Source organism: Streptomyces sp. NPDC096105, assembly GCF_044763335.1.
Lineage (GTDB): Bacteria > Actinomycetota > Actinomycetes > Streptomycetales > Streptomycetaceae > Streptomyces.
Genome location: NZ_JBIWGC010000033.1, coordinates 1 through 43,135 on the forward strand (window position 1 = coordinate 1; position 43,135 = coordinate 43,135).

Here is a 43,135-nt window from a genome sequence, read left to right on the forward strand (position 1 = left end):
GATCGAGGTGCTGTGAAAAGCCGCGGTCTTCTTCGCGAAGGGGAGCGCTCGATGAACGGGACGTACGCGTTCATCGAGGCGGGGAGGACCACCCATGGCGTCGCTCTCCTGTGCCGGCTGCTGAACGTGGCCCGCTCCTCCTTCTACGCCTGGCAGGCGGCGGTGAAGGCCCGCGCCACCCGTACGGCGTCCCGCGCATCCACGCCGAACCGCGTCGCCCGGGCCGGGCGGTGAACCGCAGACGCGTCGCCCGCGTCATGCGTGAACGCGGTGTCCAGGGCGCCCACCGCCGTCGACGGCGCTCGTTGACCCGGCCGGACAAGAGGGCGGGACCGGCCCCGGACCTGATCGGCCGCGACTTCACGCCGAGTGGCCGGGCACGAAGCCGGTCGGGGACATCACCTGCCTCCCCACCGCCGAGGGCCGGCTCCACCTCGCCTGCCGGCTGGACCTGGCCGCCCGCGAGGTCGTCGGATACGCGACAGCCGACCACCACCGCGCCTCCCTCGTCGCCGACGCCCTGAAGACGGCCCATGGCCGCGGCGGCCTGCAGCCGGAACGCCTCACCCGCTCGGATCGCGGCAGCGAATACACATCAGCCGAATTCCGCAGGAAAATGACCGAGTTGGGTCTGCGGCAAAGCTGCGGCCGCACCGGATCATGCTTCGACAACGCCGCCGCGGAGAGCTTCTGGACCCCGCTCAAGGAAGAGATCCGCACCCGGCCCGACCGGACCACCGCCCGCACCGAGGTCCTCGCCTTCATCGAGACGTTCCACAACCGGCGCCGCCTGCGCAAACACAAGGTCTTCGGCTACCTCACCCCGGCTGAGACCAGACAGCGCCACCAGCACACCCTCACGGCATAGAGATCGAGTGCCCAAGATCACGGGGAAACTTCAATGCCGAGCGGCGACCTTGTCTTGGACAACTTCCGCGCAGGTCTCACACGTAGCACCCTCGAGGCCGTGGAGAGCAGGTATGAGGATCTGGGGCCGGGATTGCTACCTGCCCTGTTGTGACCGACTGAAAATCAGGTAGAGCAAGGGCGCAGCGATGACGGCGAAGGCAATGAGTGCTGTTGTCCGTGAGAAACCCATCAGTCCGATCGTCAGTCCTGCTACCCCAAAGGCGATGATCACTACCAGCAACAAGATCAGTTGGCGCTTATCCAATTTCTTCTCCTTGTGAAGTGGCTCAGCTCCGGGGCGACTGCCGCGCCACCCCGGAGCTTCATCAGGGGAACTGGGATCGTTTCGAACTGCAACTGGAGTACTGGCTCCAGCCCGGCGACCTTGTCATCGACGCCACCGGCGACAACATCACCCGCCACGTCGTCATCTTCAAGGAGTGGAACGACGCCGCCCGCCGCACCTGCACGGCCTACGGACAGCGTGACGTGCGCGGCACCGGTCACCGCACACTGGCCTACGGGCTGACGGCGGGAAGTCAGTACGAGGCCCACCGTCAGTTCCTGTACGGAAACTGACACCCGACCGGTCGCACTGACGCGCCCACCGCCTTTCGCGCGCCCGATATTCGCCTCCCTTCAGTGGCGACAGAAGCTACAGTCGGTGGGCGATCAGGTGTTGATCCGAGGGGGCGGACCATTACCGGAACCATGAGCCGGCGGCATCCGGCGTGCACGGCGCCCACGGCCCGGCCGAAACGCGTCCCTCCACGGCGCCGCACATGCCGGTGGACGACAACCGCCGGCCGCTTCCCGGGTGACCCCTTCCCCTGCCGCCTCCGCGTCGCCATGACGTTCGCGCCTGGGTCACTGCGGCACACAACTCCCTTTTTCCGGAATCAGTTACTGAGGTTGAACTCGTGGTGTCGTAGGGGGCTGACGGGCGGCAGTCGCCTGCGGTATCACCAGTGCATGCGGTATCCACAAGGGGGCGGGCTGACCGCCGAACGACAGCAGTTCCGCGAGGGGTTACGGCTTCAGGCGGCCGAGCGGTTCGCCCTCGGCGAGGCGAGTTCGGTGATCGCCAAGGACCTGCGCGTCAGTGTCCGGTCGGTGCAGCGATGGCGGCAGGCATGGGACGAGGGCGGGCCGCGTGCTCTGCGGTCGCAGGGCCCGGCGTCGTTGCCGAGGCTGAGCGAGAGGCAGTTCGCCCAGCTGGAGGCGGAGCTGGTCAAGGGGCCGGCCGCGCACGGCTGGGAGGACCAGCGCTGGACCCTGGGCCGGATCAAGACCGTGATCGGTCGACGCTTCCACCTGGCCTACACCATCCAGGGCGTGCGCAAGCTGCTGGTGCGCAACGGCTGGTCCTGCCAGGTCCCCGCTCGCCGGGCCCTGGAACGCGACGACGAGGCCGTGGCCGGCTGGGTGAAGGAGACCTGGCCCTGCGCGGAAGACTCGCGGCGGCCCGTGGAGCCTGGCTCGTCTTCGAGGACGAAGCCGGCTTCTCCATGACGCCGCCGCAGGCGAAGACCTGGTCGCCCCGTGGCCGCACCCCGGTGGTGCGCGTCCGCGGCCGCTCCCGCAGACGCATCTCCATCGCAGCGTTGACCTGCTACAAACCCGGCCACCGCTCGAGGCTGATCTACCGGCCCCGCCGCGACGACGGCAACCGCGACGGACGCAAAAGCTTCTCCTGGCGCGACTACCGCGACCTGCTGACCGCAGCACACCAGCAGCTCGACGGCCCGATCGTCCTCATCTGGGACAATCTCAACGTCCACAAGGCCGCCGACCTGCGGGAATGGGCGGCAGCCCGGAACTGGCTGACCATCTACTACCTGCCGCCCTACGCACCCGACCTCAACCCCGTCGAAGGCATCTGGTCCCTGCTACGGCGCGGCTGGCTCTCCAACGTCGCCTTCAGCACCCCCGAACACCTCGCCCAGCGCATCCGGCGCGGTCTCCGCCACATCCAGTACCGCAGCCACCTCATAGACGGCTGCCTCGCCGAGACGGGACTGACCATCAACCCCTGATCACCGAAGCCGACATCACGAGTTCAACCTCAGTAGGTGGTATTCCCATGAGCGTGGTCGACCTCGCGGCGCTCGGCGAGTCCTTCACCCGCGACCCCTACCCCGTCTACGCCCGACTGCGGTCGCAGGGCCCGGTGCACCGCATTCGCATGCCGGAAGGAGGCGCGGAGGCCTGGCTCGTCGTCGGATACGAGGCCGGACGCGCCGCCCTCGCGGACCAGAGACTCTCCAAGGACTGGAGCAAGGCCTCGCCCTCCCTTCCCCTCGGCGCCATATCCCCCGGCACGCATATGCTCAGGGCCGACCCGCCGGACCACACCCGGCTGCGCAAGCTGGTCGCCCGGGAGTTCACCACGCGCCGCGTCGAGGAGCTCGCCCCGCGCATCCAGGAGACGACGGACACGCTCCTGGACAGGATGCTCGCCGCCCCCGGCGGGCGCGTCGACCTCGTCGAGGCGCTGTCTTTTCCGCTGCCCATCTCCGTGATCTGCGAACTTCTGGGTGTGCCGGACCTGGACCGGAGCTCCTTCAGGGCGTGGTCGAACGACGCACTCGGCGCGGCCGATCCCGAACTGCGTCAGACCGCGGCGAAGTCGATGGCGCACTACCTGGTGGAGCTGGTGGAGCGCAAGCGGCAGCAGCCCGGTGACGATCTCATGAGCGGACTGATCCACAACTCGGACGACAACGGCGACAGGCTCTCCCACGAGGAACTCCTCGGCATGGCCTGGCTGCTGCTCGTGGCCGGCCACGAGACCACCGTGAACCTCATATCCAACGCCGTCCTCGCCCTGCTGACCCACTCCGAGCAACTGGCCGCTCTGCGTGCGGACCTCTCCCTCGTCGACGCAGCCGTCGAGGAGGCGCTGCGCTACGAGGGACCGCTGGAGACCCCCACGTTCCGCTTCACCACCGAACCGGTGACGATCGGCGACACGGTCATCCCCGGAGGGGGCGAACTCGTCCTCGTCGCCATGGCCGATGCCAACCGCGACCCCGAGCGCTTCCCCGAGCCCGACCGCTTCGACATCCTCCGTGACACCCGCGGCCATGTGGCGTTCGGCCACGGCATCCACCACTGCCTGGGTGCGCCGCTGGCCCGGCTGGAGGCGCGCATCGCCCTGCGGACGCTGCTGGAACGCTGCCCGGACCTGGCCCTGGACGTCCACCCGGCGGCGATCACCTGGCGCCCGGGAATGATGATCCACGGTCCGCGCAGCCTGCCCGTACGGTTCGCCCGGTAGGACGGAGGAGCCACAGGGCTGTCATCCCGCTGATCCGGCGCGGCCCGCCGGATCAGCGGGCGGGCCCGGCCGTTTCAACATCGCCAACTCGCTGGGCGCCTACCTCGGCGGCGCGGTGATCGCGGCCGGGTTCGGGAGGGTGGCACCGAGTTGGGTCGGCGTGCTGCTGGCGCTGGTCGGCCTGGACTTTGCGGTGCTATCGGGCCGGCTGGACCGTCGCCCGGCTCGCCACGAGGCCGTCGCATCGCGCGCGACGAAGTCCGAGCTCCCCGACGTGTGAGCCGCAGGTCCTCGGCCCGAACGCGTGCCCTGGCGGAGGCCCGCACGCTCCGTCCCCACCGGACATGCGGCCGGTCCGCCCAACGGAGATACCCACTGCGTACTCTTGCATACACAAGTGCGTACAAGAGTACGCAGTGAAGGGGGTGGTGGCAGTGAGTACTCGTCGGGTGCCCAACGATCCTGGGCGGCCCCTGCGAATCTTGGATGCGGCGCTTGAGGTGGCCGCGGAGGAGGGGGCGCATCGGGTGAATCACCGGCGTGTGGCGGTCCGGGCCGGTGTGCCGCTGGGTTCGGTGACGTACTACTTCCCCACGGCGGAGAAGCTGGTCGTGGAGATGTTCCGCCACCTGTCGACGGTGAGGGTCGTGCCGCTGGCCGAGCTGTCGCAGCCGATGACGAGAACACAGCTCATCGACCGGATCACGTCGATCGTCGCCGGCGAGAACCGCGTCAGCTCGTTCTATCAGCAGCTGAGCTACGAGATGGTCGTCTACGGACATACCCATCCGGATGTCGCCGCCCTCGCCAGTGAGTGGCACGACCGGTGGCGTGAAGCCCTGGCGGTGAACATGTCACCGCAGTCCGCTCGGACCATGGTCGCCCTGATCGACGGGTGGCTGCTGCAGGACGGGGTCGAGAAGGTACCGCTCACTGCCGAAGTCGTCCGCTCCCAGGTCGAGGCCGTACTGGTCGGCCTTGAGGGCCAGGTTCCGGATGACGAGGCGTGACCGGCACTCCGTCTCCCCATCGCTGACCCGGCGCCCCTGGCGCCCTCTGTCACCGCGCGGCTCGCCTGCGCTTCGCTGGTCTCGCTGACAAGGATGCAACCTCATGAACCGCTCCCGCCCCACGGCACCCGAGACGATCGAGGTGCGCGGTGCGCGTGTGCACAACCTCAAGAACATCGACGCCTCGCTGCCCCTGAACCAGCTGGTGTCGATCGGGGGCGTCTCCGGATCGGGCAAGTCCTCCCTGGCCCTCGGCGTGCTGTACGCGGAGGGCTCCAGCCGCTATCTGGAGGCCCTGTCCAGTTACACCCGCCGTCGGATGAGTCAGGCTGCCCGCCCTCGTCATCGACGCGCAGAGCGTGAAGACCTCCACCGGCGTCCTGGCCGCCGGGCAGGGCCTCGACGCCGGGAAGAAGATCGTGGGCAGAAAGCGAAGTACCGTCACCGACACCTTCGGTCTGCTGCCGGCGGTGCTGGTCACCGCGGCGAGCGTGCAGGACTGCGACGCCGGCCAGGCCCTCGTCGAACACATCGCCGCGGAGCATCCCACCGTCCGCAAGACCTGGGTCGACGGCGGCCACCGCCCACACCTCGTCGAACACGCAGCCACCCTCGGCGCCGACATGGAAATCGTCCAACGCACGCCCGGCACCGGAGGATTCACCCCGATCCCGAAACGCTGGACGGCCGAGCGGACCTATGGCCGGCTGATGCTCCACCGCCGCCTGGCCCGCGACTACGAAGCCCTCCCGGACCGCTCCGAAGCCATGATCCACCTCGCCATGACCGACCTCATGGCCCGCCGCCTCACCAACGAGAACACCATCTCCTGGCACGACCCCGCAAAGCCGCACCAACCACAGATCCCGGGATGAAACAACGGGAGAAAACGACCTCTTAGATCACGAGGGTGCGGACAGGCCGGTGCCGGTGAGGCATCGTGTCGCTACCGGAGCTGCGTAGGCCGCGTCTGTCGGTGCGATCAGGTCATCTGGAGTCGCGAAGGCCCGTTCGGCCACGATGGAGCTGGCAGCTCGACCGTCCCGCCCGGGTTGAGGGCGCGGACGTAGGGCAGCAAGAGGTTGCTCAGACCAGCACTGGCGACATCATGCTTCGAGAATCAGGAGGAGTTCTTGGAGGTGGCTTGCGGGTGGTGGGCGTCTGCATCTGAGTGTGTTGTGGCGAACCGGGCTCGGTATTGGCCGGGTGAGATGCCGAGCCGGGCTACGAAGATGCGCCGCAGTGTTTCTGGGCTGCCGAAGCCGGCGGCGCGGGCGCTCTGGGCCACGTTGTGACCGGCGTCGAGCAGTGCTTTGGCGTGTTCCATCCGTATGCGTTCGACGAATTTCGACGGTGTAATGCCGAGTTCAGCGTTGAACAGTCGGGTGAGATGTCTGGGACTGACGCCGACGAGAACGGCCAGCGAATCCGTGCTGTGCTCGAGTGCGGGCTGTGCCGAGACGAGTTCGGTGACTGCCCTGAGCGCGGGCGTGCGAGGCGCGTTCAGGGTCAGCGGTGCGGAGAACTGAGACTGCCCTCCCGGCCGCTGCATGAACATGACCAGGCTCCGGGCGATGTCGCGGGCGAGATCGGCACCGTGGTCACGCTCGACCAGGGACAGCGCAAGGTCGATACCCGCTGTTACTCCTGCGGAGGTGAAGATGCCATGATCTTCGACGAAGAGGGAATTCGGCTCGACGTTGACATCGGGGTAGGCCCGGGCGAGCAGCTGGGCGTGGCGCCAGTGTGTGGTCGCACGGTGTCCTGACAGCAGGCCTGCGGCAGCGAGGACGAATGAGCCGGTGCAGATGGACACCAGCCTGTGGGCGTGAGGATGTAGTTGCCGGACGGCGCCCGTCAGGGCAGGTGGGATCGGCTCAGTGACGAGGAGGTCACCGCCCGGAACGACCAGTGTCTCGATGTCTCGGAGGTCTGCTGCGGCCGAGTGCACGGACAGGCGCGTGCCGATCGATGTGACTACCGGGTCGCCGGACGGCGACGCGTAATGCAGCGCGTAGCGTGCGCCGAGGCGGTTGGCCTCGGCGAACACTTCAGCGGGGCCTGAGACGTCGAGCAGCTTCAGGCCGTCGAACACGAGGAAGGCCACACGGTGGACGGTCATGCTGTGGGGGCTCCTTTCCCTGAGTAGCTCTGACGCGTCCGAGAGCGCAGAGTCCCTCGCCTTGCGGGCCGGCTCGGTCGGCGGTGCGGCACTGCAGCTGCCGGGCCGGCGCAGCCTGTGGCGGACGGGCCGACCCGTGCTGTCCGATCGCTGTGCACCCAGGACGTAGGTATCGCGGGTCAGCTCATTCGGGCCAGGCGTTCGCCCGGATGATCTGGACGAAGTCCTGGCGCTGGAAGTCTGGGTCGAAGTGCGCGAGGACGTCGTCGTTCATGGTGCCGAAGGTGGTGTCGGGCCGGTCGGCCATGCCGTCGTAGAAGGCCTTGAGAATGCGGTTCTTGAAATCCGGTCGGGGGTGGGCGGCCACGACCTCGGCACGGTGTTCGGGGTCGAGCTCCTCGAGTGTCAGCCCCAGGACGTCGGTCTCGACACCGAGCGTCACGACGGCAACTTCGGGTGCCAAGTGGAGGGGGACCTCAGGCGTGGTGTGCAATGCGATGGCCAACCAGACGTTGCGGGCCTCCTCCTCGCTTTTGCCGTGGTCACGGAGGAAGGCGTACGCGGCCTCGGCGCCGTCGAGCTCGAAGCGGTGGTCCTTCGTGCGGTAGGCCGCCGTCAGCCCGAGATCGTGGAAGAGGCCTCCCACGTAGGCGAGCTCGGGATCCACCTGGAGTCCTCGGGCAGCGCTCTTGAGCATCCCCCACAGGAAGACTCGGTGAGAGTGATGGAAGAGCGTGTCGTCAGCTGACTGGCGCACGAGTTGGTTGGCCTCGCGGGCGAGGGCGGTGTCCGGGACCGTGATCCCGGCGATCGTTTCGGGCACTGTGACTCCTTGAAGGTCTCAACGTCGGTTACTTCCGACTCACCTCCACGGTTCCTTACCGGTGCCTCCCCGCGAAGCGTCCGATCGGACGGGTCTCCCACAGATTCGGACACGCCGTGCGAGTGGTGACAGCGTTTGAATGCCGTCGCTGTGGAAGTTTGGCGCTGCTTCATCAGGCACTTCAGACCTGCTGCCGATTCGGGCTGCACCGCTGCTTACGACTTCGGACCCCGTCCCGGTGAGAGACCTCTCGGCCGCTTGGGGCGTCCAGGTCCGCGGGAAGAGCCGTTGCGCTGGGCGTGCACCTTTCACCCTCGCGGGTGTGGGGCGAGCCGAAGCTGTGGCTCAGTGGCTCGATGCCGTGAGGGCGGCTTCCTCTGCCTGTGCGGTGACGTCGGCGGCGGCGCGTGCGGCCTTCCCGGTGAGCTTCCAGGCGATCATGCGCAGAGCGGTTGCCGGAGCGGGCGGGAAGACGCCGAGTTGCCCGAGCATGGTGATGTCGTCGCGCACTGCCTGGTGGGTGATCACCTTGCCGTCGCGCAGGGCGAGGATGTGGATCTGCTCGAAGTCGATCTGTCGTCCGGTGGCGGGGACGGCCTGGTCCGGTGAGCCGTCGCGGAAGCGCACGAAGGGGCCCGTGTGGCGCCCTTGCATGCGCAGGCGGACCCAGACCTGTCCGTCGCCGCCGGTGATGTCCGTGATCGGGAAGCGCAGCTCGCCGAAGGCGGCGCGCATCCAGGCTCCGGAGGCGAGTACGCCGGCAGGGCCCGGTAGGGAGCAGGTGGAGGGCGCCACGGCTGCCTCCCGGTTGCGGAAGTCGGCGGCGACCACCTCAGCGGCCAGCTTCGCGTCTCCGGTCTCCAGAACGCTGAACAGTCCGTGTGCGAGTTCGGTGCTGGCCATTGCCATGATCGGTGATGCCTCTCGTCCGATGGGGGCCGTGTGGTCCGGTCCCTCAATTAAGGTAACAGGTGACCTAATCAATAGTGTGCCAAGGAAATGTATAGGATGGGGCGGTGCCCCCGAAGCGCTCCTACGTCTCCCCTCTGCGCGCGCAGGCCGCCGCGCGAACGCGGGAGCAGATCCTCCAGCGAGCGACCGAGCTGTTCGCTGCTCGCGGCTACGGACTGGTGACCGTCGCGGACATCGCTTCCGCAGCCGGTGTCTCTTCCAAGACGGTGTTCGCGAGCGTCGGCAGCAAGAGCGACATCCTGGACCGGATCGTGGACCAGGGCGTGGCTGCGTCCGGCCACGAGCAGGCCGTACGGCAACTCCTCGCCCTGGACCGGCCCGAGGTCGTTCTGGAGGCACTGGCGCGCGGCACCAGAGCCGGCAACGAGGAGCATTTCCGTGTGCACGAGGCGATCCACAAGGCGTTGCCGGTGCATGAGAACGGTGAAGCGCTGTGGCAGCGCGCCACCGCGGCGTACCGGGAGGCGCTGGTCACGGTCGCGCACCACCTGCACTCACTGAGTGGCCCGCCGCTGTGCGCACCGCAGGAGACGGCAGACGCTCTGTGGTTCTGGTTCGGCCCGTCCGGCTGGCGCACCCTCGTGGTCGACAGCGGCTGGTCCTGGGACCGCGCTGAGGACTTCTTGCGTCACACGGCCACAGCCACGCTGTACTCACCTCGATGAGCGTCTCCCGGCTCCCGCGTCGGCCTGGACCGCCTGCTGGTGGTGCGGCGGCCACGGTGCGTCAGCCGAGCACGGCCGGAATCTCTGAGTGGCCGAAGAAGCCGGGGAGCCCGCCGGTGTGCACCAGGACCGTCGTCTCACCGGGGCGGATGTCCCCGTCACGGACGGCGGCACGCAGTCCGGCGAGGGCCCGGCCGGTGTAGACGGGGTCCAGGACCACGCCTTCGCACCGGGCGGCCAGCGACAGGGCCTCGGCTGTCGCCGGAGTGAGTGTTCCGTAGCCCGCGCCGATTTGGTCGGTCCGCACCCGCAGTTCCTCCGCCGCGACAGGAGCGTGCGTGAGCGCTGCTGCGTACTCGTGGACGGCTGCTTTCGCGTCGCGGCGGGCACCGGTGTCCACTCCGAGGACCCGTCGGGCTCCGGCAGCGGCGACCAGTCCGGCCATGGTGCCGCCCGAGCCGAGAGCTACGACGATGTGCTGGACGTCAGGGCACTGCTCGAGCAGCTCGCTGCCGGCATCCAGGTAACCTCGCGCGCCGAGGGCGCTGGAGCCGCCGAAGGGAATGAGGGCGGGGGTCGCGCCCGCTTTGCGCAGGTCCTTGGCGGTCTCGCGGGCCGCCGCATCGAGAGCCTCGCCGTCCGCGTCGCCGGCCCAGACCAGGCGGGCGCCGAGGAGGCTGTCGAGCAGGAGGTTGCCGGCGGCTGCGGCCGGCGGTTCCCCTTGGAGGACGAGCACCACGTCCAGGCCGAGGCGGGCTCCGGCTGCCGCGGTCAGGCGGGCATGATTGCTCTGGGCTGCGCCAGTGGTGACAAGGGTGTCCCCGTGTTCGGCCAGCGCTTTTGCGACGGTCCACTCCAGCTTGCGGATCTTGTTGCCGCCTCCCGCGAGTCCGGTGAGGTCATCGCGTTTGATCCACAGATCCTCCGGACGCAGCCCCAGGGCCGTGGCGAGCCGGGGAGCCGGTTCCAAAGGGGTGGGCCAGGTGCCCAGTCGCAGAGGCGAGAAGGGCGGGCCGGCCGGATGGGCCGTGCCGTCATGTGCTGGTTGGGTGATGCGGGAGTCCATGGCTGTCTCCTGTCCGGTGAAGTGGTTCGGCAGGCCTGCTGCGCTGAACGAGCGTTCGCACGGTGACTTCTCGTGATCCCCGGCTGGCTCGCTGTGTGACCGGCACACGGCCCGTCGGTTGTGTCGTTCGATGTGACGTCACCGGGAACCGACCGGGGCCGTGGGGAGCCTCGAGGTGCTGAGTCACAGGCTGCTGGGATCGGTTGTCGCTGATCAGGTCCGTAGGTGGGCTGTCAGACGGGCCAGCAGGCGGACACAGTCGCGTAGTTGCTGCTGTTCTGTTGGGCTGAGTGTCTCGCTGATGGCGGTGTTGAGACGATCGGAACGGTGTGCTCGTTCGGTACGGAGGCGGGCTCGTCCGGTTTCGGTGATGTGGACCAGGAGTTTGCGTCCATCGGTGGGGTGGGGTTCGGTGCGGACGAGGCCGCTGGCGCGCAGGTCCTTGACGGTTTTGGCTGACGACTGGTGGGTCACTCCCCGGCGGTTTGCCAGTTCGGCCGTGGTGTGCGGACCTGTGCGGTCGAGGTGGCCGAGGATGGCGGCTTCGCCGGAGGGCATGGTGTCCACGGTTCGTACGGTGCGGACCAGTTCTCCGATCACCTGGCGCAGATCTTCTGCGAGTGTGTCCTCCTCGTTCATGGGTGCATCCTATGCGGATCGCGCAATCAACATGTACAAGTGAACTGTACTTCGCTGAGGGTTCGCCTCAGCCCCGTCAAGGGCTTGGGTGTTTCGCCGCTTGGGCAGGCGTTGGTGACTGAACGCTTCCTCCGGCGGGCTGCTGTCGTGTTGCTTCGGCTGGCGGGTCGGCATGAGGGGGAGGGGGTGGTCGTGACTGCGGCGGGTGATCGAGTGAGGTCACCGAGAGGCAGCACGTTGCGCTGATAGGCGGTGTTCCGGAACTGTGCTGTCGCGTGTACGCCGCGGCGGTCGCGCAAGCGATGAGGAGCCAGGCGCCGACGCGGGTGAAGACGGCGAGTTGCCGAAGGCGCCGATGGTCTTGGCCGGCAGGCCGACGCCGGACAGGCTCACTGTGATCTCGAGCGCACGGTTCAGGGCGGGGGTGGCGCCGAAGAGGATGAAGGCGAACACCGTCCAGCAAGCGAGGTAGCAGCCGAGGGTGACGTGGTCGGTGGTGTGTGGGGGAGCAGGTGCGTGCCGGTCAGCCAGCCGGTCACGCCGATGGTGATCCAGAACAGGCCGAAGACGGTGAACGAGGTTGCCCCGAAGACGCTGCGGGTTCGGTACTCCTGTAGCCCCGCGAGGAGTTGAGCTCCGCCGCCCAGGAAGACGGCGACACATGTGGCGAGACCTGCTCGTGCGACCCCTCCCGTGTCGGGGAGATTGCCCACGGAGGTTCCCAGGGCGAACGCCCACAGGCCGAGCGTGTCGGGACTGGCGAGGCGCGGTTCGTCTCGGCCCTGCGTGTGTTGAACAGGGGGGTGCTCGATGTGTATGTGAGGTCATCGCGGTCCGCACTCCTGCTGCAGGACGCGGGTGTCGGGCAGGGGATCGGCGCTGGTGGGATTGACTGCCGCTCCGATGCCTTCCACTGCTGTGACCAGTGTCCGGCCGGGGGAGAGGGTGGTCTCGGCTGCGGACGTCCGGCCAGGGGTGCCGGTGAGGATGACGTCGCCGGGTTCCAGAGTGAGGAAGGTGCTGCAGTAGGCCAGCAGTTCGGCAGGGGTGAACAGCAGATCGCTGGTGGATCCGCGCTGCCATTCGACGCCATCGACGGTGAAGGTGACGGTCAGGCCGCGGGCGTTGTCGAGTTCGTCGGGTGTGACCAGTACGGGGCCGAGCGGTGTCGAGCGGTCGAAAACCTTGCCCTGGAGCGCTTCGGTGGTGCGGTGCTGCCAGTCCCGCAAGGACATGTCGTTGGCCACGGTGTAGCCGGCGATGGCCTCGTTCGCCTCGTTCACGCCGACGCGGCTCAGGCGTCGTCCGACGATGACGGCCAGTTCCGCTTCGCCGTCGATGTGGTCGCTGATGCGCGGCAGTGTGATGTCGTCGAGAGGGCCGGTGAGTGTGGAGGGGAACTTGGCGAAGAACGTCGGGTAGGCGGGGGTGGGGCGTTCCAGCTGCTGGATGTGGCTGCGGTAGTTCAGACCGATGCACAGGATGTGCGCCGGGGAGGGGGAGACGCGGGCATAGTGAGCGGTCCGCGCGTCGACCTCTCCGGTTTCCATCAGGTGCTCGCGGCGCAGGTAGGCGTCGACGGCGTGAGAGGCGTCGACGAGGACAGCGCGGTCACCTTCAATGCGGGCCGCGGTGAGAGTGTCGTCGATGCGGAGGGTGGCGAAGCGCACGGCTGTTCCTTGGGTGTCCGGGTTTCACAGCTGGATCGTGGTGCCGGGGGTCAGGCGGGTGACGGGGGTGCCGGTCAGGCCGTTCTCGCCGAGGAGGGTGGCGGTGGACTGCTGGCCGAGGTCGCTGAGCATGAGTTCGTGGATCTGGATGATCTGCTTGGGCTTGACGGCGCGCACGTAGTCGGCGGCTTCGCCGAGCTTGGTCCAGGGCCCGCTCGTCGGCAGCAGGAGTGTGTGCACCGAGGCGTCGGGCACGAAGTAGGCATCACCCGGGTGGTAGAGAATCCCGTCGTCGACGAGGTAGCCGACGTTGTCGGGGCACGGGATGTCCCCGTGGATCAGCGCGTGCCGATGGCCGTGCACGGTGATAGTGAATGAACCGAAGGCGAAGGTGTCACCGGCTGTAACGGCCCGGACGCGGCCGCCGTGGCAGCCTAGCGTGTCCACGACCGCGGCCGGGGCATAGACATGCAGGTCGGGCTGGGCCTGCAGGGCTGAGGACACGACCTCCTTGTCGAAGTGATCGAAGTGCTCGTGGGTGATCAGCACGGCGTGGGCCCGGGATGCGGCCTCGGCCGCTTCGGGTGTGAAGGTGCCGGGGTCGATGACGAGACGGGTGCTGTCCTTTTCCAGGGCGACGCAGGCATGGGCGTACTTGGTGAATCGCATGGGAGGTCCTTTCCCGGAACCGTCGAATCCTACAGCTAGACTGTACAACATGACTGCATGATATTCAGGGGGGGAGTCTGATGCATCAAGCCGGAGGCGCCGGATGTCCAAGGAGGTGGCTTCAGTGGGTAATGCTGTGGCTCTGCTCTGTGCGCTCGCCAGGCATCACGGTCGGTACGGACAAGACCACTGCGTCCCCCCGAGGCAGCGGGCAACACATCCACGCGGCCGATCTCCTGACCTGCCTGCCGCTCATCTCCTCGGCCGGTATGTGCACCAGCGCCGAGGCCCCGGTCAGTTGCCCGACAGCCGGAGCCGACCTGTCGGGGCGTAAGGCTCAGAATGTCGACGCGGGTATGGCTTGGCCCATTCTTACGGGCAGGTTCGCGGCTCTTGCCCCCGCGAGGCGAGTTTGCGTCCTATGACCACGAATCCCGGGCTCGATCAGGCAGCCGGTGGAGGCTTGGACCGGTGTGCCGAGGCACACCGGGTGCGCACCGATCAGTGCGAGGTGCGTATCGAGGGGCTGGCCCACGCCGACGGCTTCCAGTTGGCGCAGGGTGTCGGCGACGTCCTCGTGGTCCTTGGTGAGGAACTGCTGCGTAAAGTCGATGGCGGCGGAGGGCGATGCCCTCCGCCGTGTCCGGCCAGGTCTGCGCCCAGATCCGCAGCGAGGTCACGAAGACGCGCCCGAGGGCCTCCAGGGCGAAGATGTCCTCGCACGGCTCGCCGGTCCCGGGGCCGGGCAGCGTGGTGACCGGGACGACGATCCGGGTGGTGACGTCGGCGAGCAGTTCAGGCATCCGCGGCTCGGTGCCGGCGAACTCGTGGGCGGCACCGGTGTCGTCGGCCTGGACAGCCCGGAGGTAGCTGAAGGCACTGATGGCCGCGTGCGGGGTCACCGGGGCGAGCGGTGTGGTGTCGCGCATGACGGTTCCACCACCGGCTGGTCCTACGACAAGCTCGGCAACGAAACCGCCGCAGCCGACAACACCCCCCGTACGGGAGAGACTTGGACCGACCACAGCCAGCTCTCCGGCATCACTGCGGGCGGCACGACCTACGACCTGGTCCACGCCGGCGCCACCAACGCCGAACGCACCAAGCTCGGTTCCACCTGGTTCCACCACACCGCACTCGGCCTGGCGTCCACGATGCCACGCCCGCTCCGCGTCATGGGAGCGGTCCTCGTCGCCCCGCACCACGTCCTCGAACAGCTTCTGCACACCCAGCCGAAGCTGACGCCGTCGCGGTACTCGCCAGCCAGGAAGACCCGCGTACCACTAACGAGTGATGTAGCAGGACTCAACGGTGAAATGCCTTGATGTATCCGCATACTGCGTGATGTGAAACGTCCAGGGCGATGCCGCCCGACATCATCGAGGAGCAGCATGTTCAGTAGCACGGTGGCTCACCACGCGGGCCTGCCGACCGCAGACGCGGCGGCTGCGCGACCTCGCTTGTGCCGTCTTATGCGCAAGGTGGCGGGAGTTTCGGCAGCTCTCGGGGCTCTCGTCCTGCCGCAGGTTCTGTCAGCGCCCGCAGCCCATGCGGCGGTCCGCGAAGTACACGTTGCTTACATCGACCAGGACGCCCTGGGATACACCCAGTACGACGTGCGCTTCAACGGGAGCGTCCAGCCTGTGGCGGCACCGAACCTGGATCCGAGGAGGACGTTCGGCGTGAAGGGCACGCTCGATGCGTACTGCCCGGACAACACACTGACCACTCAGTACGTCAAGCTCCAGGTGTGGGCCAGCCGCGAGAGCCACAGGTTCGAGTTCGAAGCGCGGTGCGACGACACTCCCAAAGAAATCTCTTTCTGGAGTACCCGCGACTACCCGGGCGACAGCATCTCCTTCCGAGTCGGTGCCACGAGTGGCACCTTCAACAGCTACCAGTACGGCCCGACAGTCGCCTACGCGATCGACTGACTCCTCAACACGTCGGACAGCTCAGCCGCAGCAAGGGCTTGAGCCTGCCGGCACGCGGCACGGGCTCGGCCCCCCGACGGAACGGAAGGCCGAGCCCGGCTCGTACGGGTGCCGGGTTGGTGTCGGTGGAACAATTCCAGTGACGGCACATCAGACAAGTGGGGCGGGGTGCTGCTCAGATGTAACTGCGCGCCGACCGGAGACCGAGCTGTTGCGGCGGAAGTCGCTGGCGGCGTGCATCGGGTCAGAGCGTCATCGGCCGATTGGCCAGGACTTTCTCCACGATGTCCGCAGCTGCCGAGCTCCCGCCCGCCTGGCTGATGTCCTGGTCCAGCGTCGCCAGTGCAGCACATGCCCGCGGGTTGTTTCTCACCGTGCGCACCGCATCCCGCAGGGCTTCGCCAGTCGCCTCCTCCCGTGGCAGGTACACACCCAGGCCCAGGGCCTGCACCCGCTCGGCGTTGACCCGCTGCTCGGCCATCTGCGGAACCACCACCGGGGGAACCCCGAGGGCGACCGCCTCCATGACGCTGCCCATGCCGCCGTGCGTGACGAACACCGAGGACGCAGCCAGGACATCGAGCTGGGGAACGGCAGCGTGCACCTCGAACCTTTCGGGGTACGGGGCAGCTGGGTCGGTCTTGCTGCCGAAGCCACCGTGTGCGCTCAGCTGCCGCAGACCGTGGCCCGCGGCGACCACCTGATCCTTAAGGACCGGCTCTGGAACTGGTCCGAGGAACTCCGTCGGCGCTGAGAGCGAGGGCCGGCTCTCCCCGCCGACGCGGGGGTGCTGCGTCTGTTAAAATCGATCATGAAGATGGGCAGTACGCCTCGGCGGCTGTTGTCTGTGCGTTGGTCGTCTAAGGAAAGATGCCCCGCTTCCTGCGGGGAGATGCAGGTGCAAGGCCTGCCCGGCGCTCGATATGCGAAACCCCGTCCCTGCAGTAGGCAGGGGGCGGGGTTTTCGCTGTTCGGCGTCCTCCACGGCTTGGAAGGCCCTGGCACCTTTCCCGGCTGTCGGTGGCCTGGTGGCAGGTTGTCTCGTGAGATGGTCTGCCGCCTGCCCTTCGATGTCGAGGTCGGAAAGGCGTCGGGAGCGTGTGCCGCTTGGAAAGTCATCGCTGCTGGTCAAGCCGCATATCGGTACTCGTTGATCGCTCCGCCGAGGATGCGGGTGCGGGTGCGTGGGAGTTTGCCGGGGTGGCCGTGCTGGCGTTCGGCGGCGGGTTTCTCGCTCACGTCGGGCGGGAGTTGGTCCCGGGCCTGGTGAGGCCGGTGCCCGTTGTAGTGGTCTTGGTGCCGGCCGAGGGCGTGACGCGCATGGGCCTCGTTCACGGTCAGCACGTGGTCCGGGGCTTCCCGGCGGATCGTGCCGGTCACGCGCTCGCAGTGGGCGTTCATGCGCGGCGTCCGGGGCGCGCCGAGCGGCACGTCCACGTCCTGTGACTGGAAGACGGCGTCGAAGACCTCGGTGTACGTGGTGTCGCGGTCGCGCAGCATGAAACGCGGGGACCCGTCGGTGTGCCGAAGTCAGCGGCGAAGGTGCGTGCCTGCTGCACCGCCCACTGGCCGGCCGGGTGGGCGGTGACGCCGGTCAGGTGCAGGCGCCGGGTGCCGTCCTCGAGGAACGCCTATGCGGCTTGACCAGCAGCGGTGACTTTCCGAGCGGCACAGGCACCTGGACGAGGTCTTCGTGAGGATCAACGGTGAGTCGGAGTACCTGTGGCGGGCCGTCGACGCCGACGACGCCGTCCTGGACATCCTCGTGCAGAACCGGCGGGACAAGGCTGCGGCCCGGCGCTTCTTCCGCCGCCTGCCGAAGACGACCCGCACGGTGCCCCGGGTGATCGTCACCGACAAGCTGCGCTCCTGCCGAGCGACCCACCGCCAGGTCATGCCCTTTCGTCGAGCACCGCTCGTACAAGGGCCTGAACAACCGGGCCGAGAACAGCCACCAGCCCACCCGGCAGCGCGAACGCGCCATGAAAGGCTTCCGCAGCGTCGGCGGAACCCAGCGGTTCCTGGCCGCATTCAGTGGCACCTCACCCCACTTCCGGCCCCGCCGCCACCTGATGACCGCCCCGGCTACCGCGCCGAGATGACCATTCGCTTCGCCGTCTGGGACCAGACCACCCGCGCCGCCGGCCAGCCCGCCGAGGCCTGAGCACCGGCCCGGAACCCGGCCCCTCCCACGCCCCGACGCGCCGCCAGAGACCCACGCACCCAATAATGTGACAGCGCCCCCCAGAAGTACTTACGGCCGGTCCACTTGGCGAGAGCCAGCACCGTACCCGGACCCCGGGCCAGGCATCTCAGTCGGGGAGAGGGCAACGCACCACCACCACGTCCGCTTCGTGTTCGACCCGCACCGGCCAGACCGTGCCGGGGGCACCGGCCACCCAGGCCGAGCGCAGGTCGGCTGCCACCTCGATCTGTCCGGGATGGGCCCTGGCCAGGCCGGACACGTGCTCCTTGACGGCGATGCGCGTGCTGCGTTCGAGTAGCGGAAGACCGGCCGGAAGCCGGTAGATCCGTGAGGTGGTGCCCGGCAGGGTGTCGAACCGGCGGACCGTGTCGACGGCGAGTGTGGTGATCCCGTCCCGGGTGCTGGACAGACTGGCGGTGGGGACATACCGGAGGCCCGTCGCGAAGGCCCTGCGGTCCCGCAGCGGCACTCGTTCGATCCCCGGCAGGCGCACCAGGATCTCCACCAGCCTCAGGCGCGCCACGACCCGGGTGCCGATCTGGGCCTGGACGTCGATCACCGGCAGCAGGTGGTGCCCCTGGTCGAAGCCGGTGAACCGGGCCTCGACCCGCAGCTCACCGCTGGTCGGCAGCGGCTCGTACAGGTCCAGCCAGGGCAACCGGTGGGGGTAGCCGACCAGGTCCTGGGACAGGCCAGGAATCCACCGCCAGAGCGACTGGGACGGGATGGCGTGCAGGAAACCGTCGAGCAGCCCCTGCCCCAGCTGGCCGAACGGCGTGGTGCCCCGTCCGGCGTCGAGCACCGCGCTGGAGCCGGTGGAGCCCACGGTCAGTGAGGTCAGGTACTGCAGCGCCGGGCCGTGGAACAGCTCCGCGGCCTCGTACGGGTCCGGCTGCGGCCGGCCGTCGAGGAGCGGAGGAAACAGGGCCGGGGGAGGCCCCGGCACGGTTCCGGTCAGTACGGTGGCCTCGCCGACCACCTCGTACCGGGACAGCTCACCGGCCTCCCGCCAGACGGAGAGACGAACCGCGGTCCCTTCCCCGGCCGCCGGTTCGGCGTCGGTACGGATCCGCGCGGGGCCGGGCAGGGGAAGCCAGCGGTGCAGCTGAACCTCGCGCAGGCCGACGACCGGTTGACCGGTCAGCCTGGCCGTGGCGGTGGCGAGTTGATCCACCGTGGTCATCAGGGGAACCGCGGGAACCACGAAGTTGGGCCGGTGGTCGTCCAGCCAGGTGTCCACTGCCGGGTCCAGCTCCAGCTCCCGCACGGCCGGATGGCCGTCGACCACCCGGACCCCGATACGGGGCAGGTGGTAGATGCGACGTCCGTCGATCCACAGCCAGGCCTCGGCACGTACGTATCGGCCGCGCGCGTCGGTCCCGTACTCGGTGATCTCGGCCTCGAACGTGACCACGCCGTCGCTCGGCACCACCTGGCCCCGGTAGAGCCAGCGCACCTCGTGACCGACGGCCACGGACTCGAAGCGTGGGGCGGTCAGCTCGGTGCCGGCGTCGCGTTCGAGGAGGTACCACTGGAGCAGCTGAACCACACCTTCGAGGCCGAGGGATCCGGGTTGCACCGGGTCGGTGAAGAAGTGGGCGCGGAAGTACCAGTCACCGGCGTCGACCTTGCGCTCGGCGCGCAGCCGGCCGAGTCCCGCCCGTCCGGCATCGGGCCAGTACCCGGTGACCCGGTCCAGCATCAGCAGCATCGGTCCGGGCAGCCGCAGGGAGCCGGAGCCGTAGCGTTCTTGACGATGTCGCAGCTCCACCACCCGGTCGCAGGGTTCGGCCAGCCGGGCGCGTTCGGTGGCGGTGGGGAGCAATCCGGGCTGCCGGGCGAACGAGGCCACCGGGAAGTACCCGAACTGCGTGGACAGTTCCATGACCGGCAGCAGGGCGCCGGTCTCGTCGACCGCCTCGCAGGAGACCTCGAACGGGACGAGGGTGACGCCGGCGAACTGCGAGAGGTCCCCCAGCTCGACCCTGGTGCGCAAGGCGCGGGTCCCGGCCGGGATGTCCCGCAGGACGGTGCCGTTCCCCTGCAGGTTGCGGAAGAGCAGCTCGGGGGCGTCCGGTGGTTGCGGCACGAGCAGGCTCGCGGCCATCCCGCACGGTTGCAGGACCACCTCGTTGAGCACCGCGAACGGCATCACCCGGGTGCCGTTCTCCTCGAAGTACCAGGCCTGTTCCGGTACGTCGTACTCGGCGACCAGCCAGGAACCCGGGCGCGGCCGGTCCGGTTCGAGGCCGGCGTCGACGATGCGGGTGACGAACAGGTAGGGCGGGCCCGGCAGTCGAGCGCAACGCTTGCCGCCGTCGAACCGGGTTCCACGGGTGCCGAACGCGCTGGGCCGGCCCCAGGCTGCGGCCAGCATCAGCGGGAAGTCCGCGCTCCGTCCGGCGAGAGTGGCCGCCGCCGGGTCGGGGTACAGACCGCGCAGGCCACCGAGCACCGGCAGCGGCACCGGTGCCCCACTGGTCTGAACGGCGGGCGGCCCCAGCCACCGCCAGTACTCCAGGGGCCAGTCCGGGACCAGTGCCAGCCCCACCCCGGAGGCGTGGAAAGCGGGCAGGCCGTCCACCGTGCAGAGCAGGTCGGCACGGAGCGTGGGCCGGGGGTGGGAGGACAGTCCGCTGACGAACACCTCGTAGCGGACCCGACGGCTCTGGGGGGTGACCTGTCCCCGGCAGCGCATCCGGTAGGACTCGTCGGACACCGGCTCGAACCGCCAGCCGTCCCGGTCAAGTGTGAAGCCCAGCGCGGCCAGATAGAACGCCATCGCCTGCACGCAGCCCTCGAACATGAGCGTGCCAGGCATGCACGGATCGTTGTGGAAGTGGCCGTCGAAGAACCAGTCGTCAGGCCGGACCTCGCTCTCCGCACGCAGGTAGCCACGACCCCAGGGGCCCCCGGCGGGGTCGAGTTCGCTCACCTCGTCCAGCAGCCACAGCCGGCCCTCCCCGGGAGTCGGGGTACGCACATGGGCGCGCGACACATCCCAGCCGGGGCCGAAACAGTCCGCCGGTCGGCCCTCGGCGAAGGCGCGTACGGCGTCGGGACCGAAAGCGGTGGCGGCCGGAGGAACAGCGGGCGGGTCGACCGCCCCTGCCGGTGATGGTTCCGGGCTCCAGCGCACTCCTTGCGAACCGGCGAGTTCCGCGTCGGTGAAGTAACCGGCCTGGCCCTGGCGTACCGACAGCCGCAGCTCCTCACCGACATAGCAGTCGCTGCGGAAGAAGAACAGCCGCACGCCGTCGTGCTCGGCATGGCCCTCGACGTGGATCTCGTACCGCAACGTCTCCCCGACGGCCGGCCGCGGTCCGTGGTACGTCACCTCGCAGCCCAGCAGCCGGTAGACCCGGTCGCCGTGGTCGAGCAGGTCCACCCCGAGCCAGCTGATCAGCAGCAGGTCGGCCTGGCCGGCCTCGATGAACAGGCCCGCGGGCATCCGGCCGGCCGGATCCAGGTACCAGGCGTCCGGGGCGACGTAGGTCTCTGTGTGAACCGTGCCGGTGGACATCGAGCCGGGTTCCGCGTCGAGCCGGGTGACCCGGTCCACCAGGAGCATCGGGGGGCGCGGCAACCGGGTCTGCCGTCGCTTGTGGTCCTGCGCGCGGAAGGCGGGACCGAAGACGTCGGAGATCCGCCCGTGCGCCAGGTACTCCAGCCGGGCACGGTCCAGGGGCAGCGACAGTCCCCGCGTGGGCCGCTCCGGTACAGCCGGTCGCCACGGCAGGGGCGGAGAGCCCGGTGACAAGATCGCCACCGGCGCGGGCTCGATGGCCTGCGGCAGGTGCGCGGGATCCGGGGCGGGGGACAGGGCGCGGTCACCGCCGGCCGTCACGGCGGTGACCGCGCCGATCACCAGCTGCCGGGTGCGGAGAAACGCCGCGTGAGCCTGGCCCTGCCGTTCCAGGAACTCCCGCTGGGCGACGGCGAGACGGGCGTGGTGGGCGGCGGCAAGTGCCGGCACCGGATCGTCGGCAGCGGCCACGGCCGGCGCCCGGCGGTTCGCAGGGGCAAGGGGCGGCACCGGATGGTCCGCAGCGGTCACCGGGCCGATCGACGCGGATCGTGCGACGGGTACAGCCCTGGCCCGCGGCGAGGCCGAGCCCTGGGCATCGGAGGGGACCGCCGTACCGGGACCGGCCGGCGCGCCGACCGGTTTCGTCGGTACCGTCGCCGGAGGCGATACCGGCGCAGGTTCCATCCGCTGCTCCGGATGATCTGTTCCGGGCAGCCGGATCGCGGGCGGGTGCGCCGGCAGGGTGATCGTCCTCCCCGGATCAGCCGGCAGCCTGGCGGCCGCTGTGAGCCGGTCGAACAGCGGCGCGGGATCAGGGCAGACCCCGGCGGCGACAAGTTCGGCGACCGCGTCGCACAGCTGCCGCAGTCCCCGTCCCGGCACATCGAGCGCCACCGCCAGGTGGTCCCGGTCCGCCAGGATCCGGCGGATCGACCGGGTACGCCCGCTCTGCGGGCCGTGCTCGATCAGCACGCGCACCCCGTCCGTCCAGGCCCGCTCGACCACCTTCGGGTAGTCGAGCGTGCTGGTCATCTGGGTGAGCAGCGCGTCCGCGACGTGGTCCGGATCGACCGGGTACGGCTCGCCGGTGGCCGCGCTGTAATAGCGGATGCCCGGCGTGGGACTGGTCGGCCGGCGGTGCAACGAGCGAAATGCGGCCGCGACCTGGTTCGCCTCGGGGGCGTGCGCCACCATCTGGTACCCGTCGGCCATCGGGAGCCCGGGGCCGATCCGGTCCAGCACGCGTCGGCAGGCCGCGTCCAGTCCGCCGATCACACACGTGTCGGGCGAGTCGACGGCGAGCAGGTGTGCCAGTGGTTCGCCTGCCAGGGCGGCGCGCACGTCGGCTGGGGTCGCGTGCACCAGGTACTCGGCCCAACGCCCCCGTTCCTGGCCGTGTCCGCGCCAGAACCGGTGCGCCGCGCGGAACTCCCCGGACAGATCGAACCGGAAAACGTCGCTGTCGGAGACCGCCTGGTACAGGCCGGCCGCGTCGGGCCACGCCCCGAGCACGATCAGTGCGGTGGACTCCCCGGAGGAGAAGCCGATCGCCGCGTCCGGCCGCAGCCCCAGCAGGCTCTGGATGATCTCGCCGTGCAGGGCTGCGAGTTCGGTGGTGTCCCGGATCCGCGTCACGACCGGGACCGGGTCGGTGCCGGTGGGGTGCCGGGGCTCCAGCACCGGGACGGGCCAGGCGGCTTCCTCGGTGCGGGGGGCGCGCAGGGCGAGTCGTAGTTCCGCCCCGCACCCGGGATAGCTCGCCTGGCCGCTGGGGAAGACGAAAGCCACCTCCCCGCTCGTGGGGGCGTCCTGGTAGGCGATCTGGTCCGGGCGGGGCCCCCCGGACGTCAACCAGTGGCGTGCGACCGTCAGCCGTTCGCGCAGCGTCTCGGAGACCTGGTCGACCACCACCACCAGGCGGGCGGGACCGGTGTCGGACTCCCGTCCGTCGGCCAGTGCGGCCAGCACCTCGGCCCGATCGGCGCCGGAGAACACGTGGGAGCGGGGCGCGATCGAGGACCAGGGCAGCGGCGGGCCGGCCGGGCGCAGGCGGACCGACATCGGGGAGGCGCCCAGGGGCGTCACCCGGGCGCAGGCGGTCAGGGGCGCGTCGGCGGGCAGCGCGGCCGCACCCGACCGTGGCACCGCCTGGTGGTGGACCGCGATCGCGGCCACCGCCACGGCGAGCGCGCCGTGCGCGGCATGGGCCGTCCCGAACAGTTCGCTGTGGTCGTACCGGGCGGTGACGCGGGGCGTGGACGGCAGGCCGGCCGGCTCGCCGTCCCCTCCGGTCACGTCCCGGTCGTCCCCGTCCTCCTGGTTCCCCGCCCGGCCCCTGTCGAGCTTGTCGCCATCACGATCGGGCGGGACCTCCTGGTCCCGGATCCGGTGGGTCCCGTCCGTGCCTCCGGCGTCCGCGTCGCCGACCAGCAGGCCGACGGGGGCCGTCCGGTCCGTCGCGTGGTCGAGCAACGCGATGACCTGGTCGCCGTCCTGCTCGGCGTCGGTCAGGCGTTTCAACACCAGGACGACGGCCACGTCACCACCGGGCCGGTGATCTCCCAGCGCGCCCAGCGCCGCCAGGTGCACGGGCTCATGGGACAGGTCGACCGCGCCGGCGAGCACCGCGTCCGCCTCCCCCGCCCGCAGCGCCCGCGCCCCCAGATCCAGGGCGACCAGGCCGGACGCCTGCTCCGCGCAGACCACATGGCTGGGGCCGCGCAGGTCCAGTTGGGCGTTGATCCGGTGGGCCACCAGGTTGGGCATGGTGCCCGGCACGGTTTCCGGGACCAGCGGAGCGCGGAAGGCGTCCGGCCAGTCCGGCACCGGAGCGGGCAGGCCGGAGGCGGTGTCCCAACCCGGCGCACGCCAGCGGGCACCGGGACGCGCCGCCTCGGGGTCCGTGCCCATGCCGATCAGGACCATCGTCCGGTCGGGCGGCAGCCGGGTCGCGGAGGCGGCTTCCCGGGCCGCCTCCAAGGCAAGGACCTGCTGCGGCAACGCCTCGGCCAGATCGGCCGGAGGGAACCGCAGCCCGGTCAGCGCGACCTCGATGGAGCGCCGGGGGCCGAGGCTGGGCACGCCGTCCAGGACCGCGTGACACAGGTCCCGGTAGCCGGCCCCCGACCCGGCCCGTGCACCGATCGCCACGATCGCCACCCGCTGGTCCACCCGTGGCCGGCTGGAAACAGGGCGGGGGGAGAGGGCAGCGGTGGATGCGGCCCGACCGGGCTCCCAGGCATCGACGACCACATGCGCGTTGGCACCGCCGAATCCGAACGCGCTGACCGCTGCCCTGCGCCGCCCGCGCCACTCCTCGGCCTCCCGCAGCAGTCGCAACGGCGTTCCGGCGAGCACGTCCAACGGCGCGTCCGCGTGCAGGGACGGCGGCCGCACCCGGGCACGCAACGCACCGAGAACCTTCAGCAGACCGGCACCGCCGGCCGCCGCGAGCGGGTGCCCCAGGTTGGACTTGACCGAACCGATCGGCAGGTCCACCGCATCAGCGAACACCTCACGCATCACCAGTGCCTCGGTCACATCCCCGCTCGGGGTGCCCGGCGCGTGGCACTCGACCAGCGAAACAGTCTCCGGTGCGATCCCGGCCGAGGTGTAGGCGGCGCGCACGGCGCGCTCCTGACCGGCCCGGTCCGGGGCCAGCAGGCCACCGCCCACGCCGTCGTTGCTCAGCCCGATGCCCCGGATCACGCCCAGGACCGGCATGCCCTGGGCGAGTGCGTCATCGAGCCGGGCCAGTGCGAACAGTACCGCGCCCTCGGCGGGCACCAGTCCGTCCGCCTCCCGGTGGAAGGGACGGCTACGGCCCGACCGGCTCAACGCGGTCAGCGCGCAGAACCCCTGATGGATGTAGAGGCTGTCGGCGGCGGCCACCGCCCCGGCCAGCACGAGGTCGGCGTCCCCGTCCCGCAGCCGGTCGCAGCCGGCTTTCACCGCGTACAGGGAGGAGGCGCAGGCGGCGTCCAGGGCATGACCGCCGGCGCCGAGGCCGAGCGCGCGAACGGCCAGATGGGCGGGGAGACCGGCCCCGAACCGGTTCAGGGGATCGGGGCGGAGGTCGTCGCTCGGCCCCGGCCGCCCCGAACCGGACAGCCACACGTGCTCGGCGTAACGGGCCATGGCCGTGGTCGGGTACGCCAGGTTGCCCAGGACCAGCCCCGCGCGGCCGAGATCGGGCCGGCCCGCCTCGTCCAACGCCTGCCGGCCAGCGTGCAGGACCCAGCGGAACACCCGGTCCAGTGGGGCGATCTCGGCCGGGGGCAGCTCGAACCCGGTCGGGTCGAACGCCTCGTCGAAGCCGTGGACGTAACCTCCGATGTCGGTCCAGATCCGATCGGTGTCACCAGGTGCACCCGACACCCGTGCCAGCGGCACCCGCCAGCGTCCGTCGGGCACCGGTGACAGGGCGGAACGGCCTGCGGCGATCTGGGCCCAGAAGGTGTCCGGGTCGAGCGCACCGGGCAGTACACAGCCGCGCCCGACGATCGCGACGGGTTCGAAGAACGGCGCCTGCCGAGGAGTCGCTTCCGGAGAACGCATCCGCGTCAGCCCTCGGTCAGGTCGGGCCGGCGGATCAGCTCCACCCTGAGCAGCTCGGCCAGCACGGTGCCGTCCTCGGACAGTACGGCCGCGTGGCACTCGGCGGACATCCCGTCGGTCCGTCGTGCCGAGACGACGACGCGCGCTGCTCCCCAGTCGGTCCCCGCCCGGTGGATCCGGCACTCCCGGATGGACATCGGCAGCGCCGCCCCGACACCGGCCCGCAACGCCCAGCCGACGGCGAGTTGGAGGGCGCCGTCGAGCGCGGCGACGTCCACCGTCCAGGGCACGGCCAGCCAGGGCTCGGCGTCCTGGGGGCGGAGCGCGGCCACACCCCCGTCGGCGCCGAGCCGGACCTGGTCCAGGACCTGGAACGCCGGGCCGTGGAAGAGCGCCGGTCCGTCGTACGGTTCGGGGACCTCTTCGAGGCCTTCCGGCGTTCGCCAGCGGTGCGGGTCCGGCGGCGGGCCGTCGGCGACCACCGTGCCGGCGTACTTGGCCCCCACGGCGCCCAGTTCGACGGTGAGACCGCCGCGCCGTGCGGACTCGTCCGTCCTCGTCCGGCCGCGCAGCACGAGCCTCTCGCCCGGTTCCTGCAGTTCGATCCTGCGGAGTACCCGCAGGTCGTGGAGGACTAACGGGCCGGTGTCCGGCCGCCAGGATCGGGCCAGCCCGGTGAACCAGTGCACCAGGACGGCGACCGGAACCACCGGTGCCCCGTCGATCCGGTGGTCGTCCAGCAGCGCGTACTGCGGCCGGGCGAGGGTCAGTTCGGCGACCGGTCCCTGCTCGGCAAGGACGTCGGGAGCCACCTTCCCGGCGGCGCGCAGCACCCGGGTGGGCCCGCCGGGGTCGGCGAGTTCGGCGACGAACGCGCGCGCTCCGGCAGCCGGTTCGATCAGCTCGACCCCGGCGGCGCGGAACCGTTCCGCGATCGTCCGGGTGACCATGCCGCCGTCCCAAGGACCCCAGGCCAAAGAGCGTGTCAGGCAACCGGGATGGGCGGCGGCGTACGCGGAGAGCAGGTGGTCGACGGCGGTGTTGGCCATCGCGTAGTCGGCCTGCCCCGGGTTGCCGAACACTCCGGAGGTCGAGGTGAACGCCACGAGCAGGGAGAGCGGGTCGTCGGCGGTGGCGGCCAGCAGGGCGCGTAGCCCGTCCACCTTGGTGGAGTACACCAGGGCGAACTGCTCGTCGGTCTTGGCACCGATCAATCGGTCGGCGATCACCCCGGCGCCGTGCACCACCCCGGTGATCGGGCCCCAGTCCCGGCGTACCTCGGCCAGGGCGTCGCGCAGGACCACCTCGTCCCGGGTGTCCACGGACAGGTAGCGCGTCGGCGAGCCCGCATTCTCCAGGGCCCGCAGGGTCTGCCGGACCTCACGTACGGCCAGCATGCGCCGCGTCTCGGCGGCGAGTTCGGCTGGTGGGGCCTGGCGAGGGCCGGTGGCGAGCAGCCGGATCAGGCCCGCCTCGTCGGTGGCCCCGGCCAGCCCCGGGGGCTCCTCGGCCAGTGCGGTACGGCCGAGGAGCACCAGTCTGGGCCGGTGGGCGGCCGCGAGTTCGCGGATCGCCGACGCAGTGACGCCGCGTGCGCCGCCGGTGACCACGATCACCGAGTCGGCATCGGCCCGGGGTTCGACGGGGCCGGGTGCGACGGGGCACGCCAGCGGAACCGTCCGGCTTCCGTCGGCGGGGAGACCGACCGTGATCGACGGTCCGCCCGCGGTGAGCTCGGCGGCGATCGCGGCAGCGACCTGCTTGTCACTGCGCCCGGTGCGTGCGCAGTCGATGGCCTTCACCGTGGCCAGGGGCCACTCCCGGGCGGCGGTCCTGGCCAGTGCGTCCAGACCACCATGGACCGGCCGGCCGCCGTTTCCGCTCAGCCCGAAGTCGCCCCCGGTGTCCTGCACGGTGACCAGGAGGCCGCCGGCCGAGCTGAGCCGGTCGGCCAGCCCCCGGACCGCCGCGAAGGCGGCCGGCGGGTCGTCGCCCTTGTCCAGCAGGATCACCGACCGTGCCTCGGCCGGAAGACCGGTAACGAGCCGCGCCGGCACACCGTGGGCCGCGAGTTCCTCGACCAGCAGATGACCCACCCGGGTGGAGTCGTCGAGTACGAGGAGCTCCCGGTCGCGCAGACCGGCCAGGGCCAGCCCGGCCGGCGCCAGCGGCAGGGCGCGTACCGCCAGGCGGACCGGCTCCGGACGGTTGGTGGCGGTGGGGACTTCGGCGGCGGGGGCATCGGTGGCTTCCGGACCGGCGGCGGGCTCGGAGTCCACGTCCTCGGGGGATCCGGGGGCGGAGGTCCCGGGAGGCTTCGGGGACACTGGGGACACCGGCGACGGACCGGCGGACGCCTGGTCGCCGGCGTCATCGATCTGTCCCGCCAGCTGGGCGACCTTGACCGAGATCTCCCGCAGCGTGCGCAAGGACGCCAGCTCGGACAGGTCGGCTGCGGGCAGTTCACCCACACGTTGGCGGACCCGGGAGAGCACTTCGACCTTCTTGATGGAGTCGATGCCCAGGTCGGCCTCGAGTTCCATGTCGAGGTTGATGATGTCCGCCGGGTAGCCGGTGCGCTCGGCGACCACCTCCAGCAGCAGCGCGCCGATCGACTCGGCGTCCAGCGGCAGCCCGTCCAGCGGCAGCCCGTCCAGCCGCAACGCGTCCGGTTGCGGCTCGAGCAGCACCAGCCCGGGCGCCGGGGCCTCCACGGGCGACGGCACGACGGTGGCCTGCGGGGATGGCGCCGGCACAGCCGATGTCGCCTCACCCCTATCGCCGCCCGAACCGGAACGGAAGGGCTGGCCGGAGCCGGGGACCGTACCTGGCAGCACGGGGGCGTGGACCGGTTGACCGGAGGGCACGACCTGCGCGCCGGTGGCACCCACCGCGACCTCTGCGACAGGCCATGGCTGCGGGGCGTCCACGCCGACGGCGGGGAGACGGACACCGGCGGCGCCGAGCAGGGCCTCCATCGAGGCATGAGCCGTCCGCAGGTAGAGCTGGTGGTTCTCAGCGGTCACCCGTTGGTACGTGGCATGCGCCTCCGCGCTCTGCCGCTGGACCTCGGCCAGGAGCCGCAACCATTCCGTCGGCGGAGCGGGGTGGACCGAGCCGGTGGACCGGACGCTCGGGGTGGCCACGGGAGCTGGCGTGCCCGGCCGGATGTCTCCGGGCCTGTCCGTGGCCACCTGGCCGGGGATCAGCGGTGCCTGTGTGCCGGGCCCGGCCGGCTCGGCGAGACCCGGGACCGGTTTCGGGGACGGGCCGGCAGAGGACACCGGCGCCGACCAGGCCACCGGCTGGACCGACAATTGCGCCGCCGGCATCGGGCCCGGGGCGGGCCGCGCGGTGCCGGGGCCCGGGGCCGGTGGTGTCGCCTCCGACACCGCCGCGGGCGGCACCACCGGCCCCGGCCGCCCCGACGCCCCGTCGGGCGACGCCACCGGTCCCGGAGCTGCGGGGGTGGCACGTCCGCCACGATGGTCATCGCGGTGGTTGCCGCCGTTGATCAGGACCGTCATCCGTGGTTTCTCCTCACGATCCGGCTCGGGCACGGGCTTGTGCCCCTCCCACAGCGGGGACAGGTCCATGGCGACCCCGCGCACCGCTGCCCGCCCCAGCCCGTCGTAGAACGCGGCCAACCCGTGGCTTCCGCGCCGGTCGAGGCTGATCGCCGCGTGCTCACGGTCACCGAGTACCTCACCGGTCAGCCCGGTCAGGGTGGTGCCGGGCCCGACCTCGACGAAGGTGCGCACCCCGTCCTCGTACATCGCCTCCACCATGTCGCCGAACCGCGCCGGCGCGGCCAGTTGGGCGGCGATGCCGCGCCGCACCGCCGCCGGTTCGCGCCGGTACGGGGCCGCATCGGCTCCCGCGTACACCGTCCGTGCCGGCCGGTGGACCGTGAGGTCGGCAAGGAAACGGGTGAACGGCTCGGTGGCGTCAGCGACCAGGGGACTGTGGAACGCGGCGGCGGCGTTCAGCCGGCGGGTGACCACGCCGGTCGCGGCGCACCGGGCCTCCACGGCGGTCAACGCCTGGTCCGTGCCGGCCAGGACGACCTGCCGGGGCGCGTTGTGGTTGGCGACCCACACCCCGTCCACCTGCTCCGTCAGCTCCTCGATGCGCCCCAGGGGCGCGTTCACCGCGAGCATCCCCCCGGCGGTGGTGGCCGCGTCCCGCATCAGCTCCCCCCGCCGCCGGGCCAGCCGGACCAGGGTGGGGGCGTCGAAGGAGCCCGCCGCGTGCAGGGCGACCAGTTCACCGAAGCTGTGCCCTGCCACGCAGTCAGGCGTCAGCTTCAGATCCGACAGCACGGCCAGCAGGGCCAGGCTGTGCGCGGCCAGCGCCGGCTGAGCGACCTCGGTGGCGGTCAGTGCCGCCTCCAGCGAGGCACGGTCCTCCTCGCTGAACACGGGGGGCGGGAACACCTCCCGGTGCACCGGGAGGACTGCCGCGACCGCGTCCCAGGCCTCCCGGGCCGCCCTGTGGTGAACGGCGAGTTCGGCGCCCATGCCCACGTACTGCGCGCCCTGGCCGGGGAAAAGGAAAGCGACCCGGCCGGGGGCGGGATCACCGGTGGCGAAGTGCGCCCGGGGCGCGGAGAACGGCACCCCGGCCTCCACCCGAACCGCCAGCGCGTCCAGCCGCCCCGCCAGATCGGTGGCGTCGTCGGACACCACGGCCAGCCTCGCCCGGTGTTCGGTCCTGAACGCCGCCTGGCACTCCCGCGCGATCGCCGCCAACGGCCGGTCGGGCCGGGGCCGGCGGATCAGTTCGGCCAGTGCGCCGGGGGAGGAGGCGCTGAACAGGACGAGTTCGCAGGGGGCCGCCGGGAGGTGCCAGGCTCGTCGGCCGCCCCTGGCGGGAACGTATTCCTCCAGCGTGACGTGGAAGTTGGTGCCTCCGAAACCGAAGCTCGACACGCCGGCGCGGCGCGACCGACCAGCGCCGCTGATCCAGGGCCGGGTGGCGGTGTTCAGGTAGAAAGGGGAATCGGTAAGCTCAAGTTCGGGGTTGGGCCGCCCCACCTTGATGGTCGGAGGCAACACCCGGTGGTGCAGGGCGAGTACGGCCTTCAGCATTCCGACGGCGCCGGCGGAGGACTTGGTGTGCCCGAACTGGGACTTGGCCGAGCCCAAGGCGCACCACTGCCGGCCAGGGCGTCCTTCAACCTGGAACACCTCCCTCAGCGCGGCGAACTCGGCGGCGTCACCGGCCTTGGTCCCGGTGCCGTGCGCCTCGACGAGTTCCACGCTCTCCGGGCCGTACCCAGCCACGTCGTACGCCCGGCGCAGCGCCCGTTCCTGGCCGGCGGCCAGCGGCGCGTAGATGGCCTTGCTCCGGCCGTCCGACGCTGCGCCGAGGCCCCGGATCACCGCGTAGATCCGGTCCCCGTCGCGTTCGGCGTCGGCCAGCCGCTTCAGCGCGAACATGACCACGGCCTCGCCGAGCATGGTGCCGTCGGCGTCGGCCGCGAACGGCCGGCAGTCCTCCGTCGGAGAGAGCGCCGGAGTCTTCGAGAAGCACACGTACATGGTGATGTCGTTCAGCACGTCCACGCCGCCGCAGATCACCAGGTCGCAGCTGCCGAGGGCGAGCTCACCCAGTCCGGTGGAGAGCGCGGCCAGCGACGAGGCACACGCGGCGTCGGTCACGTGGTTGACGCCGTGCAGGTCGTACCGGTTGGCGATCCTGCCGGACACCACGTTGCCGAGCAGCCCGGGGAAGGTCGCCTCGGTCCAGGCCGGGAAGCTGGCACTGATCCGGTCGCAGATCTCGTCGGCCGCGGCCGGGTCGAGACCGGAGGCGAGGAGTTCCCTTCTCCACACCGGCCGGGAGAGCCGCGCTGACACCTCGAACCCCATGGCCAGGCCGCTTGTGCCCAGTACCACCCCGACCCGTTCCCGCTGTTGTGCGGTCATCTGCCCGAGGCCGCAGTCGGCCAGCAGGTCACCCGCGGCCATCATGGCCAGCAGCTGGGCGGTGTCGGTGGCCGCAAGGTCGCTCGGCGGGATTCCGTACGCCAACGGATCGAACTCGAAGTCAGGCAGGAACGCGCCCCTCCGCACGTAGGTCTTGTCCGGAGCGAACGGGTCAGGGTCGTAGTGGTCGGCCGGTGACCAACGCTCCACCGGTACGTCGGACATGAGATCCCGGCCGGCGAGGACGTTCCGCCAGAACCCTGCCACGTCTCGGGAGCCTGGGGTGAACGCGGCGAGACCGACCACCGCGACGGGAACCTGGGCACGTTCTGCTCTCATCTGCGCGGACACTCCTGCAGGGGTCAGGCGAGTTTGCGGGGACGGAACGTCAGGGCGGAGTCCGGTATGGAAAGCCCGAAGGTACGCAGTTGGTGCGCGCGAGTGATCACGGCGGCGCCCTCCAGCAAATTCAAGGCGATCTGCGTGACGGTGCACCTGGACGGATCGGCAAGCAGGCTGCCCCGGGCCCAGTTGTTGAACGCGCCGAGCGAGGGACCGGCCCACAACTGGTAGTCGGTGCGGCGCTCCGGTCGGCCCTCGATCGCCCATCGGCTGGCGTTGCCCACGTACCACCGGAATACCAGGGCCATCCGGTGCTTGGGGTCGCGTTCGGCTCTGGCCAGCTGTCCGGGGTCGCGCCGTAGCCAGAACCGTTCGGTGTCCGCCCAGATCGCGTCCAGGTCCGCGCCGAACACTTCGTTCTCCAGTCTGTGCCGCGTGTCGGCGGGGATCCCCGCCAGGGACCGGTGACGCCGGTAGACGTCGTACAGTCGCTTGGCGCGCGCCGCGAACAGGGTGCCCCTCGTCAACACCTGGACCTGAACGCCTTGCTCGAACATGTCCGCGGCCGGGGCCATGGCCACGTCGGTAATGCCAGCTCCGGCCAGCAGCTCCCGCGCGTCCGCGGACACCCCGGACTCTGCTGCCAGTTGATTGACCGATCCGGTCATCACGTAGGCCGCGCCGAGTGCGAAGGCACCGGCCACCGCGCCGGGGGTGCCCAGACCGCCCGCGGCACCGACCCGGATCGGGCGGAGGAAGCCGTACCTGGCCACCAGGGTGTTCCGGAGCGCCAGCAGCTCGGGCAGAATCACGGACAGCGGACGGCTGTCGGTGTGACCGCCGCTGTCGGCCTCGACGGTCACGTCCTCGGCGACCGGGACCAGGCGGGCCAGCCGGCCCTGCTCAGCGGTGAGAGCCCCGTTCCGGACCAGCGCATCCAACAGCGCCTCCGGCGCAGGCGACATGAACTTCTCGGCCACCTCACGACGGGACACCTTGGCGAACAGACAGGTGTCCCTGACCACCCGGCCGTCGGCGTCCCGCCGCAGTCCGGCCGCCGCGCAGCGGACGACGGCGGGCGTCAGGTCCATGAACGCGGAGGCCGAGATCCGGCGTACACGGTGACGCAGCAGGAGGTCGGCGACCTGCGACTCCAGTCGGGGCTCGCCGGGTGAGTGGATCAGGTTGACGCCCCAGTTGGGCGCGTCGCCCAACGCCGCGGTCAGCTCCGTCACCGCCTGTTCCACCCGGTCGGGGGCGAGTCCGGCAGCGCCGAAGAAGCCCATGAGCCGGGCTCCGGCCAGCTCCATCACCATCTGGGTGGTGGCGATCCCGTTGGCCATCTCCCCGGCCACGTAGGGAAACCGTGTTCCGTGTGCCTCGGCGAAGCCTCGGTCACCAAGCCACTCCGGGTACACCGGTGGGGCCAGTCCGACGAGCGGGTGGCCCCCGCCGGGCCCGAGCGTCCCGCCCACGGCCAACCCGTACCCGGATCCGCCGCCTACCACGTACAAAGGCTCACGGATCCGGGCTGCGTAGGCGGAGATCCCGGCCGGGTCGAACGCGGCCGGCTCCGAGCCGGGCCGCCAGCAGACCTGGGGCACGTCGGCGGCGCGTCCGGGCGCCTCGGACAGAGTGGTGTTCACTGGTCGGCTCCTCCCGGACGCGGCGTCGGTGTGGGCGTAGGTCCTCCGGCCGGCCCGTACCTGTTCCCCGTTGGGCCGACTGCCCTGTGGCGACCGTCCCCGGCGGCACGACCGACAGCGGGCGGGCTCGCCGAGTCCCCCTCCCGGGTGGCCGCACTGCCGGGCACGGAGGAACACGCCCGGGGACGCGACACGAGGACGGCCGGGGAACGGCCCCAGGAGTCGACCCGCCGTCTCGAAGCGGGCCACAGCAGTTCAGTGATGCGGTGCCAGGTCAACTGGGGCAGCCTCCGTACGGGGTGGGAGCCCGGACAGCAGGTACTCCAGGCTGATGTGTTCCGGGACGCCCGCCGGTCCGAGTCTGGCCCTCACCCGGGAGTCGTCGTACCGACGGTGGTGCCGCAGATAGCAGAACACCCCCCTGACCAGTGAAAGGACCGACTCGTACGGCGAGGGGTCGGGGAGCTCCAGCACAACTGCGATACGGACCCCGGAGAGTTGCTCCAGCAGTCTGCCGAACACGACGACCGGTGTCTCCTGGCCGTGTACGACGTGGTAGGTCTCCACCCCGTCGGGGGGAGGCAGGTCGGCGAGCCGGGCCATCACGGCGGCGGCGGATTCCACCGGCATCAGGTTGAGTTGTCCGTCTGGCCGCCCCAGGATCCGGAAGCGGTTGGTCCGGGAGAGGAGCACGTCCGGTGTCCGGCCGGGGCCGAGCTGGCTCCGTGCGATGCCGGACAGGTTCCGCGTGATGTTCAGCAACGGGTGTTCCGGGAGATCCGGGTGGGGCGGCAGACCGGTGGTCAGGACGCTTGGCCGGAAGATCACCACCGGCCGGCCGGTGGCCCTCGCCCACGCGTGCACCAACTGTTCCGCCTCGAACTTGGACCGTTCATAGGTGCCTTCGAAGCCGTAGGCATCGGTCAGTTCGTCCTCGTACACCACCCCGGTCCGACGCGCCCCGGCCACGAACGCCGTGGAGACGTGGAACACCACGGGGGTACGGCGTCCGGCCCTGGCCAGGTCGAGGACGTACCGGGTGCCTTCCACGTTCACCTCGCGCAGCGTGGCCAGGTCACCGTCGAGTGTGGTGTTCCCGGCGCAGTGCCAGATCGCGTCCAGCGAGTCCGCCAGTTCCTGGTAGTCACTCTTCGGCAGGGCGAGGCCAGGTTCGGTGATCCGGGCGGACACCACCTGGACGCGGTCGGCGAGGCCGGTGAGGCCGGGGGCGAACCGGCCGAGGCCTCGGGTGATCCGCTCCCGTACGCGGTCGGGCTCCCCGCGCGCGAGCACCGTGACCGACGGATGACGGCGCAACAGCTCGTGCAGAAGTCGAAGGCCAAGGAAACCCGTGGCACCGGTCAACGCCACCCGCACCGTACCCCCCCGCTCTCGCCCCTGATGCTGGCCCACGTTCTCACGCGAAAAGCGGTGGGACGAGGCCACGGGAACGGCACCACTCGTTGTGCTGACATTCAGGCAGAACCGCTGGCACACCGCCGCTTTCGCCGGTAAGCACCTGTTCTGTACCGTGCGTGGGTACGGTCCGGCACGCCTGCTTGCCCCTGCGTTCCCGGGTATTGCGAGCCGCCTGGAACACACAGGAAGGAACTCAATGGGCCAGGACCGCCTTGCAGCGTCCTACGGCGATGCCAATCCACTGTTCCGGTTGTGCCGGCACCTGGGCTGGGGCGCACTGGTCAACCTCGGTTACCACACCCTTCCGACCCTCCCCGGGATCGTCGGTGGGCTGGCTTGGTTTCAACGACGGCTCGAGACCAGGAGCCTGGCACTCCTGCAAGCCAGTCCGGGACATCGGGTGCTGGACGCCTGCTGCGGACGCGGCCACACCACCGCCCGGCTGGCTGCCGCGGGCTGTGACGCCGTGGGGGTCGACATCACCGCCGACCAGATCGCACAGGCTCGCGCCCGGTACGGCGACGCCGTCCGCGCCACTTTCGCCGTGGCCGATGTCACCACCCTGCCGCAGGCAGAGGGCATCCGTGCCACGAACGGCTCGTTCGACCGAGTGCTCTGCCTGGAGGCGGCCTTCCACCTCTCTCCAGCCGACCGCCGCGCTCTGTTAGCCGAAGCCTTCCGGGTACTGCGCCCCGGCGGAAGGTTCGTCCTGGTCGACTTCGTCTGGAACACGGACGATCCGTCGATGATCCGGCAGCTCGATCCACTGGGCCTCGTACGCGAGGCGTGGCAGTTCGACGAGTTCGAGCCCCTGAGGCGTTACCTGAGGCACGCGGAGGAGACGGGGTTCGTCATACGGCGCACCGTCGACTGGACCCGTCCGGTGATCGAAGGCTTCTCCCGTCTCGGCGCTCTCCTGACACGCATGGCGACGAACCAGGCCGGCCGGGAACTGCTGTGCCTGCGCTGGCCCGACTTGCGCGAGTTCAGCGAACAGGACTGGCGGCACACCCTCGCCAGTGTCGACGCCCACTGCTCAGTAGGACGCTGCACGGGCTACGTCGCCCTGGTGCTCGACAAACCAGCCTGATCACCATCTCCGGCCGGCTCAGCCGCCGTTGCTGCTGGTCCTGGGCGTTGCCCCTGCCGAAAACCTCGTCCGCCCTGGTGAAAGGCGGTGCGCGGGGGCGCGCGGGTGCTCGAAGGGGTGCTCTCGCGTACCTGGTGGTTGTACCGACATGATGGTCGGTCGTGCTGCTGCGACTGGCTTACCTGACCATGACCCAAGCGTTCGCCATGGTCCGCCTGTTACCGATGAGCGACCGGGACAAGGATGTGGAGATCCTCGCCCTGCGCCATCAGATCACGGTGTTTCAGCGTCAACTCGGCAAAGACAGGGTGCGGTTCACCCCGGGCGATCGAGCGTTCTTGGCGGCGTTGCTGCATCGTCTGCCGTCGGAGGTGCTGCGCAGGGTGAGGTTGCTGGTGCGTCCAGATACGGTGCTGCGCCGGCACCGCAATTTGGTCGCACGTCGCCGCGCTGCCGCTTCCCGGCCGAAGCGTTCGGGAAGGCCGCGGACCGTGCGCTCCATCCGGCTCTTGGTGTTGCGGCTTGCGCGGGAAAATCCTGGTTGGGGGTATCGCCGCATCCACGGCGAACTCCTCGTTCTTGGAATAAAGGTGGCCGCCTCCACCGTCTGGGAGATCCTTCAGGAGTCTGGGATCGACCCGGCACCGGAACGCGCTTCCAGCACGTGGGCGGACTTCCTGCGCTCCCAGGCCGACGCTCTGCCGGCGCGCGACTTCCTGGAGACGGTCACACTGTCCGGGGCGCGCCTGTACGTGTTCGCGGTGATCGAGCATGCCAGCCGCCGGATCCGGATTCTCGGCGCCACTGCGCACCCCACCGCATCCTGAGTGACGCACGTCGCGAAGAATCTCGTCATGGACCTCGAAGACGCCGACTGCCGGGCCAGGTTCCTGATCCGGCAGCCGTGACGGGAGGTTTCCCGCCCTGTTCGACACCGTCCTCAACCATGCAGGGATCGAGGTAGTGCTCAGCGCAGTACGGATGCCGCGCATGAACTCGATCATGGAACGGTGGGTGCAGACCTGCCGGCGCGAGCTGCTGGACCGCATCCTGATCTGGAACCAGCGACACCTGCTCCACGCGCTACGCGAGTTCGAAGACTTCTACAACTCCCACCGGCCCCATCAAGGCATCGCCAACGCCCGCCCGCCACCCCCCTTGCCGAGGCCGATCAGCGATCCGGAGCAGATCATCCACCTCGGCATACGACGACGCCAACGACTCGGCGGCATCCTCCACGACTATCGACATGCCGCCTGAACTGGGTGGATGAGCTTTTCGGCAGGCGCACCGACACCCACACACCCAACAACGCCCTCACGCGGGACGCCACACCCGGCTGCATCCCGCCACCCTCCCTCGGAGCGCGGGCAGATGGCGGGATTCGGTCAACCAGCCGGCTCAGCCCCCGCAGCCACCGAACCCGAGGGCGGTCACCGCGTTGTCGTAGGCGAACAGAAGTTCCTGCTTTGCGCCCGGCGGGATGGTGAACCAGTAGCCGTAGTAGTTGGCATCGGTCCAGATGCAGGCGTACCTGTTGCTGCGGTTCCACACCGAGCTGGCCCGATCGTTCCACGCCCAACCGACGTTGGGGACGTCCACCGGATCGAGCTGCAGGACGTCCCCGGTGAGGTTGTGGCCGTCGAAGAGGCAGACTTTGCCTTCTGGACAGCGGACCACGCCCCCGTCTTTGGGGTCGTCAGCCGATGCGGTTCCCGGAGCCCCCAGTACTGCGGTGGAGGCGAGGACTGCTCCTGCTAAGGCGGTTCTGACTGTCAGTTTCATGGGTGCTCTTTCCGTCGTTGCCTGTGGAAACGCGGTCATGGTCGCCACGTCCAGCTGTCGCTTCTTAGGGCATCCGGTCGTAAGACGGTTGCCGCGCGCATGTGGTTTACAGAGGTGATGTTGATCACAGTTTTTGGAAAGGGTGGGGCCGTGGCGTTCTCGCCGCTCACCGACCGTTTCAGCATGACGTTCGAAGCCGTAACAGGCAGGTGGTGCCGCAAGCGAGTCGGAGCGGGCCGAGGTGGAGGTCGGCACGTATCCCGTAGCGGGTCCGTAGCCGTTCGAACCGGTGGAGCCAGGCGAGGGTGTGCCCGACGACCCAGCGGGTCCTGCCCAGGCCAGACCCGTGAGCGGTGCCTCTGCGGGCGATCTTCGGTGCGATGCCCCGGGCCCGGATCAGGCGGCGGTACGTGTCGTAGTCGTAGCCCCGGTCGGCGAACGGGCGCCTGGGCCGGTGACGGGGCGGCCACGGGTCCCGCAGAGGCGCGGAATCGCGTCCAGCAGGGGCGTCGGCTGTGTGACGTCATGACGGTTTCCGCCGGTCAGGAACACCGCAAGGGGGTTCCGTGCCGGTTGGTGATCAGGTGGTGCTTGCTTCCCGGACGGCCGTGGTCGACCGGCGAAGGTCCGATGTGAGCCCCCTTGAGGGCCCGGACATGTGAGCCGTCGACGGTCGCGTCGTCCATCTCCAGCAGCCCTGTCTTGCGCAACTCGGCCGGCAGCACCTCGTACGGACGCGGCCGGACTCCCGCCTCGGTCCAGTCCTGCAGCCGCCGCCAGGGCGTCACCCCACTGCAGCCGACACGCTCGGCCGGCACATCAGCCAAGCTCACGCCCTTGCGCAACACGTAAACGATCCCGCGCAGGGCGGCCCGGTCGTCCACCGGCAGCCGCCCCGGATGCCAGCGGCGACGCGGCGGACGAGGAGGGAGCAATGGAGCCACGCGGTCCCACAGATCATCAGGCACGAGATCATCCGAGACCCGCAGAAGTCTCCCGCCGACCCCGCTCACGGCCAGGCCCTCCAACAAGCTCATTCTGAAATGGCCAGTAAGTCAGGGACGGGAACGAAGACGTCACGACGGCCTTCCAGCAGATCAACGGTGGAGTCCGGCCATCCGACCACACACCACTGACATCACTTTCCGTGACCTTTCACAAAAAGTGGACCAGAGCCCCGTTCCGGGTTCCTGCTGTCAGTTCGCTTCGATGTCAGCGGATCGTTTCGCGGCCTGGGCTCGATACCGTCCCGGTGTGGTGCCGAACTCCCGTTGGAAGGCGTGTGAGAGCGCGTATGGGCTGCCGTAGCCGACTCGGCCGGCGATGGTGGCCAGGGTGTCTGAGGTGTCGCGGAGCAGGGTGGCGGCGCGGATCACGCGCCACCAGGTGAGGTACGCCATGGGAGGGCGGCCGACCAGAGTGGTGAACCGGCGTGCCAGGGTGGGCCGGGAGACGCCGGCCTCCGCCGCCAGACGGTCATTGCTCCACGGTGCGGCCGGGTTCGTATGCAGTGCCCGCAGGGCGGTGGCCGTCACCGGGTCGCTCAGTACGCGGGGCCAGGTTCCGCTGGGTGCCTCGGTCATCCAGGCGCGGATGAGGTAGACGAGGAGGAGGTCGAGCAGGCTCGGGAGCGCCATGCAGGAGCCGGGCCGGATCTCGTCCAGTTCACCGGCGAGCAGATCGATGGCGGCACGGAGTTCGTAGTGACTGCCCACTCGGCTGGGAAGGTGGACGACCTCAGGCAGCTCCGTCATGAGCGGGTGCATGCGGCTGCAGTCGAGCCGGTACTTGCCGCAGAGCACCTCTGTCTCGTAGCTGTCGGGATGGGTTCGCGGCGCTGTTTCCACAAGCCATTGTTCGAACGGCACCGCCTTCTTCTTCGCGACCGCCGCATCGACCGGGAAATCGGCGATGACATGGCCTGTGCCATGGGGCAGCAGCACCGCGTCACCCACGCCGAGAGGCAGGGGGGCGCTGCCGTCGGTCAGTAGCCGGCAGTGGCCCTTGAGGACGACGTAGAAGCCCGCGCCGTCGTACGGGTCCAGTCGCGCGCACCAGTTCCCGCTTGTCCGCAGCCGGTGGAACCGGGGGTGCCCGAGGTGCACGGCGGCGATCGCATCGCTCACCACATCCATCCGTCCAGGATATGTGCCGTATGAGGGATGAGACGCATTCGTATTTTCTCGAGCTGGATGCGTATCGAAATGATCGTACGGCCTTCTTAAGGTCGATCGCGTGATGAACGAGAACGAGAGTGTGCAGAGCATGGTGCTGGGAGACGTCGAGGTCATCCGGGTCGTCGAGTGGCACGAACCGTTCCTGCCTGTCTCCGGCATGTTCCCGGGAGTTGCCACCGATGTGTGGAAGGACAACGAGGACTGGCTGGCACCGGACCACTGGGAGCCGGACGGCGACTTGGCGGTGCTTGCTCTGCAGAGCTGGGTACTGCGCAGCGGGGGCCGGACCGTCCTGGTCGACGCCGGAGGGGGGAGCGGGCGTGAGCGACCGGGCATGGGACCGTTCCACCACGCCCGGAGTGTTTTCCTCAGCCTCCTGGCGAGGGCCGGTGTCCACCCGCAGGATGTCGACGTCGTCGTCAACACCCACCTCCACGCCGACCATGTCGGCTGGAACACCGTCGACGCGGACGGGCAGTGGGTGCCGGCGTTCCCCAACGCCCAGTACCTCATTCCGGCCGCCGACGACTTCCACTACGGTCCGGACAACGCGTACGGGAACGGCGTGCAGCAGGTCGACCGCCTGGTCTACGAAGACAGCATTGCGCCCATCCACCAGGCCGGACAGGCCGTGCTGTGGGACGGTCTCCACCACATCGACGAACACCTCACCCTGGAGTCCGCACCCGGTCACACTCCCGGCTCATCCGTGTTGCGACTCACATCCGGCAGCGACCGGGCGGTCTTCGTCGGAGATCTGCTGCACAGCCCGGTGCAGATCCTGCACCCCTGCTGCAACAGCAACGCTTGCCTGTCCCCGGAACAAGCGGTGGCCAGCCGCCGCCGGATTCTCGGGCGGGCGGCTGACGAACGGGAGTTGCTCGTTCCCGCGCACTTCGGCGGAGCAGGGGCTCTGGAAATACGGCGGGACGGTAACAGGTTCGCCCTCGGCCCGTGGGCAACAACCAGCCGGAAGGAGAGTGCGCCCGCCTTCGAGTGAGCCGTGACCCCACCCGTCCACCGCCCTGCCGTCCTCCGAAGCCCTCGACGTCCTGGCGGACGGCGCGACCATCGCCACCTGCGTCAGCCAGGGAGCCCACGGGCTGAGCGCATGACCGTGAACACCGTCCTCAAGACGCTGCGCCGGCTGTCCACCAACCGGGCCGTGAGGGACCGGGCAGCCCTCTGAACGGCGCCTCGGGGGAAGGGATCACCCCCTGCCTCCACGCGGGCGGCGATCCGGTCGGCAACAGCGCTCCCCCGGGGCTGTTGTCCCTCGGCGGCGCCCTGAAAGGGGCGGGTACCGGTTTGACTGTCGGCGCACTCGCGGCTTCCGGCCCGCCGGGCATCGGTTCCGGCAGCCGCTCCCGCGTCCCTTTGTCCGGCCCACGGCACGTCTCCACCGCCCCTGGACGGTCTGACCGGTGACCGGCCGTGCAGTGCCCGCCGATCAGCCGCGTCAACAAAGCAGCGGGTCAACACATCTAGCGGTGGAAGTGTACTGGCCCCTGGGTGACGCCGGCGCGGCACTCGAAGTCGGGCGGGGACTGCGAACGGAACTCCTTCCCACAGCGGAGCGCAAGAGCCGGATGCACACTGACCTGGCTCGTGCGTGGTGGCAGTGGGGCAAGCCCGAACAGACGGCCCAGGAGCTACTGGCAGCGCTACGGATCAGCCACGGAGAAGTTCGCGGCCGGCCTGCGATCAGAGACATTGTGACCGCCTTGGGCTCGCGACACCCCACACATCCGGCGTCCAAGACTTGACGCCCCTCGAGCGGCCCGCCTCGCGGTCTTCCGATGGGCCACCCGCTACAACACCAGGAGGAGGCACTCCAGCATCGGCCAGATCAGCCCGAACGCATTTGAACAACGATCAGTTACGCTGACTGCCGCCGCATGAAGTGGTGTTCACGATCTCGGGTCAAGCCCCGGGCAGCAGGAGGCGGGACCATGGCGGCGTTACCACAGATACCAACGCGCAACAATGGGAAAGGGCAATCATGAACCTGGCATTCAGGACCTCGGTAGTAGGAGCAGTTCTCGCCTCCACCGCCGTACTGGCGGCTCCGGGAACCGCATCGGCTGATGAACCCGTGACCCGCTGCGAAGAAGGCCAGATCTGCCTCTATGACGGCCACAACCTCACCGGGAGCAACCTGCAGCTCCAGTATCGGGTGGACATCCCCAACCTCGGCTGGGCGTGGAACGACCGAGCCAGCTCCGTGTGGAACCGTGCCGCGGGGCCCGTCTGCATCTATACTGACGCCGACTACCGCGGCTACCACTACACCATAATGCCGGGTGCGAAGCAGGAGCTTCTGTTCCTCTTCGACAACGCAGTGAGTTCCCTTGAGTACGGCGGCTGCGGGGCCCCCTGAGCCGGCTGACCGACCCGAACCCGCTACTGAATTTGTCGGCGTGATGTCGTCAGGGTGAGTCCGGTTGCGGCGAGGCATCCGTCGATGGTTTCGCTGCGGTACTGGAGTTCGCGGAGGGTGCGGCGCAGGACGTGCATCAGGTGGTCGGGGTCGGTGAAGGCGGTGTTGTTCTGGCCCGCGCGTCGGACCAGTGACCAGATGCCTTCGACGGGGTTGAGGCCGGGTGCGTAAGGCGGTAGCCGGTAGGCGGTGATCCAGTCGCGGGTGCCGAGGCCCGCGGCCGGGCGTCCAGGTGCACGTTGAGGCTGTCCCAGA

At 69.8% G+C, this 43,135-nt stretch carries 29 protein-coding genes and 7 pseudogenes; 17 read left to right on the plus strand and 19 right to left on the minus strand.

Annotated elements, in window-relative coordinates:
* The first annotated feature begins 51 nt into the window (after positions 1-51).
* Both ACIQ8B_RS31530 and ACIQ8B_RS31535 read left to right on the plus strand, forming a co-directional pair.
* On the plus strand, positions 52-234 hold the full coding sequence (locus tag ACIQ8B_RS31530; RefSeq protein ID WP_403551580.1) for a hypothetical protein: 183 nt from the start codon (positions 52-54) through the stop codon (positions 232-234).
* Between the two features lie 151 nt (positions 235-385).
* Positions 386-868: pseudogene (locus tag ACIQ8B_RS31535) on the plus strand (DDE-type integrase/transposase/recombinase); the annotation flags it as partial.
* 135 nt (positions 869-1,003) lie between these two features.
* On the opposite strand, the gene ACIQ8B_RS31540 reads toward ACIQ8B_RS31535, so the two are convergent.
* Positions 1,004-1,174 (minus strand): hypothetical protein, encoded by a 171-nt coding sequence (locus tag ACIQ8B_RS31540; RefSeq protein ID WP_290010252.1) that lies wholly within the window; start codon positions 1,172-1,174, stop codon positions 1,004-1,006.
* A gap of 17 nt (positions 1,175-1,191) precedes the next feature.
* Here ACIQ8B_RS31540 and ACIQ8B_RS31545 point away from each other — a divergent pair, with 17 nt between their 5' ends.
* From ACIQ8B_RS31545 to ACIQ8B_RS31570, 6 genes and pseudogenes are all read left to right on the plus strand, one after another.
* Positions 1,192-1,488, plus strand: a complete 297-nt coding sequence (locus ACIQ8B_RS31545) for a hypothetical protein (RefSeq protein WP_403551583.1) — start codon at positions 1,192-1,194, stop codon at positions 1,486-1,488.
* 393 nt (positions 1,489-1,881) lie between these two features.
* Entirely contained in the window at positions 1,882-2,421 is a 540-nt protein-coding gene (locus ACIQ8B_RS31550) for a winged helix-turn-helix domain-containing protein (protein ID WP_403551585.1), read from the plus strand.
* Complete coding sequence (locus ACIQ8B_RS31555; RefSeq protein ID WP_403551587.1) at positions 2,418-2,945, plus strand: transposase; 528 nt, start codon at positions 2,418-2,420, stop codon at positions 2,943-2,945. The genes ACIQ8B_RS31550 and ACIQ8B_RS31555 overlap by 4 nt, the downstream gene beginning before the upstream one ends.
* Before the next feature lie 47 nt (positions 2,946-2,992).
* Positions 2,993-4,189, plus strand: a complete 1,197-nt coding sequence (locus tag ACIQ8B_RS31560; RefSeq protein WP_403551589.1) for a cytochrome P450 — start codon at positions 2,993-2,995, stop codon at positions 4,187-4,189.
* Between the two features lie 344 nt (positions 4,190-4,533).
* Positions 4,534-5,199 (plus strand): TetR/AcrR family transcriptional regulator, encoded by a 666-nt coding sequence (locus ACIQ8B_RS31565; RefSeq protein ID WP_403551591.1) that lies wholly within the window; start codon positions 4,534-4,536, stop codon positions 5,197-5,199.
* Positions 5,200-5,534: 335 nt separating this feature from the next.
* Positions 5,535-6,074 (plus strand): annotated as a pseudogene (locus ACIQ8B_RS31570) (transposase); the annotation flags it as partial.
* A gap of 245 nt (positions 6,075-6,319) precedes the next feature.
* Here ACIQ8B_RS31570 and ACIQ8B_RS31575 read toward each other — a convergent pair.
* The 3 genes from ACIQ8B_RS31575 to ACIQ8B_RS31585 form a co-directional block, all read right to left on the minus strand.
* Positions 6,320-7,321, minus strand: coding sequence for a GlxA family transcriptional regulator (locus ACIQ8B_RS31575; RefSeq protein WP_403551593.1), 1,002 nt, complete (start codon positions 7,319-7,321; stop codon positions 6,320-6,322).
* 184 nt (positions 7,322-7,505) lie between these two features.
* Positions 7,506-8,144: an HD domain-containing protein gene (locus ACIQ8B_RS31580; protein WP_290010245.1), complete on the minus strand. Its 639-nt coding sequence runs from the start codon at positions 8,142-8,144 to the stop codon at positions 7,506-7,508.
* Between the two features lie 345 nt (positions 8,145-8,489).
* Positions 8,490-9,047, minus strand: a complete 558-nt coding sequence (locus ACIQ8B_RS31585) for an ester cyclase (RefSeq protein WP_403551596.1) — start codon at positions 9,045-9,047, stop codon at positions 8,490-8,492.
* A gap of 113 nt (positions 9,048-9,160) precedes the next feature.
* On the opposite strand from ACIQ8B_RS31585, the gene ACIQ8B_RS31590 reads away from it, so the two are divergent.
* The gene (locus tag ACIQ8B_RS31590; protein ID WP_403551598.1) at positions 9,161-9,781 is read left to right on the plus strand and encodes a TetR/AcrR family transcriptional regulator; all 621 of its coding nucleotides are present in this window, start codon (positions 9,161-9,163) and stop codon (positions 9,779-9,781) included.
* 61 nt (positions 9,782-9,842) lie between these two features.
* On the opposite strand, the gene ACIQ8B_RS31595 is transcribed toward ACIQ8B_RS31590, so the two are convergent.
* From ACIQ8B_RS31595 to ACIQ8B_RS31615, 5 genes are all read right to left on the minus strand, one after another.
* The gene (locus ACIQ8B_RS31595; RefSeq protein WP_403551600.1) at positions 9,843-10,847 is read right to left on the minus strand and encodes a D-cysteine desulfhydrase family protein; all 1,005 of its coding nucleotides are present in this window, start codon (positions 10,845-10,847) and stop codon (positions 9,843-9,845) included.
* A 213-nt stretch (positions 10,848-11,060) separates the two neighbouring features.
* Positions 11,061-11,486: a MarR family winged helix-turn-helix transcriptional regulator gene (locus tag ACIQ8B_RS31600; protein ID WP_403551602.1), complete on the minus strand. Its 426-nt coding sequence runs from the start codon at positions 11,484-11,486 to the stop codon at positions 11,061-11,063.
* A 413-nt stretch (positions 11,487-11,899) separates the two neighbouring features.
* Positions 11,900-12,304, minus strand: a complete 405-nt coding sequence (locus ACIQ8B_RS31605; RefSeq protein ID WP_403551629.1) for an acetate uptake transporter — start codon at positions 12,302-12,304, stop codon at positions 11,900-11,902.
* Positions 12,305-12,310: 6 nt separating this feature from the next.
* Entirely contained in the window at positions 12,311-13,156 is an 846-nt protein-coding gene (locus ACIQ8B_RS31610) for a fumarylacetoacetate hydrolase family protein (RefSeq protein WP_403551604.1), read from the minus strand.
* A 24-nt stretch (positions 13,157-13,180) separates the two neighbouring features.
* Positions 13,181-13,825 (minus strand): MBL fold metallo-hydrolase, encoded by a 645-nt coding sequence (locus tag ACIQ8B_RS31615; protein ID WP_403551606.1) that lies wholly within the window; start codon positions 13,823-13,825, stop codon positions 13,181-13,183.
* Positions 13,826-14,436: 611 nt separating this feature from the next.
* Here ACIQ8B_RS31615 and ACIQ8B_RS31620 point away from each other — a divergent pair.
* Both ACIQ8B_RS31620 and ACIQ8B_RS31625 read left to right on the plus strand, forming a co-directional pair.
* Positions 14,437-15,150 (plus strand): hypothetical protein, encoded by a 714-nt coding sequence (locus ACIQ8B_RS31620; RefSeq protein ID WP_403551608.1) that lies wholly within the window; start codon positions 14,437-14,439, stop codon positions 15,148-15,150.
* A gap of 66 nt (positions 15,151-15,216) precedes the next feature.
* Positions 15,217-15,759, plus strand: a complete 543-nt coding sequence (locus tag ACIQ8B_RS31625; RefSeq protein WP_290010232.1) for a hypothetical protein — start codon at positions 15,217-15,219, stop codon at positions 15,757-15,759.
* A gap of 244 nt (positions 15,760-16,003) precedes the next feature.
* On the opposite strand, the gene ACIQ8B_RS31630 is transcribed toward ACIQ8B_RS31625, so the two are convergent.
* Together ACIQ8B_RS31630 and ACIQ8B_RS31635 are read right to left on the minus strand one after the other, a co-directional pair.
* Positions 16,004-16,459, minus strand: a complete 456-nt coding sequence (locus ACIQ8B_RS31630) for a nucleotide disphospho-sugar-binding domain-containing protein (protein ID WP_403551610.1) — start codon at positions 16,457-16,459, stop codon at positions 16,004-16,006.
* 428 nt (positions 16,460-16,887) lie between these two features.
* Positions 16,888-17,259, minus strand: a complete 372-nt coding sequence (locus tag ACIQ8B_RS31635) for an integrase core domain-containing protein (protein WP_403551612.1) — start codon at positions 17,257-17,259, stop codon at positions 16,888-16,890.
* Between the two features lie 175 nt (positions 17,260-17,434).
* Between ACIQ8B_RS31635 and ACIQ8B_RS31640 the strand changes: the two are divergent.
* A pseudogene (locus tag ACIQ8B_RS31640) lies at positions 17,435-17,819 on the plus strand (transposase); the annotation flags it as partial.
* A gap of 252 nt (positions 17,820-18,071) precedes the next feature.
* On the opposite strand, the gene ACIQ8B_RS31645 reads toward ACIQ8B_RS31640, so the two are convergent.
* The 4 genes from ACIQ8B_RS31645 to ACIQ8B_RS31660 all read right to left on the minus strand — a co-directional run bounded on the left by ACIQ8B_RS31645 (position 18,072) and on the right by ACIQ8B_RS31660 (position 35,340).
* Entirely contained in the window at positions 18,072-26,051 is a 7,980-nt protein-coding gene (locus ACIQ8B_RS31645; RefSeq protein WP_403551614.1) for a beta-ketoacyl synthase N-terminal-like domain-containing protein, read from the minus strand.
* A 5-nt stretch (positions 26,052-26,056) separates the two neighbouring features.
* Positions 26,057-32,320, minus strand: coding sequence for an SDR family NAD(P)-dependent oxidoreductase (locus ACIQ8B_RS31650; RefSeq protein ID WP_403551616.1), 6,264 nt, complete (start codon positions 32,318-32,320; stop codon positions 26,057-26,059).
* A 23-nt stretch (positions 32,321-32,343) separates the two neighbouring features.
* Positions 32,344-33,969 (minus strand): PfaD family polyunsaturated fatty acid/polyketide biosynthesis protein, encoded by a 1,626-nt coding sequence (locus ACIQ8B_RS31655; protein ID WP_403551618.1) that lies wholly within the window; start codon positions 33,967-33,969, stop codon positions 32,344-32,346.
* A gap of 255 nt (positions 33,970-34,224) precedes the next feature.
* Entirely contained in the window at positions 34,225-35,340 is a 1,116-nt protein-coding gene (locus ACIQ8B_RS31660; RefSeq protein WP_290010223.1) for an SDR family oxidoreductase, read from the minus strand.
* A 244-nt stretch (positions 35,341-35,584) separates the two neighbouring features.
* Between ACIQ8B_RS31660 and ACIQ8B_RS31665 the strand changes: the two genes are divergently transcribed.
* The gene (locus ACIQ8B_RS31665) at positions 35,585-36,478 is read left to right on the plus strand and encodes a methyltransferase domain-containing protein (RefSeq protein WP_403551621.1); all 894 of its coding nucleotides are present in this window, start codon (positions 35,585-35,587) and stop codon (positions 36,476-36,478) included.
* A gap of 161 nt (positions 36,479-36,639) precedes the next feature.
* Positions 36,640-37,738, plus strand: a pseudogene (locus tag ACIQ8B_RS31670) (integrase core domain-containing protein).
* Between the two features lie 141 nt (positions 37,739-37,879).
* Here the strand turns inward: ACIQ8B_RS31670 and ACIQ8B_RS31675 are convergent.
* The 3 genes and pseudogenes from ACIQ8B_RS31675 to ACIQ8B_RS31685 all read right to left on the minus strand — a co-directional run bounded on the left by ACIQ8B_RS31675 (position 37,880) and on the right by ACIQ8B_RS31685 (position 40,398).
* Positions 37,880-38,158, minus strand: coding sequence for a peptidase inhibitor family I36 protein (locus ACIQ8B_RS31675; protein ID WP_290010220.1), 279 nt, complete (start codon positions 38,156-38,158; stop codon positions 37,880-37,882).
* A 283-nt stretch (positions 38,159-38,441) separates the two neighbouring features.
* Positions 38,442-39,300, minus strand: a pseudogene (locus ACIQ8B_RS31680) (IS5 family transposase).
* Positions 39,301-39,459: 159 nt separating this feature from the next.
* Positions 39,460-40,398 carry a cupin domain-containing protein gene (locus ACIQ8B_RS31685; protein WP_403551623.1) on the minus strand — a complete coding sequence of 313 codons (939 nt, stop codon included), beginning with the start codon at positions 40,396-40,398 and terminating at the stop codon, positions 39,460-39,462.
* Between the two features lie 103 nt (positions 40,399-40,501).
* Between ACIQ8B_RS31685 and ACIQ8B_RS31690 the strand changes: the two genes are divergently transcribed.
* The 3 genes and pseudogenes from ACIQ8B_RS31690 (at position 40,502) to ACIQ8B_RS31700 (ending at position 42,820) form a co-directional block, all read left to right on the plus strand.
* Positions 40,502-41,440 carry an MBL fold metallo-hydrolase gene (locus ACIQ8B_RS31690; protein WP_403551625.1) on the plus strand — a complete coding sequence of 313 codons (939 nt, stop codon included), beginning with the start codon at positions 40,502-40,504 and terminating at the stop codon, positions 41,438-41,440.
* A 779-nt stretch (positions 41,441-42,219) separates the two neighbouring features.
* A pseudogene (locus ACIQ8B_RS31695) lies at positions 42,220-42,342 on the plus strand (integrase core domain-containing protein); the annotation flags it as partial.
* 100 nt (positions 42,343-42,442) lie between these two features.
* Positions 42,443-42,820: a peptidase inhibitor family I36 protein gene (locus ACIQ8B_RS31700; protein WP_403551627.1), complete on the plus strand. Its 378-nt coding sequence runs from the start codon at positions 42,443-42,445 to the stop codon at positions 42,818-42,820.
* 23 nt (positions 42,821-42,843) lie between these two features.
* On the opposite strand, the pseudogene ACIQ8B_RS31705 reads toward ACIQ8B_RS31700, so the two are convergent.
* Positions 42,844-43,135: pseudogene (locus tag ACIQ8B_RS31705) on the minus strand (transposase); the annotation flags it as partial.

What these genes read in the sequence shown, in the direction of transcription:
- ACIQ8B_RS31700 (WP_403551627.1), top strand. Translation starts at nt 42,443, where the DNA reads ATGAACCTGGCATTCAGGACCTCGGTAGTAGGAGCAGTTCTCGCCTCC.
- ACIQ8B_RS31575 (WP_403551593.1), bottom strand. Translation starts at nt 7,321, where the DNA reads ATGACCGTCCACCGTGTGGCCTTCCTCGTGTTCGACGGCCTGAAGCTG.
- ACIQ8B_RS31615 (WP_403551606.1), bottom strand. Translation starts at nt 13,825, where the DNA reads ATGCGATTCACCAAGTACGCCCATGCCTGCGTCGCCCTGGAAAAGGAC.
- ACIQ8B_RS31565 (WP_403551591.1), top strand. Translation starts at nt 4,534, where the DNA reads ATGCGGCCGGTCCGCCCAACGGAGATACCCACTGCGTACTCTTGCATA.
- ACIQ8B_RS31595 (WP_403551600.1), bottom strand. Translation starts at nt 10,847, where the DNA reads ATGGACTCCCGCATCACCCAACCAGCACATGACGGCACGGCCCATCCG.
- ACIQ8B_RS31645 (WP_403551614.1), bottom strand. Translation starts at nt 26,051, where the DNA reads ATGCGTTCTCCGGAAGCGACTCCTCGGCAGGCGCCGTTCTTCGAACCC.
- ACIQ8B_RS31555 (WP_403551587.1), top strand. Translation starts at nt 2,418, where the DNA reads ATGACGCCGCCGCAGGCGAAGACCTGGTCGCCCCGTGGCCGCACCCCG.
- ACIQ8B_RS31650 (WP_403551616.1), bottom strand. Translation starts at nt 32,320, where the DNA reads ATGAGAGCAGAACGTGCCCAGGTTCCCGTCGCGGTGGTCGGTCTCGCC.
- ACIQ8B_RS31560 (WP_403551589.1), top strand. Translation starts at nt 2,993, where the DNA reads ATGAGCGTGGTCGACCTCGCGGCGCTCGGCGAGTCCTTCACCCGCGAC.
- ACIQ8B_RS31530 (WP_403551580.1), top strand. Translation starts at nt 52, where the DNA reads ATGAACGGGACGTACGCGTTCATCGAGGCGGGGAGGACCACCCATGGC.
- ACIQ8B_RS31550 (WP_403551585.1), top strand. Translation starts at nt 1,882, where the DNA reads ATGCGGTATCCACAAGGGGGCGGGCTGACCGCCGAACGACAGCAGTTC.
- ACIQ8B_RS31665 (WP_403551621.1), top strand. Translation starts at nt 35,585, where the DNA reads ATGGGCCAGGACCGCCTTGCAGCGTCCTACGGCGATGCCAATCCACTG.
- ACIQ8B_RS31635 (WP_403551612.1), bottom strand. Translation starts at nt 17,259, where the DNA reads ATGCTGCGCGACCGCGACACCACGTACACCGAGGTCTTCGACGCCGTC.
- ACIQ8B_RS31600 (WP_403551602.1), bottom strand. Translation starts at nt 11,486, where the DNA reads ATGAACGAGGAGGACACACTCGCAGAAGATCTGCGCCAGGTGATCGGA.
- ACIQ8B_RS31685 (WP_403551623.1), bottom strand. Translation starts at nt 40,398, where the DNA reads ATGGATGTGGTGAGCGATGCGATCGCCGCCGTGCACCTCGGGCACCCC.
- ACIQ8B_RS31690 (WP_403551625.1), top strand. Translation starts at nt 40,502, where the DNA reads ATGAACGAGAACGAGAGTGTGCAGAGCATGGTGCTGGGAGACGTCGAG.
- ACIQ8B_RS31625 (WP_290010232.1), top strand. Translation starts at nt 15,217, where the DNA reads ATGTTCAGTAGCACGGTGGCTCACCACGCGGGCCTGCCGACCGCAGAC.
- ACIQ8B_RS31620 (WP_403551608.1), top strand. Translation starts at nt 14,437, where the DNA reads ATGGCGGCGGAGGGCGATGCCCTCCGCCGTGTCCGGCCAGGTCTGCGC.
- ACIQ8B_RS31585 (WP_403551596.1), bottom strand. Translation starts at nt 9,047, where the DNA reads ATGGCCAGCACCGAACTCGCACACGGACTGTTCAGCGTTCTGGAGACC.